The 55452-nt window shown below is 65.1% G+C and carries 53 protein-coding genes and 1 pseudogene (2 of these 54 cut by a window edge); 26 read left to right on the forward strand and 28 right to left on the reverse strand.

From position 1 onward, the window contains the following. Both pimA and ACQR1D_RS22665 read right to left on the reverse strand, forming a co-directional pair. On the reverse strand, window positions 1–62 hold the beginning of the coding sequence (pimA, locus tag ACQR1D_RS22660) for a dicarboxylate--CoA ligase PimA (protein WP_434838554.1). It extends 1603 nt beyond the left edge of the window; the window shows 62 of its 1665 coding nt (coding positions 1–62); it begins with the start codon at window positions 60–62; the stop codon falls past the left edge of the window. 175 nt (window positions 63–237) lie between these two features. After that, a complete protein-coding gene (locus tag ACQR1D_RS22665) occupies window positions 238–2331 on the reverse strand; it encodes a 3-hydroxyacyl-CoA dehydrogenase NAD-binding domain-containing protein (protein ID WP_315805744.1) in 2094 nt (697 codons plus the stop codon). A 213-nt stretch (window positions 2332–2544) separates the two neighbouring features. On the opposite strand from ACQR1D_RS22665, the gene ACQR1D_RS22670 reads away from it, so the two are divergent. The 9 genes from ACQR1D_RS22670 (at window position 2545) to ACQR1D_RS22710 (ending at window position 12479) form a co-directional block, all read left to right on the forward strand. Then, window positions 2545–3441: an IclR family transcriptional regulator gene (locus tag ACQR1D_RS22670; protein WP_315805743.1), complete on the forward strand. Its 897-nt coding sequence runs from the start codon at window positions 2545–2547 to the stop codon at window positions 3439–3441. Between the two features lie 66 nt (window positions 3442–3507). Next, complete coding sequence (locus ACQR1D_RS22675) at window positions 3508–4305, forward strand: ABC transporter ATP-binding protein (RefSeq protein WP_434838553.1); 798 nt, start codon at window positions 3508–3510, stop codon at window positions 4303–4305. Beyond that, a complete protein-coding gene (locus ACQR1D_RS22680; RefSeq protein WP_315805741.1) occupies window positions 4302–5015 on the forward strand; it encodes an ABC transporter ATP-binding protein in 714 nt (237 codons plus the stop codon). The genes ACQR1D_RS22675 and ACQR1D_RS22680 overlap by 4 nt, the downstream gene beginning before the upstream one ends. Window positions 5016–5028: 13 nt before the next feature. After that, window positions 5029–5907: a branched-chain amino acid ABC transporter permease gene (locus ACQR1D_RS22685; RefSeq protein ID WP_315805740.1), complete on the forward strand. Its 879-nt coding sequence runs from the start codon at window positions 5029–5031 to the stop codon at window positions 5905–5907. Between the two features lie 2 nt (window positions 5908–5909). Further along, window positions 5910–6926 (forward strand): branched-chain amino acid ABC transporter permease, encoded by a 1017-nt coding sequence (locus tag ACQR1D_RS22690; protein WP_316238196.1) that lies wholly within the window; start codon window positions 5910–5912, stop codon window positions 6924–6926. A gap of 10 nt (window positions 6927–6936) precedes the next feature. Beyond that, window positions 6937–8160, forward strand: a complete 1224-nt coding sequence (locus ACQR1D_RS22695; protein WP_315805738.1) for an ABC transporter substrate-binding protein — start codon at window positions 6937–6939, stop codon at window positions 8158–8160. Between the two features lie 313 nt (window positions 8161–8473). Further along, window positions 8474–9697, forward strand: a complete 1224-nt coding sequence (locus ACQR1D_RS22700; protein WP_315805737.1) for an ABC transporter substrate-binding protein — start codon at window positions 8474–8476, stop codon at window positions 9695–9697. Between the two features lie 249 nt (window positions 9698–9946). Continuing rightward, window positions 9947–11170 (forward strand): ABC transporter substrate-binding protein, encoded by a 1224-nt coding sequence (locus ACQR1D_RS22705; RefSeq protein ID WP_315805736.1) that lies wholly within the window; start codon window positions 9947–9949, stop codon window positions 11168–11170. A 28-nt stretch (window positions 11171–11198) separates the two neighbouring features. Beyond that, the gene (locus ACQR1D_RS22710; RefSeq protein ID WP_315805735.1) at window positions 11199–12479 is read left to right on the forward strand and encodes a glycerate kinase type-2 family protein; all 1281 of its coding nucleotides are present in this window, start codon (window positions 11199–11201) and stop codon (window positions 12477–12479) included. Between the two features lie 18 nt (window positions 12480–12497). Here ACQR1D_RS22710 and ACQR1D_RS22715 read toward each other — a convergent pair whose 3' ends face one another. Next, the gene (locus ACQR1D_RS22715) at window positions 12498–13004 is read right to left on the reverse strand and encodes a MarR family winged helix-turn-helix transcriptional regulator (protein WP_315713766.1); all 507 of its coding nucleotides are present in this window, start codon (window positions 13002–13004) and stop codon (window positions 12498–12500) included. A 196-nt stretch (window positions 13005–13200) separates the two neighbouring features. Here ACQR1D_RS22715 and ACQR1D_RS22720 point away from each other — a divergent pair, with 196 nt between their 5' ends. The 3 genes from ACQR1D_RS22720 to ACQR1D_RS22730 are packed head-to-tail and all read left to right on the forward strand — an operon-like array spanning window position 13201 to window position 16736. Next, the gene (locus tag ACQR1D_RS22720) at window positions 13201–14241 is read left to right on the forward strand and encodes a branched-chain amino acid ABC transporter permease (RefSeq protein WP_315805734.1); all 1041 of its coding nucleotides are present in this window, start codon (window positions 13201–13203) and stop codon (window positions 14239–14241) included. A 3-nt stretch (window positions 14242–14244) separates the two neighbouring features. Next, entirely contained in the window at window positions 14245–16014 is a 1770-nt protein-coding gene (locus tag ACQR1D_RS22725; protein ID WP_434838552.1) for a branched-chain amino acid ABC transporter ATP-binding protein/permease, read from the forward strand. Beyond that, window positions 16011–16736, forward strand: a complete 726-nt coding sequence (locus tag ACQR1D_RS22730; RefSeq protein WP_316216437.1) for an ABC transporter ATP-binding protein — start codon at window positions 16011–16013, stop codon at window positions 16734–16736. The genes ACQR1D_RS22725 and ACQR1D_RS22730 overlap by 4 nt, the downstream gene beginning before the upstream one ends. A gap of 29 nt (window positions 16737–16765) precedes the next feature. On the opposite strand, the gene ACQR1D_RS22735 is transcribed toward ACQR1D_RS22730, so the two are convergent. From ACQR1D_RS22735 to ACQR1D_RS22760, 6 genes are all read right to left on the reverse strand, one after another. Further along, window positions 16766–17572, reverse strand: a complete 807-nt coding sequence (locus ACQR1D_RS22735; RefSeq protein ID WP_315805731.1) for a shikimate dehydrogenase family protein — start codon at window positions 17570–17572, stop codon at window positions 16766–16768. A gap of 99 nt (window positions 17573–17671) precedes the next feature. Then, on the reverse strand, window positions 17672–18817 hold the full coding sequence (locus tag ACQR1D_RS22740; protein WP_315805730.1) for an ABC transporter substrate-binding protein: 1146 nt from the start codon (window positions 18815–18817) through the stop codon (window positions 17672–17674). 213 nt (window positions 18818–19030) lie between these two features. After that, complete coding sequence (locus tag ACQR1D_RS22745; RefSeq protein ID WP_316238200.1) at window positions 19031–19450, reverse strand: acyl-CoA thioesterase; 420 nt, start codon at window positions 19448–19450, stop codon at window positions 19031–19033. A 209-nt stretch (window positions 19451–19659) separates the two neighbouring features. Then, on the reverse strand, window positions 19660–20424 hold the full coding sequence (locus tag ACQR1D_RS22750) for an SDR family NAD(P)-dependent oxidoreductase (protein ID WP_434838551.1): 765 nt from the start codon (window positions 20422–20424) through the stop codon (window positions 19660–19662). Window positions 20425–20450: 26 nt separating this feature from the next. Further along, window positions 20451–22352, reverse strand: a complete 1902-nt coding sequence (locus tag ACQR1D_RS22755; protein ID WP_434894065.1) for a feruloyl-CoA synthase — start codon at window positions 22350–22352, stop codon at window positions 20451–20453. Between the two features lies 1 nt (window position 22353). Beyond that, the gene (locus tag ACQR1D_RS22760; protein WP_315805726.1) at window positions 22354–23157 is read right to left on the reverse strand and encodes a crotonase/enoyl-CoA hydratase family protein; all 804 of its coding nucleotides are present in this window, start codon (window positions 23155–23157) and stop codon (window positions 22354–22356) included. A gap of 924 nt (window positions 23158–24081) precedes the next feature. Between ACQR1D_RS22760 and ACQR1D_RS22765 the strand changes: the two genes are divergently transcribed. Then, window positions 24082–24408: a hypothetical protein gene (locus ACQR1D_RS22765; protein ID WP_315805725.1), complete on the forward strand. Its 327-nt coding sequence runs from the start codon at window positions 24082–24084 to the stop codon at window positions 24406–24408. A 210-nt stretch (window positions 24409–24618) separates the two neighbouring features. On the opposite strand, the gene ACQR1D_RS22770 is transcribed toward ACQR1D_RS22765, so the two are convergent. The 4 genes from ACQR1D_RS22770 to ACQR1D_RS22785 form a co-directional block, all read right to left on the reverse strand. Beyond that, the gene (locus ACQR1D_RS22770; RefSeq protein ID WP_434838549.1) at window positions 24619–25098 is read right to left on the reverse strand and encodes a DUF3237 domain-containing protein; all 480 of its coding nucleotides are present in this window, start codon (window positions 25096–25098) and stop codon (window positions 24619–24621) included. Then, entirely contained in the window at window positions 25098–26417 is a 1320-nt protein-coding gene (locus ACQR1D_RS22775) for a TRAP transporter large permease (RefSeq protein WP_315805176.1), read from the reverse strand. Before ACQR1D_RS22775 ends, ACQR1D_RS22770 begins: the two co-directional genes overlap by 1 nt. A gap of 6 nt (window positions 26418–26423) precedes the next feature. After that, window positions 26424–26933 carry a TRAP transporter small permease gene (locus tag ACQR1D_RS22780; protein WP_315805177.1) on the reverse strand — a complete coding sequence of 170 codons (510 nt, stop codon included), beginning with the start codon at window positions 26931–26933 and terminating at the stop codon, window positions 26424–26426. Window positions 26934–27185: 252 nt separating this feature from the next. Further along, window positions 27186–28205 (reverse strand): TRAP transporter substrate-binding protein, encoded by a 1020-nt coding sequence (locus ACQR1D_RS22785; RefSeq protein WP_434838548.1) that lies wholly within the window; start codon window positions 28203–28205, stop codon window positions 27186–27188. 407 nt (window positions 28206–28612) lie between these two features. Here ACQR1D_RS22785 and ACQR1D_RS22790 point away from each other — a divergent pair, with 407 nt between their 5' ends. Further along, window positions 28613–29026 (forward strand): PaaI family thioesterase, encoded by a 414-nt coding sequence (locus tag ACQR1D_RS22790; RefSeq protein ID WP_315805179.1) that lies wholly within the window; start codon window positions 28613–28615, stop codon window positions 29024–29026. A gap of 5 nt (window positions 29027–29031) precedes the next feature. On the opposite strand, the gene ACQR1D_RS22795 is transcribed toward ACQR1D_RS22790, so the two are convergent. Next, on the reverse strand, window positions 29032–29916 hold the full coding sequence (locus ACQR1D_RS22795; protein WP_316238204.1) for a LysR family transcriptional regulator: 885 nt from the start codon (window positions 29914–29916) through the stop codon (window positions 29032–29034). Window positions 29917–30036: 120 nt separating this feature from the next. On the opposite strand from ACQR1D_RS22795, the gene ACQR1D_RS22800 reads away from it, so the two are divergent. Next, window positions 30037–30678, forward strand: a complete 642-nt coding sequence (locus ACQR1D_RS22800) for a pyridoxamine 5'-phosphate oxidase family protein (RefSeq protein ID WP_434838547.1) — start codon at window positions 30037–30039, stop codon at window positions 30676–30678. A 77-nt stretch (window positions 30679–30755) separates the two neighbouring features. Here ACQR1D_RS22800 and ACQR1D_RS22805 read toward each other — a convergent pair whose 3' ends face one another. Continuing rightward, complete coding sequence (locus tag ACQR1D_RS22805) at window positions 30756–31484, reverse strand: glutathione S-transferase family protein (protein ID WP_434838546.1); 729 nt, start codon at window positions 31482–31484, stop codon at window positions 30756–30758. Window positions 31485–31703: 219 nt separating this feature from the next. Between ACQR1D_RS22805 and ACQR1D_RS22810 the strand changes: the two genes are divergently transcribed. Beyond that, a complete protein-coding gene (locus ACQR1D_RS22810) occupies window positions 31704–32402 on the forward strand; it encodes a helix-turn-helix transcriptional regulator (protein WP_315713748.1) in 699 nt (232 codons plus the stop codon). Further along, window positions 32395–32715: a YkgJ family cysteine cluster protein gene (locus ACQR1D_RS22815; RefSeq protein ID WP_316216426.1), complete on the forward strand. Its 321-nt coding sequence runs from the start codon at window positions 32395–32397 to the stop codon at window positions 32713–32715. Before ACQR1D_RS22810 ends, ACQR1D_RS22815 begins: the two co-directional genes overlap by 8 nt. Before the next feature lie 24 nt (window positions 32716–32739). Here the strand turns inward: ACQR1D_RS22815 and ACQR1D_RS22820 are convergent, their stop codons facing one another. The 4 genes from ACQR1D_RS22820 to ACQR1D_RS22835 all read right to left on the reverse strand — a co-directional run bounded on the left by ACQR1D_RS22820 (window position 32740) and on the right by ACQR1D_RS22835 (window position 35509). Further along, the gene (locus ACQR1D_RS22820; RefSeq protein ID WP_315805267.1) at window positions 32740–33132 is read right to left on the reverse strand and encodes a hypothetical protein; all 393 of its coding nucleotides are present in this window, start codon (window positions 33130–33132) and stop codon (window positions 32740–32742) included. 139 nt (window positions 33133–33271) lie between these two features. Continuing rightward, window positions 33272–33622 carry a DUF3307 domain-containing protein gene (locus ACQR1D_RS22825; protein ID WP_315805268.1) on the reverse strand — a complete coding sequence of 117 codons (351 nt, stop codon included), beginning with the start codon at window positions 33620–33622 and terminating at the stop codon, window positions 33272–33274. Window positions 33623–33938: 316 nt separating this feature from the next. After that, window positions 33939–34820: a DUF6537 domain-containing protein gene (locus ACQR1D_RS22830; RefSeq protein ID WP_316182869.1), complete on the reverse strand. Its 882-nt coding sequence runs from the start codon at window positions 34818–34820 to the stop codon at window positions 33939–33941. 20 nt (window positions 34821–34840) lie between these two features. Further along, complete coding sequence (locus tag ACQR1D_RS22835) at window positions 34841–35509, reverse strand: Crp/Fnr family transcriptional regulator (protein WP_315713745.1); 669 nt, start codon at window positions 35507–35509, stop codon at window positions 34841–34843. Window positions 35510–35802: 293 nt separating this feature from the next. On the opposite strand from ACQR1D_RS22835, the gene ACQR1D_RS22840 reads away from it, so the two are divergent. From ACQR1D_RS22840 to ACQR1D_RS22855, 4 genes are all read left to right on the forward strand, one after another. Next, complete coding sequence (locus ACQR1D_RS22840; protein WP_316182868.1) at window positions 35803–36915, forward strand: ion transporter; 1113 nt, start codon at window positions 35803–35805, stop codon at window positions 36913–36915. Further along, window positions 36912–37706: an enoyl-CoA hydratase/isomerase family protein gene (locus tag ACQR1D_RS22845; protein WP_316182867.1), complete on the forward strand. Its 795-nt coding sequence runs from the start codon at window positions 36912–36914 to the stop codon at window positions 37704–37706. Before ACQR1D_RS22840 ends, ACQR1D_RS22845 begins: the two co-directional genes overlap by 4 nt. Before the next feature lie 157 nt (window positions 37707–37863). Then, window positions 37864–38598, forward strand: coding sequence for a helix-turn-helix transcriptional regulator (locus ACQR1D_RS22850; RefSeq protein WP_316182866.1), 735 nt, complete (start codon window positions 37864–37866; stop codon window positions 38596–38598). 82 nt (window positions 38599–38680) lie between these two features. Further along, on the forward strand, window positions 38681–39364 hold the full coding sequence (locus ACQR1D_RS22855; RefSeq protein ID WP_316182865.1) for an acyl-homoserine-lactone synthase: 684 nt from the start codon (window positions 38681–38683) through the stop codon (window positions 39362–39364). Between the two features lie 634 nt (window positions 39365–39998). Here the strand turns inward: ACQR1D_RS22855 and ACQR1D_RS22860 are convergent. From ACQR1D_RS22860 to ACQR1D_RS22895, 8 genes and pseudogenes are all read right to left on the reverse strand, one after another. Continuing rightward, window positions 39999–40646 (reverse strand): nitroreductase, encoded by a 648-nt coding sequence (locus tag ACQR1D_RS22860; RefSeq protein WP_316182878.1) that lies wholly within the window; start codon window positions 40644–40646, stop codon window positions 39999–40001. 184 nt (window positions 40647–40830) lie between these two features. Next, entirely contained in the window at window positions 40831–42078 is a 1248-nt protein-coding gene (locus ACQR1D_RS22865) for an acyl-CoA dehydrogenase (RefSeq protein WP_316182864.1), read from the reverse strand. A 122-nt stretch (window positions 42079–42200) separates the two neighbouring features. After that, window positions 42201–43445, reverse strand: coding sequence for an acyl-CoA dehydrogenase (locus ACQR1D_RS22870; protein WP_316182863.1), 1245 nt, complete (start codon window positions 43443–43445; stop codon window positions 42201–42203). Window positions 43446–43567: 122 nt separating this feature from the next. Beyond that, the gene (locus ACQR1D_RS22875) at window positions 43568–44695 is read right to left on the reverse strand and encodes an acyl-CoA dehydrogenase family protein (RefSeq protein WP_434838545.1); all 1128 of its coding nucleotides are present in this window, start codon (window positions 44693–44695) and stop codon (window positions 43568–43570) included. Between the two features lie 135 nt (window positions 44696–44830). Next, window positions 44831–46699, reverse strand: a complete 1869-nt coding sequence (locus ACQR1D_RS22880) for an AMP-binding protein (RefSeq protein WP_434838544.1) — start codon at window positions 46697–46699, stop codon at window positions 44831–44833. A gap of 41 nt (window positions 46700–46740) precedes the next feature. Beyond that, window positions 46741–47548: pseudogene (locus tag ACQR1D_RS22885) on the reverse strand (enoyl-CoA hydratase/isomerase family protein). 156 nt (window positions 47549–47704) lie between these two features. Further along, complete coding sequence (locus ACQR1D_RS22890; protein WP_434838543.1) at window positions 47705–48463, reverse strand: SDR family NAD(P)-dependent oxidoreductase; 759 nt, start codon at window positions 48461–48463, stop codon at window positions 47705–47707. 90 nt (window positions 48464–48553) lie between these two features. Next, entirely contained in the window at window positions 48554–49213 is a 660-nt protein-coding gene (locus ACQR1D_RS22895) for a TetR family transcriptional regulator (protein WP_315805195.1), read from the reverse strand. Between the two features lie 138 nt (window positions 49214–49351). Here ACQR1D_RS22895 and ACQR1D_RS22900 point away from each other — a divergent pair, with 138 nt between their 5' ends. The 4 genes from ACQR1D_RS22900 (at window position 49352) to ACQR1D_RS22915 (ending at window position 54017) form a co-directional block, all read left to right on the forward strand. Next, window positions 49352–50524 carry an acetyl-CoA C-acetyltransferase gene (locus ACQR1D_RS22900; RefSeq protein ID WP_315805196.1) on the forward strand — a complete coding sequence of 391 codons (1173 nt, stop codon included), beginning with the start codon at window positions 49352–49354 and terminating at the stop codon, window positions 50522–50524. 171 nt (window positions 50525–50695) lie between these two features. Beyond that, window positions 50696–52234, forward strand: coding sequence for an acyl-CoA synthetase (locus ACQR1D_RS22905; protein WP_434838542.1), 1539 nt, complete (start codon window positions 50696–50698; stop codon window positions 52232–52234). A 230-nt stretch (window positions 52235–52464) separates the two neighbouring features. Beyond that, window positions 52465–53535 carry an alpha/beta fold hydrolase gene (locus ACQR1D_RS22910; protein WP_315805270.1) on the forward strand — a complete coding sequence of 357 codons (1071 nt, stop codon included), beginning with the start codon at window positions 52465–52467 and terminating at the stop codon, window positions 53533–53535. A 95-nt stretch (window positions 53536–53630) separates the two neighbouring features. After that, window positions 53631–54017 (forward strand): hypothetical protein, encoded by a 387-nt coding sequence (locus ACQR1D_RS22915; protein WP_315805198.1) that lies wholly within the window; start codon window positions 53631–53633, stop codon window positions 54015–54017. A gap of 73 nt (window positions 54018–54090) precedes the next feature. Here ACQR1D_RS22915 and ACQR1D_RS22920 read toward each other — a convergent pair whose 3' ends face one another. After that, on the reverse strand, window positions 54091–54813 hold the full coding sequence (locus tag ACQR1D_RS22920) for a hypothetical protein (RefSeq protein WP_315805199.1): 723 nt from the start codon (window positions 54811–54813) through the stop codon (window positions 54091–54093). A gap of 201 nt (window positions 54814–55014) precedes the next feature. Here ACQR1D_RS22920 and mbfA point away from each other — a divergent pair, with 201 nt between their 5' ends. After that, window positions 55015–55452 carry the 5' end (the start) of an iron exporter MbfA gene (mbfA, locus tag ACQR1D_RS22925; protein WP_315805200.1) on the forward strand. It continues 534 nt past the right edge of the window, so only the first 438 of its 972 coding nucleotides appear in the window; the start codon lies at window positions 55015–55017; its stop codon lies beyond the right edge, outside the window.

Genomic DNA, 55452 nt, shown 5'->3' on the forward strand with positions numbered 1-55452 from the left:
CGCGCGATCGGCGCGTCCCAGCGGACGCCTTCGGGATAGAACTGTTCGCCAGGATGGGTCATGCGAGCTCAATGTCCGTTGGCGTAAGACGGCCCCGCTGTCTCCGTTCCCTCCCCCCTTGTGGGGGAGGGTCAGGGAGGGGGGTGGCCCCGGGCGAGACTGCCCGTGTGGACCCCCAACCCCTCCCCGCAAGGGGGAGGGGAGCGCAGCCGGGCGCAGAGTGATAGTTGGGCCGCCTCAAGCGGCCTTCCCCTGCGCCAGCGAGGCGAAGGTCTTGCCTTCGTCGGCGAGCTTCTTCAGCAGCGGCGCTGGCTCCAGCGACGGGTCATTGGTCTCCTTGGCATAGAACGCCAGCCGCTCGGCAATGTGCTTCAGGCCGACGCTGTCGGCCCAGTACATCGGGCCGCCGCGATAGATCGGCCAGCCATAGCCGTAGAGCCAGACAACGTCGATGTCGGACGGACGCGCGGCGATGCCCTCGGCGAGGATCTTCGCGCCCTCGTTGATCATCGGATACATCATGCGCTCGAGGATCTCCTCGTCGCTGACCGCGCGGCGCTTGAGGCCGAGCTTGGCGAGCGTCTCGTCGATCAACTTCTCGACATCGGGATCCGGCAGCGGCGCACGCGAGCCGGCCTCGTATTTGTAGTAGCCCTTGCCGGTCTTCTGGCCGAAGCGGCCGGCTTCGCACAGCGCATCCGCGATCTCGCTCTTGATGCCGCGGTCCTTGCGCGAGCGCCAGCCGATGTCGAGGCCGGCGAGATCGCCCATCGCGAACGGGCCCATCGGCATGCCGAACTTGGTGACGACGGCATCGACCTGCTGCGGCAGCGCGCCTTCGAACAACAGCTTCTCGGCCTGCTTGCCACGCTGCGCCAGCATGCGGTTGCCGACGAAGCCGTCGCAGACGCCGACCACGGCCGGCACCTTGGCGATCTTGCGGGCGATCGACACGGCGGTGACGAGCGCATCCGGCGCGGTCTTCTCCGCGCGCACGATCTCGCACAGCTTCATGACGTTGGCCGGCGAGAAGAAATGCATGCCGAGCACGTCCTGCGGACGGCTGGTCTCGGCGGCGATTGCGTCGATGTTCAGATACGAAGTGTTCGAGGCCAGCACCGCGCCCGGCTTGGCATATTGATCGAGCTTGCCGAACACTTCCTTCTTCACGGCCATGGTCTCGAACACCGCCTCGATGACGAGGTCGGCGTCCTTGACGTTCTCGAGACCGACCTTGCCGTCGATCAGCGCCATGCGCTTGGCCGGGGCGTCCGCCGGAATGCCGCCGCGCGCGGCGGTCGCCTCCCAGTTCTTCTGCATGATGCCCATGCCGCGCTTGAGCTGCTCCTCGGCGGTCTCGATCAGGGTGACCGGGATGCCGGCATTGGCGAACGACATCGCGATGCCGCCGCCCATGGTGCCGGCGCCGATGATGGCGACGCGCTCGACCTTGCGGCCCTTCGTGCCCTCGGGCACGCCGGCAATCTTGGCCGCCTCGCGCTCGGCGAAGAACGCGTAGCGCTGCGCCTTGGACTGGTCGCTGGTGAGCAGCTTGAGGAAGCCCTCGCGCTCCCGCTTCAAGCCCTCGTCGAACGGCAGATCGATCGCATAGCCGACCGCATCGGCCGCCGCGAACGGCGCCTCCAGCCCGCGCGACTTCTTGGTGATCGCAGCGACCGCATTGGTGAAGATCGAGCGATCGGCCTTGGCCGCGGCGATCTTGGAGTCATCGTCGCGCAGCTTGCGCAGCGGACGGTTCTCCGCCACCACCTTGCGCGCGAAGGCTTCGCCGCCCGATGCCGGCCCCTCGACGATCTCCTCGATCAGGCCCGCCTTCAGCGCTTCGGCTGCGCCGATCGGATCACCGGCGACGATCATCTTGACCGCGAGCTCCGGCCCCACCGCGCGCGGCAGGCGCTGGGTGCCGCCCGCGCCCGGCAGCAGGCCGAGCTTCACCTCGGGCAGTCCGAGCTTCGCTTCCTTGGTGGCGACACGATAATGACAGGCGAGCGCCACTTCGAGACCACCGCCCAGCGCCGTTCCATGAATCGCCGCGATGACCGGCTTGGGGCTGTTCTCGATCGTGCTCAGCACGTCGTTGAGCGCCGGAGGCTTCGGCGGCTTGCCGAACTCGGTGATATCGGCGCCGGCAATGAAGGTGCGTCCGCCGCAGGTCAGCACGATGGCCTTGATTGCGGGATCGTCGATCGCCGCCTTGACGTTGTCCAGGATGCCGCCGCGAACTGCGGCACTCAGCGCATTGACGGGCGGACTGTCGATGGTGACGATGCCGATGATGTCATGACGATCAAGCTTTGCCACTTCGCTCACGCGTAAGCTCCTTGGGATGTCGTTTCTTTGCGGCCGGTTAACGTTCCGACCCCTTCTTGGCTCTTCATTTGCGCAGAGGTTCAGCCTTGCTTGCGTCTACCCGCTGCCGGACATCAATTCCGCAGTGCGAAATCTAATTCCACATCTTGACAGCCAGGGTTATTTTGAAGCACGAGCGTTGTCAACGAGGCTCATCAATCAACAGCCGATGACATGAAACGCCCAGGGAAGAAAGCTGCGACCGATCGCAACTTCGTCGTTGCGCTGTCGCGCGGCCTCGAGGTGCTCAGGGCTTTCCGGCCCAATGACGGCCTGCTGGGCAACCAGGAGATCGCGGCGCGCACCAACCTGCCCAAGCCGACCGTGTCGCGCCTGACCTACACGCTGACCAAGCTCGGCTATCTCACGCCCGTTCCCCGCTTCGAGAAATATCAGCTGGCGCCGTCAGCGCTGCTGCTCGGCTACGCCGCGCTCGCCAATCTCGGCGTGCGCCAGCTCTCCGAGCCGTTCCGCGAGCAGCTGATGCGCGAGACCGGCGGTGCGGTGGCAATCGGCGGCCGCGACCGGCTCAGCATGATCTATATCGGCCAGAGCCGGCACGGCGTCGTCAACGTCGAGCTCGACGTGGGCTCGCGCATTCCGATTGCGACCACCGCGATGGGCCGGGCCTATCTCTGGGCGCTGCCCGAAGAGGAACGCGCCGTGCTGATGCGCGAGATGCGCGAGCATTACGGCAACCGCTGGCCCAAGATCCGTGACGGGATCGAGCGCGCCGGCGAAACCGTCGCCAAGTACGGCTTCACGATCTCGGCCGGCGAATGGCAGGATGACGTTCACGCCGTCGGCGCGGCGTTGAGGCTCAACGATGGAACGGGTCCTTACGCGATCAATTGCGGCGCGCCTGCATTCCGCTTCACGGAAGAGCGCCTGCTCACCGACATTGGACCTCGTCTCGTGGCGATGGTAAGGAAAATCGAAGCAGCGCTTGGCGGACTTGCGCCGCAAACTAATCAGACGAATGTTCATGCGAACAATTCGTCTCACAAAGAACTCAATAAAAAGCCGAAGCCAGGAGGAAAAGTTGCCCGTGTTGCCGAGGGTATCAGATAGCCTGCATCATCGCGGTCGGCTGGCGCCGCGTCCTGACCTGAACGATTTCGGGAGGGGCGAGACGAGATGACGCAGGCACAACTCGCCCAGACCAACGATCCGCTGCTCGCCGTCCGCGACGTCAGCGTCGTATTCGGCGGCATCGTGGCGCTGAACGGCGTCTCGTTCGACATGCGCCAGGGCCAGATCCTCGGCCTCATCGGCCCGAACGGCGCCGGCAAGACCACGCTGTTCAACTGCCTCAGCCGGCTCTACCAGCCGAGCTCCGGCGACATCCTGATGGAAGGCCACAGCATCCTGAAGCGGCCGCCACACCGCATCGCCGAGATCGGCATCGGCCGCACCTTCCAGAACGTGGCGCTGTTCCCGAACCTGTCGGTGCTCGACAACGTCCGCGTCGGCACGCATGCGCGGACCTCGAGCGACATCATCTCCGATTCGCTTCGTCTCGCCTGGATCCGCCGCAGCGAGACTTCGGTGAATACCAAGGTTCACGAGATTCTCGCCTATCTCAACCTCGAGGAGGTCGCGCACAAAACCGTGTCCGGGCTGCCGTTCGGCACCCAGAAGCGCGTCGAGCTGGCGCGCGCGCTGGCCGCCGACCCGAAGATCCTGCTGCTTGACGAGCCCGCCGGCGGCCTCAATCACGAGGAAGTCTATGTGCTCGGCGACCTGATCCGCCGTATCCGCGACGACCGCCACATCACCGTGCTGCTGGTCGAGCATCACATGGGCCTGGTGATGTCGATCGCCGACCACGTCGTGGCGCTGAATTTCGGCCGCAAGCTCGCCGAGGGCACGCCCGCGCAGGTGCAGGCCAATCCCGACGTCATCAAGGCCTATCTCGGGAGCAAGGATCAATGACGGCGCTGCTCAACGTCAAGGACCTGCGCGCCTATTACGGCCAGGTCCAGGCCCTGCACGGCCTCTCCTTCTCGCTCAACGAAGGCTCGCTGACGACCCTGCTCGGCGCCAATGGCGCCGGCAAGACCACCACCCTGCGCGCGATCTGCAACATGGTGCGCTCGACCGGTGCGATCGAGTTCGAGGGCAAGCCGCTCAACAACAAATCGACCGAGAGCATCGTGCGCTTCGGCATCGCCCATGTGCCGCAGGGTCGCGGCACCTTCACCAACATGACGGTGGAAGAAAACCTGCAGCTCGGTGCCATCACCCGCTCCGACAAGGCGGGCATCGTCGCCGACATCGAGCGGATGTATTCCTACTTCCCCAAGCTGAAGGAGCGTCATACGCAGCAGGCCGGCACCCTGTCCGGCGGCGAGCAGCAGATGCTGGCCGTGGCGCGGGCGCTGATGCTGCGTCCCAGGTTGATGCTGCTCGACGAGCCGTCGTTCGGCCTCGCGCCGCTGGTGGTCCGCGACCTCTTCGGCATTCTCGGCAAGATCAACCGCGAGGAAAAGGTGTCGATCCTCGTCGTCGAGCAGAACGCGCAGCTCGCGCTGGAACTCGCCGACCAGGCCTATGTGATCGAGACCGGCCGCATCGTCATGTCCGGCGCGGCGTCGGACATTGCGAACGACGAGAACGTCCGCAAATCCTATTTGGGCTACTAACGGAGGCGGGACAATGGAGCTGTTCACCAACCAGGTCCTGGCCGGCATTGCGACTGGCGCGATCTACGCCTGCATGGCGCTCGCGGTCGTGATGATCTACCAGGCGATCGACCATCTCAACTTCGCGCAAGGCGAGATGGCGATGTTCTCGACATTCATCTCCTGGCAGCTGATGCAATGGGGCCTGCCCTACTGGGTCGCCTTCGTGGCGACGCTGGCCCTGTCGTTTGCAGGCGGCATCGCGATCGAGCGCGTGCTGTTCAAGCCGCTTACCAAGGCGCCGATCCTGACCCAGGTCGCCGGCTTCATCGCGCTGTACTCGATCATCAACTCCTTTGCCGGACTGACCTGGGACTTCACCATCAAGCAGTATCCGACGCCGTTCGGATCGTCGCCGTTCCTGGGCAGCCAGCTGATCTCGACGCACCAGGCCGGCATGATCGGCATCACCTTGCTGCTGCTGATCGGCCTGTACTTCTTCTTCCAGTACACCAGGGTCGGGCTTGCGATGCGTGCGGCGGCGGCGGTGCCCGAGTCGGCGCGGCTGGTCGGCATCAACACGTCGTGGATGATCGCGCTCGGCTGGGGCATGGCGGCAGCGATCGGCTCGATCGCCGGCATGCTGATCGCGCCGGTGGTCTTCCTCGAGCCGAACATGATGGGCGGCGTGCTGATCTACGGGTTCGCCGCCGCCGTGCTCGGCGGCCTGACCAGCCCGTTCGGCGCGGTGCTCGGCGGCTTCCTGGTCGGCATCTTCGAAAATCTCGCCGGAACCTACATCCCGCATGTCGGCAACGAGATGAAGCTGCCGATCGCTCTGGCCCTCATCATCTCCGTCCTGGTCATCAAGCCCGCCGGCCTGTTCGGCCGCAACATCGTGAAGCGAGTCTGATCATGAGCGCAATCGAGGACATCACATCCCAGGCGCCCGCGGTCGAGGCCGTTCCGAAGCGGGCCATGACCCTGAGCTCCGGCACCACATTCGTGGTCGTGCTGCTGCTCCTGGTGGTGCCACTGTTCGTCAAGAACTTCATCATCTTCCAGATGACGATGCTGCTGATCTACGGGCTGGCCGTGCTGGCGCTGAACATCCTGACCGGCGGATCCGGCCAGTTCTCGCTCGGCAACAGCGCCTTCTACGCCATCGGAGCCTATACGTCGGCGATCCTGATGGAGCAGTACAATGTCAACTACGCGCTGACCCTGCCGGTCGCCGGCGTGATCTGCTTCGGCGCCGGCTTCCTGTTCGGCCAGCCGGCGCTGCGGCTCTCGGGCGTGTATCTCGCGCTCGCCACCTTCGCGCTAGCCACCGCGATGCCGCAGATCCTCAAGCTCGGCTTCTTCGAGGAATGGACCGGCGGCGTGCAGGGCCTCGTCGTCACCAAGCCGGACGCGCCGTTCGGCCTGCCGATGTCGCAGGACATGTGGCTGTACTACTTCACACTGGCGATCACGATCGCGATCTACGTGTTCTCGGTGAACCTCCTGCGCTCGCGTTCGGGGCGGGCTTTCATGGCGATCCGCGACAACGAGATCGCGGCATCCGCCATGGGCATCGACGTCGCGACCTACAAGACGCTGGCGTTCGGCGTCAGCGCCGGCATCACCGGCGTCGCCGGCGGCCTCGGCGCCATAGCCGTGCAGTTCGTGGCACCCGACAGCTACACGATCGTGCTCGCGATCTCGCTGTTCCTCGGCATGGTCGTCGGCGGCGTCGGCTGGCTGCCCGGATCGTTCGTCGGCGCGGCCTTCATCATCTTCGTTCCCAACATCGCCGAAGGCATTTCAAAGGGCCTGTCCGGCGCGGTGTTCGGCGTGCTGCTGTTCCTCGTCATCTTCCTCGTGCCGCACGGCTCGCGGCAGGTGGCGATGGTGGCGCAGCAGCTGCTCGGCAAACTCAGAAAGAACTAAGGAGGAACTCTTGCAGGTCGTTCAACAACTACGAATCGCCGCGATCGCGACGGCGGTCATCGCCCTCACCTCGGGCGCAGCACTCGCCCAGAAGAAATACGATACCGGCGCGTCGGATACCGAGATCAAGATCGGCAACATCATGCCCTATAGCGGACCGGCGTCCGCCTACGGCGTGATCGGCAAGACCGAGGAGGCGTATTTCAAGAAGATCAACGCCGAGGGCGGCATCAACGGCCGCAAGATCAACTTCGTCAGCTATGACGACGCCTATTCGCCGCCCAAGGCGGTCGAGCAGGTGCGCAAGCTGGTCGAAAGCGACGAGGTCCTGTTCGTCTTCAACCCGCTCGGCACGCCCTCGAACTCGGCGATCCAGAAATATCTCAACGGCAAGAAGATCCCGCAACTGTTCGTCGCCACCGGCGCCACCAAGTGGAACGACCCGAAGAACTTCCCCTGGACCATGGGCTGGCAGCCGAGCTACCAGAGCGAGGGCCGCATCTACGCGAAGTACCTGCTCAAGGACAAGCCCGGCGCCAAGGTCGGCGTGCTGTTCCAGAACGACGATTTCGGCAAGGACTATCTGAAGGGCCTCAAGGACGGCCTCGGCGACAAGGCCGCGTCCATGATCGTCATGGAGGAGAGCTACGAGACGTCCGAACCCTCGATCGACGGCCACATCGTCAAGCTGAAGGCCTCCGGCGCCGACGTCTTCTTCAGCGTCACCACGCCCAAGTTCGCGGCGCAGGCGATCAAGAAGCTTGCCGAGATCGACTGGCATCCGACGCATCTGGTCGTCAACGTGTCGGCCTCGGTCGGCAGCGTGATCAAGCCGGCCGGCTTCGAGAACTCGCAAGGGATTCTTTCGGCCGCCTACGCCAAGGATGCTGCGGATCCGCAGTGGAACGATGATCCCGGCATGAAGAAGTTCTTCGACTTCCTCGCGCAGTACTATCCCGACGCCAACAAGCTCGACAGCTCGACCGTCTACGGCTACGGCGCCGCGCAGACGCTGGTGAAGGTGCTGCAGATGTGCGGTGACGACCTGACCCGCGCCAACGTGATGAAGCAGGCCGCGAGCCTGAAGGACTTCGCGCCCGACACGCTGCTGCCGGGCGTCAAGATCAACACCTCGGCTACCGACTTCGCGCCCATCGAGCAATTGCAGATGATGCGGTTCAAGGGCGAGAAGTGGGAGCTGTTCGGCGAGGCGATCAGCGGCGCCATCGAGTAATCGCGCATCGCCGCAGAAAGCGGTGCCGATCTCCACTGGCCCTCCGCGCCATCGGCGCGGAGGGCTTTTTCATATCTGGATCGGCGTCGAACTATTCATCTCAGGCTGTTCTTGCAGAGCAATCACCCGCCGAGATTGCGGAGACCTCTCGCAGTTGCACATGATATGGACCGCCAAGGCACCGCGAAAACACGGACCGTGCCGTGATGTCGCAACCACCCCGGTGCAGCTCTGCTATAGTTCCAGCCAGAACAAGAGCCGCCATCAAGGCGGCCGAGACACGTCAACCAAACCAACACGGGAGAAACGCACCATGATGATCACGCGAAGGGCCGCCCTCGCCTCGGCTGCCGCCATCGTTCTCGCCTCGAGCTCCGCAATCGCCGCCGACAAGAAATACGATACCGGCGCCTCCGACACCGAGATCAAGATCGGCAACATCATGCCCTATAGCGGGCCGGCCTCGGCCTACGGCATCATCGGCAAGACGGAAGCGGCCTACTTCAAGAAGATCAACGCCGAGGGAGGCATCAACGGTCGCAAGATCAACTTCATCTCCTATGACGACGCCTATTCGCCGCCGAAGACGGTCGAACAGGCACGCAAGCTGGTCGAGAGCGATGAAGTGCTGTTCATCTTCAATTCGCTGGGCACGCCGCCGAACTCGGCGATCCACAAATACATGAACTCGAAGAAGGTCCCGCAGCTGTTCGTCGCCACCGGCGCCACCAAATGGAACGATCCGAAGGACTTCCCCTGGACCATGGGCTGGCAGCCCAACTACCAGAGCGAATCCAGAATCTACGCAAAATATCTGCTGAAGGAAAAGCCGGACGCGAAGATCGCGGTGCTGTATCAGAACGATGATTACGGCAAGGACTATCTGAAAGGGCTGAAGGATGGGCTTGGAGCCAAGGCCGCCTCAATGATCGTCATGGAGGAGAGCTACGAGACCGCCGAACCCTCGATCGACAATCACATCGTCAAGCTCAAGTCCACCGGCGCCGACGTATTCGTGAACATCACCACGCCGAAATTTGCGGCGCAGGCAATTAAGAAGGTCAAGGAGATCGAGTGGAAGACGCTGCATATCCTCAACAACGTCTCCGCCTCCGTCGGCAGCGTGCTGAAACCGGCCGGCTATGAGAATTCACAGGACATCCTCTCGGCGGCCTATCTCAAGGACGTCTCCGATCCGCAATGGAAGGATGATGCCGGGATGAAACAGTTCCTCGACTTCATGGCGAAGGATTTCCCGGATGGCGACAAGCTCGATGGCGGCACCGTCGTCGGCTACAGCGTGGCCCAGACGCTTGTGCAGGTGCTGAAGCAGTGCGGCGACAACCTCACCCGCGAGAACGTCATGAAGCAGGCCGCATCCCTGCGCAACTTCCGCACCGAGATGCTGCTGCCTGGCATCACGATCAACACCTCGGCAACCGACTTCGCGCCCGTCAGCCAGTTGCAGCTGATGCGCTTCAAGGGCGAGAAGTGGGAGCTGTTCGGCGACGTGATTTCCGCCGACGTCGGCGGCTAACGACGGAACGCAATTGAAACCGCCTCCTGCGGCTTCGCGCCGCAGGAGGCGCTCTCTCCAGGCATCTTTGCTGTCTTTGCCAAGAATTTCTTAAGCTAGGAGTTGAAAGAGAGGCGGTCATGCAGCGGCGGCGGTTACGCCGAGCGCGCGGCTGCGCTATGGGGACTCGTCCGGAGTGAAACGAGTCGCCCGTGCTGCGGGCGAATCCAACAACAAGGCCAAGCTCCAAGGCCGAGAAGGAGTCCCCACGTGACCACTGCCCTCACCCGCCGCACGCTCTCCAGCCTGCTCGGCCTCGCCTTGGTTGGCGCCGCTGCCGGCAGCGCCTATGCCGACAAGAAATACGACACCGGCGCCAGCGACACCGAGATCAAGATCGGCAACATCGTGCCCTATAGCGGCCCGGCCTCGGCCTACGGCTCGGTCGGCAAGGCGATGTCGGCTGTGTTCAAGAAGGTCAATGATGAGGGCGGCATCAACGGCCGCAGGATCAATTTCATCTCGTACGACGACGCCTATTCGCCGCCGAAGACGGTGGAGCAGGCGCGCAAGCTGGTGGAGAGCGACGAGGTGCTGTTCCTGTTCGGCGTGCTCGGCACTGCGCCCAACACGGCGATCCAGAAATACATGAACGCCAAGAAGGTGCCGCAGCTGTTCGTCGCGACCGGCGCCACCAAGTGGAACGAGCCCAAGACCAATCCGTGGACCATGGGCTGGCTGCCGAGCTATCAGTCGGAAGCCCGCATCTACGCCAAATACCTCACCGCGCAGCAGCCGACCGGCAAGATCGCGGTGCTCTACCAGAACGACGACATGGGCAAGGACTATCTGAAGGGTCTCAAGGACGGCCTTGGCGACACCTCCCGCGTCGTGCTGGAGGAGAGCTATGAGATCGCCGAACCCACGGTCGAGTCGCACATCGTCAAGATGAAGTCGGCCAATCCCGACATCGTCGTGCTGTTCACCACACCGAAGTCCGGCGCCCAGGCGATCAAGAAGCTCGGCGAGATGAACTGGAAGCCGCTGACCATCATCTCGAACGTCAGCGCCTCGACCGCGGCCGTGATGCGGCCGGCCGGCGTCGAGAACTCGCAAGGGGTGATCTCGGCCGCCTATGCCAAGGATGCCTCCGATCCGCAATGGGCCAACGACCCCGGTCTCGGCGCGTTCAGGGAACTGCTCGCCAAATATCTGCCGGAGATCAACCCCGTGGATTCGTCGGCGCTGACCGGTTACAACATCGCCACCACGATGGTCGAGGTGCTGAAGCGATGCGGCGACGAACTGACCCGCGCCAATGTCATGAAGCAGGCGGCAAGCCTGAAGCAGTTTGCGCAGGGCGGGCTGTTGCCCGGCATCACGCTGACCACCGGTCCGGACGACTTCCAGCCGATCGAGCAGCTGCAGCTGATGCAGTTCAAGGGCGAGCGCTGGCAGTTGTTCGGCGAGGTCATGAGCGGCGAACTGAAATAGGCTGCGCACGGCACGCGGGCGGCGCCGCATGACCAGCCGCCGTCCGTTGTTGCGCGCGATCTTCGATGCCGCGGTCGCCGCGGCGCATCCTGACATGGTGCTGCCGGCATTCCTGCCGGCGGCTCCCAAAGGACGAATCATCTGTCTCGCCGCCGGCAAGGGCGCGGCCGCGATGGCGGTCGCGGCCGAGCGCCACTACCTGGACACGCTGGGATTCGATCCCGCGAAGCTGACCGGCATCGCAACCACCCGCCATGGCCATGGCGTGCCGACCCGGCGGGTGAAGGTCATCGAGGCCGGACATCCGATGCCAGACGAGGCCGGGCTGAAGGCCGCCGACGAGACGCTGCAACTGGCGGCAACCGCCGAGCCCGGCGACCTGATGCTGGTGCTGCTCTCCGGTGGTGGGTCCGCCAATTGGGTCGCGCCGGTGAACGGCGTCAGCTTCGCGCAGAAGCAGCAACTGACCCGCGCGCTGCTCCGCTCGGGCGCACCGATCGGCGAAATGAATACGGTCCGCAAGCATCTGTCGCGGATCAAGGGCGGCCGGCTGGCGCGGGCCGGGCAGAAGGCCGAGATCGTGACCCTGGCGATCTCCGACGTGCCGCATGACGATCCCTCGGCGATCGCATCGGGTCCGACGGTGCCCGATCCGACCACGCTGGCCGATGCCCGCGGCATCGTCGCCAAATACAAGCTCGAGGTCGACCCGGCGATCAGCCGGGCGCTCGATGATGCCGCCAATGAGAGCTGCAAGCCCGGCGATGCCGCCTTCGCCCGCGCCTCGTTCGAGCTGATCGCGCGCCCCGCCAGCTCGCTCGAGGCCGCCGTGGCCAGCGTCAAGGCGGCGGGCTACGACGTGCTCGATCTCGGCGCCGATCTCGAGGGTGAGGCCCGCGATGTCGCGGCCGATCACGCCAAGCTGGCGCGCGAGGCCCGCGCGCTCGGCCGCCGCATGGCGATCATCTCCGGCGGCGAGCTCACCGTGACGGTGCGCGGCCAGGGCCGTGGCGGCCCTAACCAGGAATATGCCTTGGCGCTCGCCGACCTCCTCAAGGACATGGAGGGCATAGCGGCGCTCGCCGGCGACACCGACGGCGCCGATGGCGGCGGCGGCAGCGCCTCCGATCCGGCCGGTGCGCTTGTCGATGCCGAGGTCATCGCCGCGATGCGGGCGCAGGGGCTGGATCCGCAGGCCTATCTCGCCAACAACGACGCCACCGCATTTTTCGCCGCGACCGGCGGCCTGCTGCAGACCGGACCGACGCTCACCAACGTGAACGACGTCAGGGTCATCCTGGTCGATTGAGGGGCGCGCCTGCGTCCTTCAGAACTCCTCCGCGATCTTGGTGAGCATCGCCAGTAGCGCGTCGCGCCCATCCGGGCCCAGCAGCTCGTTGAGCCGCGCCTCGTGCTTCGACACCACCAGCTTCTTGGCGCGGGCCAGCACGGCGCGGCCCTTCTCGGTCAGCATCAGGATGTGCGAGCGCCGGTCGTTGGCCGAACGCACTCGCGCACACAGGTCGCGGCTCTCGAGGCTGTCCAGCAGGGACACGAAGTTCGGCCGCAGGATGCCCAGGGTGTTGGCGATCTCGGTCTGGTTCCGGCCCGGATTGGCGTCGAGCAGCAGCAGCACCGAGAACTGGGCCGGCGTCAGTTGCAGCGGCGCGACGCAGCGCAGGAAGTCCTCGAACACCTTCAACTGCGCCCGTTTCAGCACATAGCCAAGCAGATCCGACAGCTCGCCGAGCTGGACCGCTTGCGTCTCATCGGCCGCTACGGCAGCTTCCTTGCGGCTTTCCCTCTTGCTGACGGGCTTGGCGCTATCGGCCATCACGGTCCGCCAAATTCATCGCATTTGCTTCCATCCCTGGTCTCGAACACCGCAGCCGGAACAGCGGCCTTGAGATTATAATCGATAATTGTTATCCACTATATCAAACACGGGCAGCCCAATTCAACTGCCCCGACCTGCGGACGGCGCATGGCGTCGCCCGCATCCGGTCACCACAGAGGGGGAGCGTCCGGTCTTGAACACAACGATCCTGCTGTTCCTGTTGCAGGACGGCATTACCAATGGCGCGATCTACGCGCTGCTCGGGCTGGCGCTCGTGCTGGTGTTTGCCGTCACCAGGGTGATCCTGATCCCGCAGGGCGAATTCGTCACCTACGGCGCCCTCACCTATGCCTCGCTCGCTGCCGGCCAAATGCCGGGCACGGCGAAGCTCGCCGTCGTGATCGGGCTCGCGGCCTTCGCCTTCGACCTTTACGCCATGCGCAAGACGCTGCACGCGCCGAAGATCGCGCGCACCTTCGGCCTCAACGTGGTCCTCCCGGTGGCCATTCTGCTCGCCAGCATGTGGGCGGCGAACCAGCGCATGCCCGCCGGCGTCAGCCTGGTGCTGTCGCTGCTGATCGTGGCCAGCATCGGCCTGTCGCTCTACCGCATCGTGTTCCAGCCGCTCGCGCACACCTCGGTGCTGGTGCTGCTGATCGCCTCGGTCGGCGTTCACTTGGCGCTGCAGGGCCTCGGCCTGCTGTTCTTCGGCGCCGAAGGCCAGCGTGGCCCGACGCTGCTGAATGCCAGCGCGACGCTCGGCTCGCTGCGCTTTACCGGACAGGGCATGGCGGTCTACGGCATCACCATCGCCTTCATCGTCGGCCTCTGGCTGTTCTTCGGCCTGACCCTCTACGGCAAGGCGCTGCGCGCCACCGCCGTCAACCGGCTCGGCGCCCGCCTCGTCGGCATCCGCACCACGCTGTCCGGCCAGATCGCCTTCCTGCTGGCCTCCAGCATCGGCGCGCTCTCGGGCATCCTGATCGTCCCGATCACGACGCTCTATTACGACACCGGCTTCCTGATCGGCCTCAAAGGCTTCATCGCCGCGATCATCGGCGGCCTGATCAGCTATCCCCTGACCGCCGTCGCCGCGCTCGTCGTCGGCATCGTCGAGGCGTTCTCCTCGTTCTACGCCTCGAACTTCAAGGAAGTGATCGTCTTCACGCTGCTGATCCCGGTCCTGCTGCTGCGTTCGCTCGCCGCGCCCGCGGTCGAAGAAGAGAAGGATTGAGCCGTGCGCGAGCGTTGGCCTCTCATCGTCTTTGCCGTCATCGTTGCGGCGATCCCGTTCATTCCGGGCATGCCGCCGTTCTGGATCGTGCTGCTCGACAATATCGGCCTGTCCGCGCTGGTCGCGATGGGCCTGGTGCTGCTGACCGGCGTCGGCGGCCTCACCTCGTTCGGCCAGGCCGCCTTCGTCGGCTTCGGCGCCTACACGACCGCGGTGCTCTCGGCGCAGTATGGCATCTCGCCCTGGCTGACCTTGCCACTGTCGCTGCTGGTCTCCGGCCTCGCCGCGGTGCTGCTCGGCCTCGTCACGGTCAGGCTGTCCGGCCACTATCTGCCGCTCGGCACGCTGGCCTGGGGTCTCGGCCTCTATTACCTCTTCAGCAAGCTTGCCTTCCTCGGCCGCAATGACGGCATCTCCGGCATCCCGCCGCTGTCGATCGGCAGCCTCAAGATGCTCGATCCCGGCACGATCTATTTCGCGATCTGGGCCGCCGTTCTGATCTCTGCGCTGCTGACGATGAACCTGCTGGACTCCCGCACCGGCCGCGCCATTCGCGCCCTGCGCCGCGGCCACATCGCGGCGGAAGCGTTCGGCGTCTACGCACCCCGCGCCAAGCTGCTGGTGTTCATCTATGCCGCCGTGCTCGCCGGCCTCTCGGGCTGGCTCTATGCGCACTTCACCCGCGCCGTGAACCCGACGCCGTTCGGCGCCCAGGCCGGCATCGAATATCTGTTCGTCGCCGTCGTCGGCGGCGCCGGCTATGTCTGGGGCGGCGTGCTGGGTGCTGCGATCGTCGTTGTGCTGAAGGAGGTCCTGCAAAGCTACCTCCCGCTGCTGCTGCATGGCGAGGGCCAGCTCGAGACCATCGTGTTCGGCATCCTGCTCGTGACGCTCCTCCAGCTCGCTCCGACCGGCCTGTGGCCGTGGCTGACGGCGCGCCTGCCGTTCAAGCCGCTGGCGAAGAAGCCGGACACCACAATCAAGCTGCCGGCCCGCGAGCGGTCCGCGACGACGCCCAACGTCCTGCTGCAGGTCGACAACGCGCGAAAGCAGTTCGGCGGCGTGGTTGCGGTCAACAACGTCTCCTTCGACGTCCAGGCCCGCGAGATCGTCGCGCTGATCGGCCCGAACGGCGCCGGCAAGAGCACGACCTTCAACCTGATCACCGGCGTGCTGCCGCCGACCTCCGGCAACATCTCGGTGCTCGGCAAGGCCGTCGGCAACGCCCCGCCGCAGGACGTCGTCAAGCTCGGCATTTCCCGCACCTTCCAGCACGTCAAGCTGGTGCCGGACATGACGGTGCTGGAGAACGTCGCGATCGGCGCCCATCTGCGCGGCCATTCGAATGCGCTCACCAGCATGTTCCGGCTCGATCGCGCCGACGAGGCCAAGCTGCTCGCGGAAGCCGCGCGCCAGATCGAGCGCGTCGGGCTCGGCGACCAGATGCACCAGCTTGCTGGCTCGTTGTCTCTCGGCCAGCAGCGCATCGTCGAGATCGCCCGCGCGCTGTGCGTCGATCCGATGCTGCTCTTGCTCGACGAGCCGGCCGCGGGATTGCGCCACATGGAGAAGCAGCGCCTCGGCGCGCTGCTGCGCGACCTCCGCGCCGGCGGCATGTCGGTGCTGCTGGTCGAACACGACATGGGATTTGTCATGGATCTCGCCGACCGCATCGTGGTGCTCGATTTCGGCACCAAGATCGCCGAGGGCACACCAGCCGCGATCAAGACCAATCCCGAGGTGATCAAGGCATATCTCGGAGCCGCTGCATGAGCACCTTGCTGGAAGTCGCCGACGTCCACGTCTCCTACGGCAAGGTCGAGGCTGTCAGATCGGTCTCGCTGACCGTCGCCGAGAACGAGATCGTCACCATCATCGGCGCCAACGGCGCCGGCAAGACTACGCTGCTCAGCGCCATCATGGGCGTGTTTCCGCTGAAGGGCCGCGTCTCCTTCCTGGGCGAGGACCTGGCACGCTATGAGATCGAGGACCGCGTCGCGCGTGGACTGTGCCTGGTGCCGGAGCATCGCGAGCTGTTCGCCACCATGAACGTCGAGGACAATCTGCAGCTCGGCGCGTTCCGCATGAGCAAGGCGCACGCCGCGCGCGGCTTCGAGCACGTCTACACGCTGTTTCCGAAGCTCAAGGAGCGGCGCAAGCAGCTTGCCGGCACGCTCTCCGGCGGCGAGCAGCAGATGCTGGCGATGGGCCGGGCGCTGATGGGCGCGCCGAAGATGCTGATGCTGGACGAGCCCAGCCTCGGTCTGGCGCCGATCATCGTCGCCGGCATCTTCGAGATCGTCGCCAGGCTGCGCCAGGAAGGCGTCTCGGTGCTGCTGGTCGAGCAGAACGCCAAGGCCGCGCTCAAGGTCGCCGACCGCGCCTATGTCATGGAGCTCGGCGAGTTCGTGCTCAACGGCAAGGCCAGCGAGATCGCCACCGACGAGCGCGTGGCGGCGAGCTATCTCGGCTTCGCCGAGGCGGCTGCGAGCTGAGCCTGATGTCGATGGGGTGAGGCGCTGCTTCAGGAGGGCGCCTCCTTCGACAGCAGGAAATCGACCATCACGCGCTCCAGCGCCCGGTACATGTCGGTGCCGGTCGCCGTCAGGCAGCCGCGCTGGCGCGCAGCGGCGATGAACGGCGACACCTCCGGCCGGGTGATCACGCAGCCGCAATAGGCCGACGGGCTGACGGTCGCCATGTCGACCGGCAAGGGATCGCCGGGCTGCATGCCCGCCGGCGTCGCATTCGCGACCAGGTCGAAGCCGCTGGCATCGGTGCCGCCGACAACGGCGCGGCCTTTGCCCCGCTCGTTGAGGCGCGCGATCAGCACATCGCGGCGTCCGGGATCGCTGTCGTGAATGGCAAGCTCGCGCACGCCGGCATCGATCAGCGCCAGCGCAATCGCCGAACCCGCTCCGCCCGCGCCGATCTGCAACGCCCGGCATCCTGCGGGATCGAAGTCCTTGGCTTTCGCCGCGCCGACGAAGCCGAGGCCATCGACCATGTCACCGTGCCACCCGCCGCTTTCACCACGCCGCATCAAGTTGACGGCGCCGATGAACTGCGCACGCTCGGTGGCGGTCGCGCAGGCGCGGTAGCAGGCGAACTTGTGCGGGATCGTCGCGACGATGCCGTCGAGATTCCTGACCCGAGTCATTGCCGCCAGGAAGTCCGCGAGATCGCCCGGCGCGACCTGGACCGGGACGAGGATCGCATCGCTGCCCTGCTCGGCAAACGCCTGGCTCACGCCGGCCGGCGCACGCACCTGTGCGATCGGATCGCCGATGATGATGTGGAGCCTTGTGGCGCCGGTGGGGGCTGGGATCATGGCGGGCCTCTCGGAAAACTACAAAGATCCTCGTCCAAATGGCCGAAAGGCCGGCTCACGGAGCCGGCCTTTCTCAATCAGAAGCTATGGTCTCGCGGCTCACTTCGCCGGGACGTACTTCCCGTCCTTCACGGTCAGGATGATGCGGGAGCGGTCGTCGAGGCCCGAGCGATCCTTTTCGGTGAAGTTGTAGACGCCCTGCGAGGCCGCCATGTCCTTCTCGGTCATCAGCGCCTGGCGGATGGCTTCGCGGAACTCCGGCGTGCCGGGCTTGGCGGTCTTCAGCGCCACCGGGATGACGCGCTTGAGGATCTCGAACGCATCGAAGGAGTGACCGGCGAACTGGCTGCGGCTGTTCGGGCCATACTTGGCTTCATAGGCCTTGTTCAGCTCGAGGCCGGGCTTCTTGGTCAGCGCGCTGTCGTCCTGCGTCTCCGGCGACATCACCGGGCCGGAGGCCATGATCACGCCCTCCGCCGCCTTGCCGGCGATGCGGATGAAGTCCATGCTCGCGGCGCCGTGGGTCTGATAGATCAGGCCGGTGTAGCCGCGCTCGCGCAGCTCGGTCTGCGGCAGCGCCGCCGCGGTGCCGGAGGCGCCGACCAGGATCGCGTCCGGATTGGCGGCGACCAGCTTCAGCACCTGGCCGGTGACCGACGTATCGGGGCGCGCGAACCGCTCCTCGTCGGCAATCGTGATGCCCATCGGCACCGCCTGGTTCTTCAGATCGTTGAACCAGAGATCGCCGTAGGAGTCGGAGTAGCCGATGTAGCCGACGGTCTTGATGTTGTGCGCCTTCATGTGCTCGTACAGCACCTTGCCCATGATCGGCACCGGCTGCGGCATCACCACCGACCATTTCATCCGCTCAGGCGTGACCGGGAACGGCGCCAGGCCGAAATGCGGAATGCCGGCCTCGTTGGCGACGTTGGACACCGCGATGGTCGGCGGCGTCAGCGCCGAGCCCATGATGATGTCGGCTTTCGACTCCGTCACGAAGCGGCGCGCATTCGTCGTCGCCGTGGTCGGATCGCCGCCATCGTCGAGCACGATCACCTTGAGCGGCACGCCGCCGATCTCCTTCGGCACGAACTCGAGCGCATTGCGCTCGGGGATGCCGAGCGCCGCGCCCGGCCCCGTCGTGGTCGTGGTGATGCCGATGGTGATCTCGCTGGTCTGCGCCAGCGCAGGAGCAGCTGCGAGCATCGCGATGACGCCAGCCGCCGCCAGATAGGCCTTCCTCATAAAATCCTCCCTTGATCTTTTCGGTTCAGCTCGTGATCCGCCGATCCTGTTTGCAGTCCCGCCCCTTGTCCGGGGCGCCTTCCAACACGGCCGGCCGATATGTGTCCAAACGTGATCATAGCATTGAACACGAGAAGATCACGCCTCACCAGTCGACCAAAGCATGACAGCTGAACATCCTTAAGACGGTCGCATGTCGCACCCATTCCAGCCTTATCCACCGAGAAACTTGGCGCGCATCTCCTCGGGAAACGGCGCCGACTTCAGCTTGTCCGGGTCGGCCGGATCGCGCCCGACCAGCACCCGCGTCTCGAATCCCTCGATCGCCAGCGCCTCGCCCTTGAACACCTTATGGGTAACGTCGAAGGACGAGCGCTTGATGCTCTCGATCCGGCTCTCGATCGTGATCCAGTCGCCATAGGTCGAGGGGATGTAGAACTTGGCGCGGGTGTCGACCATGGGGATGCCGACCAGACCGTAGCGACGGACGATGTCCTGCTTGGAGAACCCGGCCGCCTCGAACATGACAGAGGTTGCATCGTCGAACATCGCGAAATAGCGCGGGTAGTAGACGATATTGGCGGGATCGCAGTCGCCCCACTGGATCTGCACGTCGCGGCGGTGGATGAACATTGGTTTGGCCTCGCTATCAGCCGTGTAGACGGTGCGCTCCCTCTCCCCGTTCTTTACGGGGAGAGGGCTGGGGTGAGGGGCAGCCACGCGCACCAGACTCGCGGAGAGCCCCCTCACCCGGATTGCATCTGGCGATGCAATCCGGCCTCTCCCCGCGCGCGGGGAGAGGCTGGCAGCGAGCCTCTGGCGAGTAGCTCGGCGCATCAATCCTACTTCGGCGCCATGCGCAGCGAGCCGTCGAGGCGGACGACTTCGCCGTTGAGGTAGGCGTTCTCGACCATGTGCAGCGCCAGCGCGGCAAACTCGTCGGCGTGGCCGAGACGGCGCGGGAACGGGATCGCGGCGGCGAGCGAGTCCTGGGCCTCCTGCGGCAGGTTGGCGAGCAGCGGCGTCAGGAACAGGCCGGGCGCAATGGTCAGCACGCGGATGCCGAACTGTGCGAGCTCGCGCGCGATCGGCAGGGTCATGCCGACGATGCCGCCCTTGGAGGCCGAATAGGCCGACTGTCCGATCTGGCCGTCATAGGCGGCAACGGACGCGGTGTTGATGACGACGCCACGCTCGCCGGTCGCCTGCGGCTCCAGCTTGGTCATGCCGTTGGTGACCAGGCGCAGCATGTTGAACGAGCCGATCAGGTTGACCTTGATGACCTTCTCGAAATCGGCCAGCGGCATCGGGCCGTCGCGGCCGACCACGCGCTTGGCGACGCCGATGCCGGCGCAGTTGACCAGCACGCGCGGCTGCTGCCCGAGCGCCTTGACCGCCTCGGCGACGCCGGCTTCGGCGCCGGCGGCGTCCGAGACGTCGCAGACCACCGAGACGCCGTTGATCTCGGCCGCAACCTCGGCCGCCAGCTTGGCGTTGAGGTCGAACACGGCGACCTTGGCGCCCTGCGCGGCGAGCTTGCGGGCGGTGGCGGCCCCGAGGCCGGAGGCGCCGCCGGTGACGATGGCGGCCTGATCCTTCAACAACATTGTCGTTTCTCCCTTGGATGCGTCGATCAGCCGGCGATGATGATGTCGTCGTCCGGCGTCGCGGCGTAGATGCGTTCGATCAGGTCCTTGCGGTTCTCCAGCACGGCGCGCTGGTTGATCGATCCCTTGTCGGTGACCTCACCCTTGTCGATCGACAGCGGCTCGCCGAGCAGCACGGCGCGCGTGATCCGCGTCGACGAGCCGGTCGCGGTGCCCTGGAACTTGGCGAAGCGCTCGCGGAACGCCTGGACGATGAGCGGATCCGCCGCCGTCGCGGCGAGATCGTCCATCGGCAGGGTCGCATTGATGAGCCGGCAGCCGTCGAGATCGAGCACGACGATGGCCGCGATCTCGTCGCGGTTGATGCCTGCGATGATGACGTCGCGCGCCAGCGGCGCGCAGGCGGCGATGAAGCGCGCCCTGAGAGGACCGACCGAGACCCAGGTGCCCGACGCCAGCTTGAAGTCCTCGGCAACACGGCCGTCGAAATCGAAGCCGGCATTGAAGTCGTCGGGATCGACGGGCTTCAGCGCGTCGCCCATCTTGTAGTAGCCTTCGTCATCAAAGGCCGCGGCCGAGACCTCCGGCAGGCGCCAATAGCCCGGCGTCACGTTCGGCCCCTTGGCGCGCACTTCCATCTTGCCGTTGTTGGGAACGAGCTTGGCCTCGTTGCCGGAGACCGGCAGGCCGACATGGCCGGAGCGGCTGGTGCGTGGATTGACCGACATGAAGAACGGTGCGGTCTCGGTGGAGCCGAGGCCCGTCAGCATCGGCACGCGATAGCCCGTCTCGGCCACCGAGAGCTCGTCGAGCTCGTTCCAGACATGCGGCGCCAGTGCGGCGCCGGAGAAGAACATCGCGTGCAGCCGCTGGAAGAAGGACTTCCGCAGCGCCGGGTCCTCGCGGAAATAGGGCAGCAGCGACTCATAGCCCTTGGGGACGTTGAAATAGACCGTCGGCGAGATCTCGCGCAGGTTTCGCACGGTCTCCTCGATGCCGCCAGGCACCGGCTTGCCCTGGTCGAGATACATCGAGCCGCCGTTGAACAAGGTCAGGCCGATATTGTGGTTGCCGCCGAAGGTGTGATTCCAGGGCAGCCAGTCGATGATGACGGGCGGCTCGTCCTTGAGGAAGGCGAGCGTCTCGCGGATCATCACCTGGTTGGCGCAGATCATGCGCTGGGTATTGATCACGGCCTTCGGATTGCCGGTCGAGCCAGAGGTGAGCAGGAATTTCGCGATCGTGTCCGGACCGATCTTGTCGTTGATAGCATCGAGGCCTGCAAACAGCGGCGACGCGATGAGATCGGCGAGCATCGTGACCTTGCGGCCCGGCACCGAGCCGAACGAGGCCACGATCTCGGTGCCGTCGGGCACGTTCGCGACGAGCGCGTCGGCGAACTTGTCGGCGTCGTCGACGAAGACGAGGCCCGGCGTCAGCAGCTTCATCAGATAAGCGAGCTTGCCGTAGTCGCGCGACACCAGCGAGTAGGCCGGCGACACTGGGCAGAAGGGCACGCCGGCATAGAGCGAGCCGAACGCGACCAGGGCATGATCGATCGAATTGCCCGACAGGATCATCACCGGGCGGTCCGGCGAGAGTCCGCGGGCGAGCAGCCCCGAGGCGATGTGCCGGCTCGCCGCCAGCAGTGTGGCATAGGTCAGCTCGCGCCAGCCCTCGGGCCCGACGCGCTCGGCCATGAACACGCGCTCTGGTGTGGCTTTGGCGAAGTGATGCAGCCGGTCCGTGATCCGCTGCGGATAGTCGCCGAGCGGCTGCTTCGGACGGAGATAGATGGTGCCGTCGTCGCGGCGATCGACGGTGACCGCGGGATCGTTGAACGAGATCGCGCGCAACGGATGAACACTGGCGGTGCGCGCCGTGTCGTCCGTTCCTCCCTGTGTGCTTCTTATTGTTTGTGTGGTCATGTCACGTCGGCTTCACTTTGGCGGTCTTGTGATCGAGGAAGGCGCGGATGCGACTCTTGGCCTCCTTGTCGCTCTGCGCGACGGTGGCCATCAGCGATTCCATCAGCAGGCCGGTCTGCGGATTGGCCTCCGCGATCATCGGCAGCGCCTGCAGCACCGCGAAATTCGTCAGCGGCGCGTTACCCGCGATCTTGGCGGCCAACTCCATGGCCTTGGTCATCGAGGCACCGGCCTCGACGAGATATTGGGCGAAGCCGTAGGACGAGCCTTCGGTCGCGGAATAGACGCGACCGGTCAGCATCATGTCCATCATGCGGGCGACGCCGATCAGGCGCGGCAGCCGCACCGAGCCACCGCCTCCGACGAAGATGCCGCGCTGGCCTTCGGGCAGCGCGAAGTAAGCCGACGGCTCGGCAACACGGATATGCGCGGCGCAGGCGAGCTCGAGACCGCCACCGATGACGGCCCCCTTCAGTGCGGCGATCACCGGCACGCGGCAATACTGGATGCGGTCGAACACGCGATGCCACATCTGCGAGTGCACCAGGCCCTCGGTCGCGTCGCGCTCGCGCAATTCGGAGAGATCGAGGCCGGAGGAGAAATTGTCGCCGAGGCCGTGGATCACGACGCAGCGGACGTCGTCGGGCAGGCTGGTGAAGCGCTCGCCGATGGCGAGGATGATGCCGTCATTCAGCGCGTTGCGCTTGGCCGGGCGGTTGAGCCCGATTGTCAGGACGGCGCCCTGCTGTTCGATCTGCAGCAGAGACGGATCGCCCGCTGGCGTGGCGGTGTCGGCGTTTCCCATCGCTTGATTGTGTCCTGTTCAGAATAGTTATGTTTTATAACGATCTTCGCGGGAGTCAATAAGCGGCGCCCGACATCATGTTGTGCGATGCAAAACAACAAGCCGCGGGGGGGAGCGGCCAGACGCAGCATGGTAAGGCCCGCCTGCGCGCAAAGGCAAATGACATGATCCGGCATTCCCGCGGCGAAATCACGCCCGGGGCTTTGCTGATCGTGTTCACCCTCCGGTGCGGAGGGCGCAGGGAAGGCCAGGCGTCGGCTGACGCCTGCGGCCCGCCTGCGAAAAGAATGCAGGCGGCAGGTACCACAGGTGCAGCCGAGAACGCCCGGCCTTCCCTGCGCGATGGTCTTCACGCTTATACGCAGTCTCCCTGGTGCACCGGCTTGTTGGCCACCATGATCCGCGCGGCGCGTTGGCGCCGTCGCGAACGTAACACCGGCAACGGGGTGTCAGGACGCTGCGACTTCACGTCCGCGTCACATCGTTCGTCCGCGCGCCCGAAGACACGCTGCGACATGATCGCGGCCACCGCTCCCCGCCCCGCGTGTCGTGACGATCGCGCGCTACGCCCCTCGGCTTGGGACGGGATGGCGCGATATGATCATAACTTCTGGAAAAACGCAAGATATTTTTGTTTTGCAAAAATCAAGGATCGGAGGCAACGGCGCCTCACCGCTCTCCGCTGTCGTCCCTGCGAACGCAGGGACCCATAACCACCGGCCCTCGTGAGATGAGGACTGCCAGTTATGCCCAACCGACAGATTCCGCGGTATGGGTCCCTGCGTTCGCAGGGACGACACCGCCGTTGCGGCGGGCAGCGTGGCCGACAGCAAAGTGAACGGCCGACAACATCGCATTCAGGGTGCCTTCAAAGCGCGCGCTGTAGAACCTCTACCGTCACCACACTTCCCAATGGAGGGGATCATGGTTTCGCTGAAGACATCTCTCGCAGGCGGCATCGCCGCGCTCGCCGTGACCACCACCCTGCTCGCCGGCGTGGCGCCGGCTCAGGCCCATGACGGCCGCAACGCGGCGCTTATCGGTGGTCTCTTGGTCGGCGCTCTCGTCGGCGGCGCGCTGGCGTCGGAAGCGCAAGCCTATGAGCCCGCGCCGGTCTACCGGTCGCACTATCGCGACGCGGCGTATGACGGCTACGGCTACGAGCGCTACCGTTACGTGCCGGCCCAGCGCTATCGCAATTGCGACCACGGCGGCTATGGCCGGGCGGCGGATTGGGACGACGAGGATTAGTCGCCGGCCTTCCCGAATACGAAGCTGTCGCGACGAACGACCCGGTCAGCCAAGAACTCCGTCATGCCCGGGCTTGTCCCGGGCATCCACGTCGTTCTCCGCAGCCGGAGGACGTGGATGGCCGGGACAAGCCCGGCCATGACGACGTGGAGACAGGCTACCGCCAAACTCAGGCCGCCTGATGCGATCGCACTACGCAGGCCGTGCAGCCTACAGCACCACGTGCACGTCGATGATGACGCGGTCGGCGTGCCGGGCCGCCGAGCCGACGAAGACGTACTCCATCAGCCAACGATATCTGTCGTGGCCGGTCTCGAACCGCGGGTGGGTGCGGAAGTAGATCAGCTTGGGATCGACCGGCTCGCCGCGCTTGAGCTTCTGCAACAGGTCGACCGGCCCGAAGCGGATGCCGCGGTTCTCGACGTAGATGGTGGCGCCGTCGTCGGTCTCGAAGGCGTATTTCGCTTCGAGGTCGATCAGCTCGTTGGGACGGATGACCTGGAAGTCGGCGCCGAAATTGCAGATCCTGCCGCTGATGCCCTCACCGGCGCGGCCGGGGCCCTTCACCTCGCCGCCATGGATCGGGATGATCCGGCGCACGCCGATGCCGGTCTCGCCGGCACTGGTGACGTCGCCGATCATCACGGTGAGGGTGAAGACGTAGCGGGTCTCGAGGATCGGGGTCGTCATCAGCGGGCCATCATCTGTTGCGGCAGCCAGGTGGCCAGCAGCGGGAAGGCGATCAGGATCACCAGGCGGATCAGGTCGGTGACGACGAAGGGCAGCACGCCCTTGAAGATCGTCGAGAACGACACGTCCTTCACCACGCTCTTGATGACGAAGACGTTCATGCCGACCGGCGGATGGATCAGGCCGAGCTCGACGGTCATCACGATGATGACGCCGAACCAGATCGGATCGAAGCCGAGATGGGAGATGACCGGGAAGATGATCGGCACGGTCAGGATGATCATCGCCATCGCATCCATCAGGCAGCCGAGCACGAGATACATCACCATGATCAGCGCCAGCACCCCGTAGGGGCCGAGGCCGAGGCCGGTGAGGAACTCCGTCACCTTCTGCGGCGTCTGCGTCACCGTCAGGAAGTAGCCGAAGATCAGCGCGCCGATCAGCACGGTGAACACCGCGGCCGCGGTGCGCGTGGCCTGCAGCAGCGAAGCCAGGATCTTGTCCTTGTCGAGCCGGCCGGTGAACACGCCGATCAGGAATGCGCCGGTGGCGCCGACGCCGCCGGCTTCCGTCGGCGTGAAGCGCGGCAGGAACGGCAGACCATAGAGACCGCCGATCACGAACAGGAACAGGAGCACCGGCGCCCAGATGCCTTTCAGGCCCGCGATGCGCTCGCGCCACGGCGGCGCCTCGCCCTTCGGGAGAAAATCCGGCCTGACACGGCCGATCACCGTGATGGTGATCATGTACATGGTCATCGCCAACAGGCCGGGGATGATGCCGGCGATGAACAGCTTGCCGATGTCCTGCTCGGTGATGATGCCGTAGACGGCGAGCACGGTCGACGGCGGCAGCATCGCGCCGAGCGTGCCGCCCGCGGCGATGACGCCGGTGGCGAAGGATTGCGGATAGCCGAAGCGGCGCATCTCGGGATAGGCCACCGCCGAGAACGTCGCGGCGGTCGCCACCGACGAGCCGCAGATCGCGGCGAAGCCGCCGCAGGCGGCGACGGTGGCGATGCCGAGCCCGCCACGCAGATGGCCGACGAAGCCGTTGGCGGCGCGGAACAGCTCGCGGCTCATGCCGGAGTTGGAGACGAACGTTCCCATCAGCAGGAACATCGGGATCACGCCGAACGTGTAGTCCGTGACCGTTCGCATCGAGGTCTGGCCGACCAGCTTCAGCGCCGCCGTGCCGTTGACGAGATAGGCGAAGCCGGAGACGCCGACGAGACCCATCGCCATGCCCACGGGCACGCGCAGCAGCATCAGCGCAAACAGCGCAACGAAGCCGATGACGGCAACCGCATCCGTACTCATGCGGCACTACTCCGTGGGCTTGACGTGAGGGTCATGAATCTCCTCGGGGTGGAAGATCAGGCGATAGGTCCGGATGGCGATCAGGAGCACCGCCGAAACGTCGCCGATCCAGGCGATGGCGAAGAACGGCCAGGTCGGCATGTGCAGATCGAAGGTGAGGACGTTGTCCTCATAGGTGCCGCGCACCTTGTCGAACAGGGTCCAGGTCTGCACCGTGACGACGAACAGCAGCACCAGCGTTGCGAAGATGTCGATCCAGCGCTGATAGCGCGGGCCGACATTGCCCCAGATCAGATCCACGGTGATGTGGGTGCCGCGATAGGATGTCGCAGCGATGCCCCAGAAGATCAGGATGCCGAGCAGCATGCGCCCGATGTCGAAGGAATCGGGGATCGAATAGTTCAGCGTGTTGCGGAGCAGCACCGACAGGAAGATGTCGAGCGCGACGATGCCGACGAAGAACGCCGCGATCCATTCGATCGCATCGATGATCCGGTCCATGTAGGCGCGCTGCATGGCGTCCCCGTTTGAAATCTGGTCGTAGGCTTGAAGATTGGAGCGCGCGCTGCCGCGCAGCAGGCGGTGGGCCCCCTCGCCCCGCCAGGGCGAAGCGAAGCTTCGCTAAGGCGGGGAGAGGGTTGGGGTGAGGGGGTACAGGTCTAACGGCTCGCACCACCCGTGCGGCTGCCCCTCACCCCGACCCTCTCTCCGTCAGAACGGGGAGAGGGAGCGCACCGTCTGCTGCGCAACAGCGCGATGTAAAGAGCGCTACTGCGCCAGCGCGTTGTACTTGGCGAGCGAGGCCTTCAGCTCGGTCATGGCGGCGTCGGCATCGACGCCGGTCTTCTTGACGCCATCGGCCCAGGTCTTGAACAGCGGCTCGGAGGCCTTTTTCCACAACGCGGTCTGCTCCGGCGTCAGCTTGTAGACCTCCTGGCCGGACTCGGCCTTGATCTTGTCGACGCCAGCGTCCTCGAACTTGCCCCAGGGCTCGCCGACCTTGCCGGCGGTCTCCGTGTTGCAATTGTCGTCGATCGCCTTCTTCTGCATCGCCGACATCTGGTTGTACTTGTCCTTGTTCATGACGAACACGAAGGTCGTCACGTAGAACGGCGCGTCCATGTGGTACTTCGTGACCTTGTCGACTCCGAACAGGACCAGCGAGCCCGCCGGAAAGGTGACGCCGTCAGCGACACCGCGCTCGATGATGTCGCGCACTTCCGGCGCCGACGACTGCACATTGGTGCCGCCGAGCAGGGTGACGAAATTGGCGATCGTCGCATCCGCCGGGCGGATCTTCATGCCCTTGACGTCCTCGGGCACGACGACCTTCTTGGTGCGGGTGTGGAAAGCCGAGGGCGTGTGGACGAAGGCGAGGCAATACTTGACGTCCTTCATCTCCTTCTCGGCATATTTTCGGTACCACGCGTCCAGACCTTCCGAGCCGCCCTTGGCGTCGGAGACCAGGAACGGCAGCTCGCCGGCGCCGATGATCGGGAAACGGCCGGGCTGATAGCCGGGATTCACATAGGTGACATCGGCGATGCCGTCGCGCGCCATGTCGTAATGGTCGAAGGCCTTGCCGAGCTGCTGGGCCGGGAACACCTTGCCCTTGATGGTGCCGCCCGCGGCCTTTTCGACCGATGCGGCCCAATCCTCCAGCGCCTTCTGCAGCGGATGGCTGGCGGGCACCCAGTGCGAGATCTTCAGCTCGAACGTCTTGTCCTGCGCGAGCACGGGGGTGGTCACACCGGCAGCCAGCGCCAACGCCAGAAGCGTCTTCCTCATCGGGATCCTCTCCTTCCATCATGGGCCTTCGAGGGCCCTTTGCTTCATTGTTATAGCATATAACCATCATTGCAAGCGTGACGGCAGACCTGCCGTCGCTGCACGCGCGAGCCTGCCCCTATCGCGCCAGCCAGCGCAAGCCTGGCAGACGAAAGTTGCAGCCGCGCGACCAATTCATTAACACGTTAAGCATCTTGAGTGCACCCGAAATTGCACGGCTGCGTCGGCACACCGCGAAATTGCCACGAGGGGTCGAGCGGCCCTGCGGCATCGTGCGCCATCTCCGCCGGCGTCGGCGCGCACCGTTTCAAACATCGGCGCAAAACACGTTTGAAACTTTGTAGGCGGTGCAAAACGCGCGGAGACGTCGTTGACTGCGGACATCGCCAGCAACGATCGAGACACGTGTGAGCAGCATTCCCGCCGGCTTCGAGCCGCATTTCCGCAAGAGCCCGTTCACCGATCCCTGGGAGCCGCTCTACGCCAGGAGAACCGACAAGGCCGTCATCCTCGGCCTGCGGCTCGCCGTGCCGCACACCAATTCGCGCGGGCTGATCCATGGCGGCCTGATCGCATCGCTGGCCGACAATGCGATGGGCTATAGCTGCGCCCAGACGCTGGGCTGGGAGGCGTCGCTGGTGACGATCAACCTCGCAGTCGACTACATCGGCAGCGCCGGGATCGGGCAGTGGCTCAGCGTCGAGAGCGACGTCATCAAGAGCGGACGCACCGTCTGCTTCGTGCAGAGCCTGGTGCTGGCCGACGACGCCGTGATCGCGCGGGCGAACGCAACGTTTCGCGTCGTGCCGAAGAAGGAGTGACGTCGTCAGCCGAAGCGCCAGTCGCAGGTCGTCGCGATCAGGTCGATGAAGGCGCGGACCTTGGCTGATAGGAGCCGGGAGCTCGGGAACACGATGTGGATGGGAAGTGGCGGCGGCTCGTATTTCGCCAGCACCCGCTTGAGGCGGCCGCCACGCAGCGCGTCGGCGGCCTGATAGGCCATCACCCGTGTCACGCCGCCGCCCGCCTCGGCATATTGGATCGCGGCGTCGGCATTGTTGGTAACGAGCCGCGGGCTGACCGCAATCCGCAGTTCCCTGCCCTCCTTGACGAAGCGCCATTCGTCGGCCGGGCCGAATTGGATGGTCTGGTGCTTCGCCAGCGCATCGGGTGTCCGCGGCTCGCCTTGGCCTTTGAAGTAGGCGGGAGCCCCGACCACGATCCGGCGCATGCTGCCGACCTGGCGGGCCACGAGCGACGAATCGCCGAGATGGCCGATCCGAACGGCGCAGTCGACGCCGTCCTCCACCAGATTGATCTGGCGGTCCTCGAGGCGCAGCTCGGCCGCGACCTCGGCATAGCGGCTCAGATAGGCGGCCATGACCGGACCGACATGGAGCCGGCCGAAGCCGACCGGCGCCGAGACCACCAGCCGCCCCACCGGCTGCAGGCGCTCGCTCTCCGCGGCGCGCTCCGCCTCCGCCAGATCGGCCAGGATGCGGCCAGCGCGTTCCAGATAGCGTCGTCCGGAATCGGTCAGCGTCACCGAGCGCGTCGTCCGCTGCAGCAGGCGGACGCCAAGATGCGCTTCGAGCGCGGCGACCAAACGGGTGACCGCCGATGGTGACAGCTTGAGCCGGCGCGCCGCCGGTGCGAAGCCGTTCAGCTCGGCGACGGTGACGAACGCCTGCATGGCATCGATGCGGTCCATGGGATTATTGCAACATCTGCAACGATCCAATGTCAACTGGTCAGATTATTTCCCTGGGGGATTGGGACCATATTGCCTTCACGGCGGCAGTCACGGCCGCAGCGACAAGGAGTCATTGCGATGACCCAGCCAACCATCCAGGCACCCGGCGACGTCATGTTCTCACCCGCCGTCAAGGCGATCCAGGCCCGCAAGGGGTCGCGCGAGAGCTACGCGCATGTGGAGCAGAGCCGCGGCTTTCGCCACGAGGTCGACGCCGATCTCGCCGGCCGCCTCGCCGAGGCCACGAGCTTCTATCTCGCCACCGCCTCGGCCGACGGCCAGCCCTATATCCAGCATCGCGGCGGACCGAAGGGGTTTCTCAAGGTGCTCGACAGCCGCACGCTGGCGTTCGCCGACTTCAGCGGCAACCGGCAGTACATCACCCAGGGCAATCTGTCGGAGAACCCGCACGCCTACATGTTTATCATGGACTACGCGCATCGCCGCCGGGTGAAGATCTGGGGGACGGCGCGGGTGGTGGAGGATGATGCCGCGCTGACGGCCTCGCTGATGCCGAGAGGCTACAGGGCGCGGCCCGAGCAGGTCATCCTGTTCACGATCAGCGCCTGGGACACCAACTGCCCGCAGCACATCCCGCAGAAGTTCGACGCGGCTGACGTCGCCGAAGCGCTGGCCGTTCGCGATGCGCGCATCGCGGAGCTTGAGGCCGAGCTGGCGAAGTTGAAGGGCGCCGGTGCGTCCCCCGCGTCGGTCTCATGAATGCATGGCGATAGCGAGATTCCGGGCGCAAGGCGTGCGGCCTTGCCCCGGAATGACGCTGCTTCTGACAGGCCTGTTCAGGCGGCCTCCGCCGCCCTGCCCCATTCGAACTCGGGGTAATACTGCGCCATCATCCGGTCGGCATACGCGACCAGGTTGGCAAAGCCTTCGGCGCGCCGGCGCAGCTCGGAGTCGAAGAACGGGGTGAGGATGCCGGCGATGACGGCGAACGCCGTCGCGTCGGTGCCGCATGGACGATCGCCCATCAGATAGAGCCGGTCGCCGAGCTGCACCGAGAGCGCCCGCAGCGACCGCGCAGCGAGATCGACGTCCTCGTCCGGCGCGTGGCGGCCGAGCCCGGAGATCAGATAGTTCTCGGCGACACGAAACTGCGCGTCCTCCCGCAGCTTCTCGCGCTTGTCGGCCGGCACGCCGTCGAAGAAATGCGCCGGCCCCTTGGCGAAGTTGACCGGATCGACCCAGCGTGCCCCGACCAGCGCGAAATACAGATGATGCTCGATCATGCGCTCGAACCCCCAGGCCTGCGCCCGCGCGCGCACGTCGAGTCCGGAATCGAAGTCGAAGCCGTATTTGCGCTCGATGTGGGCACGGATGAAGGTCGAATCGGCAATCAGCTCGCCGCCGTCGTCGATGAAGGGCAGTTGCCCCTTCGGCGACGCCGGCGGCATCGCCCGCTGCTTCCGAAAAGCGAGGCCCGCCATCTTCAATTGCACCTCCGTCTTGGTGACGAAGGGGCTGATCTCCGGCAGGCCGAAGCCCGCGCCCAAACCGAACAATGTGATCATGACAGCACTCCCGACTTCCTGAGCAGACGCCGGACGCTACGGACGTGCTGCTGCCACCATGGTGTCAGCAGCGGCAGTAGCGTGGTGGCCAGGCCCAGGCCATAAAACATCATCATCGACATCACCCCTTCAATCTCGTTGTTGGCCCGGTATAAGGACAGGCTGCTGCCAGCATCCTGTCAGCATCGGCGGGGGTGCTCGCCGCTCGCAGGACACACCATGAGACGCGCCGACCGGCTGTTCCAGATCATCCAGGTGCTGAGACGCACGCGCCGCCCATTGACGGCGGATGCGATCGCGGCCGAGCTCGAGACCTCGAAGCGCACGATCTATCGCGACATCGCCACCCTGATCGGGCAGCGCGTGCCGATCCGCGGCGAGGCCGGCATGGGCTACATCCTGGAGAAGGGTTTCGATCTGCCGCCCTTGATGCTGACGCCGGACGAGATCGAGGCGGCGGTGCTTGGCGCGCAATGGGTCGCGGTCAACGCCGACCCGGTGCTGGCGCGCGCGGCGGAAGACCTGATGGCCAAGATCGCCGACACCGTGCCGGAGCGCTTAAGGCCATTCGTACTGGAGCCGGCGAGCCGCGCGCCGCGGCCGTGGATGCGCGAGCCGGACCGCATCGACATGTCACGCACGCGTTCGCAGATCCACGAGGGACGCAAGATCCGCTTACGCTATCGCGACGAGCAGGGCCGCGACAGCGAGCGCGTGATCTGGCCGATCGCGATCGGCTATCATGACGCGGTGCGCATCCTCGCCGCCTGGTGCGAGCTGCGTCGCGACTTCCGCAGCTTCAGGACCGACCGTGTCGTCGAGGCGGATTATCTCGACGACAAATATCCTGAAAGGCGCGAAGCGCTGCGCGCCAAATGGCGGCGCAGCCTGGTGTGGGAGGTTCCCAAGGATGTCTGAACAGGTGTCTGGCGAGACTGACAGCAGCCCCTGTCAGAGCTGCGGCGCGTGCTGCGCCTATTCGTCGAACTGGCCGCGCTTCACGATCGAGGAGGATGAAGCCCTCGACCTGATCCCGGCCGAGCTGGTCAACGAGCGGCTGTCGGGCATGCGCTGCGACGGCGACCGCTGCTGTGGGCTCGATGGCGAGATCGCGCGCGCCGTCGCGTGCCGGATCTACGCGATCCGCCCCGAGGTGTGCCGCATTTGCATGCCGGGTGACGCCGAATGCGCGATGGCCCGGCGCAAGTTCGGGCTGCCGGTGCTCGCCTGAGCCAAAGGCTAGGAAGACGGGGAGTCAGGCCGTGACCGGCTCGGGGCTGTCGTCGAGATCGTCCTCGAACGGCTTCATCACCGAGAGCGGCTTGGTCGACAGCGAGATCGGCTTGCGGCTCGAGGTCGCGCTGGCCGGACCCGCCCGACCGCCGCGGGACTGCGCATACAGCGCCGATCCGACCCGGCCGCCGAACTGCGACAGGTCCTGCTCGCTGCAGGTGGATGCAATCGCAAGCGCCAGCGGGTGAAGATGCGTGCGCCTGTAACAGAACAGCGCCAGCATGGCCCTCACATCGGCGGAGACGCTCTCGACCAGCGCGGGCAGCCCGTTGGCGTCGGCACGGTAGAGCTCGCCGAGAAGCTCGTCGCCGACCGGGCACGAATCGCTGTCGAACGCATCGCGACTTTGAAGCATCTGTTTGATTGCCATGGCGCGACGATGCGGCGCGAATCGCTAACGTCCGGTTAACCAAACCGAACGGTCGTCCCACCCCCGGCTTGACACGGGGCTGCCGCCGTCGGCGCAGCTTCGCCGCGACGCACCGCGACCGGACTCAGCCGTTCGCGGCCATGAAGATCGAGAGCCCGAATCCGGTGAGGTGATGCAGCGCCTGATCGACGCCGATCAGGGTCCAGAACCATCGGTGCTCGGTGTTCATGCCGAACCGCGACGAGCAGATGCCCTTGATGCGATCGATGGTGATGTGAATGGCGAAGTCGATCACGGCGACGAACCAGAATCTCGGCGCGACGATCAGGATCAGAACCATGGCGACGGCGAGATGGATCAGGCAGTGCACCAACAGCGGCAGCGCCCAGCCCTTCCGTTGGTCCTTGCCATAGGCCATCCAGGCGTTCTGCAGAACGAAGTCGCCAATGATGTGCTTGAAGGTCAGCAGCAGCATCCAGCCGACCAGCGCACCAACCGGAACCTGCGACGACAAAGAAGGAAAAGACAAAGCTGACGCTCTCGCTACGACTAACCCTTGGAACCAACCCTGGGAACCAACCCTTGGACGCACGGGGAACTGGAGGCGTTCAGCGCAATCTGATGAGAATACCCGGCCAATTCGACGCGTATGCGACGCTTATGACATCTCCGGTAGCGAATTGCACGCGAAAGGGAACCTCAAATCACGCCCTGCTACCCTTCCCGGCAATTCCGCGGGGGTAAGGTTACCCGCCACCGTGCATCTGCGAACCGGCCGCAGTCGCGGTGTTTCATTCCGCGGCGTCGGTCTTCGGTGCTGACAGCGCCCTCGCCCGGATCTGCGCGATGGCCCGCTTCAGCGCGCCCTGTCCCGGCTCTGCCAGCGCAACGGCGCGCGCCTCGGCGATGGCGGAGGCGAGATCCGAGATCGGCAGCACGCCATCGAAGGTGGGCTTGGCCAGGCCATCGATGATGGCATGCCAATCGGCGAGACCCTGCCGGTAGCCGTCGCCCTGTCCCTGGATCATGGTCGCCGTGCCGATCACGGCGGACGCCGCCGCAGGCTGCTTGTCCAGCGCACGCGCGATCATGTGCAGCCACCGTTCGGCCCAGGCGCGCTCCTCGCCATAGCGCACCGACTGCAGCCGCCAGCGCCGCAGGCCGGCCATCAGCTTGAGACGGCGAATGGCGAGCGGCGATCGAACCGAGAAGCGGACCTTGACCCGGCGCCGGCCCAGCCAGCCGACCTGCTCGAAGGCTGCCAGCAACGATTCCGCCACGGCCTGCGGCAGCACACCGATCAGTTCGTCGAGGCGAAACCGCCGCACGTCATCGCTCTCGCGTCCCCCCGGGCGCTGCCCCATGTCGAGGCTGATCAATCTGAGCTGGGCGATCCGGATCGGATCCTCGTAGGCCATGCGGGCGGCCAGCAGCTGCGCGATCTGAGACAGCATGCCGGCATCGACGTTCGATCTGCGCACGAATCGCTTGATGCGATCGACGTAGAGCTGCGCATAGCTCGCGCCCTGATACTCCATCAGCAGATGGATGCCGTCGCTCACCGTCGGCACGGCGGCGTCAGGCAGGCCCTGAGGCAGAAAAGGCGGCTCGCCATCGTCGTCGCCGATGACGTCGGCGAACAGATATCGCAGCGAGGACCGGACGCTTTCCACTGGGCTTCAGGCTCCCCGGATCACGCCGGCTTGGCGACGGGCGCCGGCGCGGTGGTCTGTTGCGCCAGCCGCCGCTCGAGCGTTTCGATGTTCTGGAACAGCCGGGCGCTGGCGAGGCGCAGGAAGTAGAAGGCGAAGGCGGGGTTCTGGACGTAGAGCTGCTCGACCTGGTCGTAGGACACCGACAGGATCAGCCCGCCCTCGACGCATTCCAAGGTCTGCGTGCGCGTATTGGACGGGGAAATCATGCCGAACTCGCCGACGATCGCGCCCACCGGCAGCTCGATGCCGGATTCGACCAGGCGGAAGCGGCCGCTGACGATGTAGTACATGCTGTCGGCCTTCTCGTCCTTGTAGAACAGCACCTCGCCGGGACCGCATTTGCGCTCGGTCATGAACGGCTTCAGCCATTCCATGGAGAGGTCGCTGTTGACCGACTGCTTCACGTCGCGGACCAGTTGCAGCATCTGGTGGAGCCGGTAACTGTTGAGCGGCAGCAGCACCCCGTGCAGGATCAGGACCGGATAGTTGTGCATCGGCACCGCGGTCGCGATCAGGACGATGTTGGTGAGGATGGCGAAAACCCGCAGCGGAATCATGGTCCGCATCGACAGCGTGGCGACCACGAAGATCGAGGCGAAGAGGCTGCCGGCGGCGCCCGCATGTTCGACCAGGTGTGAGGTATCCATTGGGATCAACCAGACTCTTGGGACGCAGGAGGGCGGACGCTCGGTTCCGGCCTCCTTTTGCCTAATTTAGCGTGTCCATGCCGACCTCTGATATACGGCGAACAGACGACGTTTGAACCGGTATTTGAGCCGACACTCAAAAATTCCCGCTCGAAGTAGGACGGTTTGGACCTGCCGGAGGCACCCGCGCAACCGACCGGCCCGCATCGTTGACGGGATTCCCCCGATCGGGGCACCTTGCCGCCGCCGCGATCTCCTGCGGCTCTGAGATCAGCGACCGACGCCCGCCAGCAATGACCAAACCGCAGCACCCTGCCCTGGCGGCATTCGTCACCGCGCTGGCCGGACGCAACATGACCAAGGCGGCCTTTGCGGCCGTGGCGCTCGGCATGAGCGCCATGGTGCTGTTGACGATGGACCCGGCCTACGAGGCCGGACGGCGCTGGATCATCGCCCTGCTGTGCGGATGCCTTGTCTTTTTCGTCGTCGAATGGGCGGTTCGGGTTCAGCAGGCGGCCCGGGCGCATCGCGTCGCCGCCTACCTCATGTCGGGCCGGGGACTGCTGGACACGATCTCCGCTCTCGCCGTGCCGACCGCGCTGGTCTCGGGCATGGAGGCACGCACGGCGTGGCTGCTGGCGGTCATCTGGGTGCTCAAGGTGATCCCCGGCGTGCCTGGCCTGCGCCGGCTCCGCCGGGTGCTGGTGTTGGAAGCGCGTCCGCTGCTGTCGGTGCTGGTGCTGTTCCTGGTGGTGCTGTTTGTCGGATCGGTCGCCGAATACGCGCTCGAACATGACGAGCAGCCGGCCACCTTCGGCAGCATCCCGTCCGCGCTGTGGTGGGCGGTCGTGACCCTCACCACCACGGGCTATGGCGACGTGGTGCCGGTCACGCCGCTCGGGCGGGTGGTCGCCGCCACGGTGATGATCTCCGGCCTCGGCGTGTTCGGCCTATGGACCGGCATCCTGGCGACCGGCTTCGCCGCGGAAACCCGGCGCGACAACTTTCTCAAGACCTGGGAATCAGTCAGCAAGGTACCGTTCTTCGCCAGCCTCGGGCCCTCGACGATCGCCGACGTCACGCAAATGCTGCGCACCATCGACCTGCCGCCCCGCGCCACCGTGATCCGCAAGGGCGAGCCGGGCGACTGCATGTATTTCATCGCCTCCGGCGAGGTCGAGGTCGACCTTCCCGGCAAGAAGGTCCGGCTCGGCGAGGGCGCGTTCTTCGGCGAGATGGCCTTGCTCGGGAACAACCTGCGCTCGGCCGACATCAGCACGACAGGGCTGTCGAAGCTGCTGGTCCTCGACCTCGTCGATTTCCGCGTGCTGATGGCACGCCACCCCGATCTGGCGCAGAGCATCGCTGCCGAGGCGAGGCGCCGAACCATGGAGAACAGGACATGACGACCGGACGGACCACCCAGGCCGATGACGCGCCGAGCATGCCGCTGCTCACCATCGACGGCGCCCGCGCCACCATTCGGCTCAATCGTCCGCGCCATCTCAACCGGCTCCAGCCGGAGGACCTCGCCGAGCTGCTGGCGCTGTTCGACCGGGTCGAGGCCAACGCCGCCTTGCGCGTGCTGGTCTTGACCGGCACCGGGCGGGCGTTCAGCGCCGGCTTCGACCTTGGCGCCATCGGCGCAACGCCGGCGGATAAGGCCGAGGCTTCCAGCCCGGCATTCGAGGAGGTCGTCGACCGGCTTGAGGACCTCGCTTTGCCGACGATCTGCCGGCTCAACGGCGGGGTCTATGGCGGCTCGACCGATCTGGCGCTGGCCTGCGATTTCCGGATCGGAGTCGATACCAGCGAGATGTTCATGCCGGCGGCGCGGCTCGGGCTGCACTATTACCCCAACGGCATCAAGCGCTACGTGTCCCGCCTCGGCGTCGATAATGCGAAGCGTCTGTTCCTGACGGCGGAGAAGATCGGCGCGGCCGAGATGCTGCGCATCGGCTATCTCACCGGCATGGTGACGGCCGATGCGCTCGATGCGGAGGTCGACCGGCTGGCGACGGTCCTGGCCGGCAACGCCCCCCTGGCCATGCGCGGCATGAAGCGCGCCATCAACGATTTCGCGCGCGGAGCCCTCGACGATGCGACGGCGCGCCGCAGGCATCAGGACAGCATGCGCGGCGCCGAAATCCAGGAAGGCATGAAATCGTTTGCAGAGAAAAGAACCCCGAAATTCTGAGCGCAGCCGCGCTCCGAACTCATAAATTTTGCATGCAAATGTCTGTATCCAGCCGGTGCTCCGACACACGCTCAACGAACTATCGACCTAAATCTCCAATTTGCGGTTGACAGCCTTTTGTCCGTGGCTAGCTTGAACCACGGGCGGAGACTTTCACATGCAAGTGATGGACGCGTATTGGGGACGACGAGCTCTGGAGTACGTCGATGCGATCGAAGCGTCGAAGACCAGCGCGAGCGTGCTCTCCCAGTTCGAGAAGATGATCAGCGACCTGGGCTTTCACGCCTACATCATGGCCGGCGTGCCGACCTCGGGCCAATCGCTGCAGCAAACCATTCTCGCCAACGGCTGGCCGCGGGAATGGTTCGACATGTATGCGCGCGAGCAGTTTCACCGCTGCGATCCGATTCCGCGACACTGCATCTCGACATTGAATCCATTCGCGTGGTCTGAGGCTCCCTATGACCGCGAGGACGAGCCCGGCGCGCATGAGGTGATGATGCGCGCGAAGGACTTCCGATTGAACGAAGGCTTCTGCGTCCCCATCCACTACGACGATGCCGTGGGCGCCGTCAGCCTTGCAGGCGAAAATCCGAATCTCGCTCCGGACGCGCGGGGCGCGCTGCACCTGATCAGCATCTTCACCCACAGCCGGCTGCGCGCGCTGGCGCGCTCGGCCGCGAGCAACCAGGGCCGACGCCTGTCGCGGATCGAGGCCGAGGTGCTGGGCTGGGCGGCGCGCGGCAAGACCGCGTGGGAGACGGCGCGCATCCTCGGCGTCTCCGAACGCAACGTCCGGTGGCATCTGGAAGAAGCGCAGCGCAAGCTAGCAACCAAGAACAAGACGGCGACGGTTGCGACCGCTCTTGTCAACGGCGAGATCTCGATCTGATCTGGCGTTTCTCCCACTGGATCAATTCGAGCGCATCGGCAATCTGCAAACCCCAATTTGATTCAGACGACCGGGGGTTTCGATGCCTGAGATTCATGTCGTTCGAAAAGATAATCGCGCTCTGTACGAGAAATATTTCGATTCGTATTACCGTCTGCGCCACGAGATCTACGTCAAGCAGCGCAAGTGGATGGCGCTCGATCGTCCGGACGGGCGCGAGATCGATCAGTTCGACACCGAGGATTCGGTCTATCTGTTCTGCATCGACAAGGGCCAGTTGATCGGCTCGATGCGCGCGGTGCCGACGCTGCTGCCGACGCTGATGAGCGACATCTTCCCGTATCTGAATCTGCGCGGCCCGATCCAGCGCCCCGACGTCTACGAGCTGTCGCGCATCTTCGTGATCCCGGAGCGCCGCGGCGAGCACGCCGGCCCGCGGGTCGACATGCTGCTGCTCACTGCAATCATGGAATACGGCATCTCGATCGGGCTGACCGGCTTTTCGATCGTGCTCGAAACCTGGTGGCTGCCGCGGTTCGAGAAGTGCGGCTGGAAGGCGCGGCCGCTCGGCGTACCTCACATGATGGACGGGATGTCGGTGATGGCCGTGCTCGTCGACTGCGATGAAACGACATGGAAGTCACTCTGCGAGCAGATCGGCCTGACGCGGCCGACGCTGACGTGGCAAGGGCTCGAAGACGTCAGCCGCCAGGCCCTGCCGGATATCTTTCTTCATCTTCCACCAGCCGCTCAGCCAGCGCAATGAGCTGTTCCCGGTGCCGCTTCAGCCTGAGCTTATGGAAGGCCTTCAAGAGGCGGTGACCAAGGAGCGTCGCCTCATCCACCTCGAGGGCATAAAGGTTGGACGGCGTGTTCATGGAATCCATCGCTGACACTTCAGGTTTCGAGCCGTGACTGAACCTTCAATCGAGAAGATCATCGAGCGTCTGCAATTTTGCATCGTTGACGCTCGGGCGATGCAACTCAAAATGTTAGAGAGAATTTTGTCAATATCATTGCTTGAAGCCCACGAGCTGAAGGAAAAGTGCGCGCCCAATTCGACAAACAGCAGCCATTAGCGCTCCTGCACCGACTCTCGCAACACGTCTGGTCCCCGTAGCAACGCGTCTCGGTTGGCGCATCACAGACACAAACTGTTGATTTCAGGGCGGCTTTCGATGTGAAGGTCGGACAGGAGAGCGCGCGCATCGTTGCCGAAACGCGCTTGCCGAACTCGGACGACACCTCGGCAAAATCATGGCGCCGCCGCCCGAGCTGCTCCTTGTTCAGCAAACTCGGTTTACAAAAATGGACTCGCGGGTCGTCTCGCCCCCTCCGGAGTCCCGGATAACGGAACTCCACCGGCAAACAATACGCGCGCGCGACCCACGGACGGGACGTTATTTGTCGTGAAAGCGGACGGTCTCCGCGACCGTGGCGCGGCGGGTGCGGTAGGAGTTGGCCTTGTCACCGAGATCGGGATGCCCGAACGAGATGCCGCAGACCACCTTGCGGTCGCCGCCGAGCCCGAAGTGCTGCCGCACCACGTCGGAATGAAACGCGAGCGCCGCCTGCGGCACGGTGGCGATGCCGAGCGCCTGCGCCGCCAGCATGAAGCTCGTGACGTAGCCGCCGCAATCGATCGCGCCATAGGTGCCGAGCGCCTCGTCGCTGTGGATGATCGCCACATGCGGCGCGCCGAAGAAATTGTAGTTCTCCAGCGCCTGCCGGGCATAGCCCGCCTTGTCGCCGCGCGGGATGTCGAGCGCGTTGTAGAGCTGGAAACCGCTCTCGCGCCGCCGTTCGAGATAGACACCGGTGTATTCGCGCGGGAAAGGAAAGTCGCCTGACGCCGCCTTGCCGCTGGAGGCCGCCGCATACATCACCTTCCGGAACGCCTCGGTCGCCACACCGGAGGTGATATCGACACGCCACGGCTGGCTGTTGCACCACGACGCGGTTTTCTGCGCCGCCTCCAGGATGCGCTCGATGGTGGCGCGCGGCACGGGCTCGGGCAGGAACCTGCGACAGGAGAAGCGCGCGGCCATCAGCTCTTCGAGAACGGTGATGGGAGTGGCCTGTGCGGCTGCGGCGTCAGCTTTCATTTATGGTTCTCACTACAACGGAGAAACGTCCCTTCATGATGAGGCGCGCAGCGCCGTCTCGAACCATGAGGCCCGGATATCGGCCTCATCCTTCAAGACGCTGCTGCGCAGCTCCTCAGCATGAGGGTTAGCTACGTCCCTTGGTCGGCACCTTGTTGAACGGCACGTCCTTGTCGACCCGGATGTCACCGGGCAGGCCGAGCACGCGCTCGGCGATGATGTTGCGCAGGATCTCGTCGGTGCCGCCGGCGATGCGCATCGAGGGCGAGGTCAGCAGCATCTGCTGAAACTGGCCCTGCGTCACCGCCTCGTCCGCGCCGGTCAGCACGCCGGCGCCGCCTTCGAGATCCATCGCGTAGGTCGCGATATCCTGCAGCATGACGCCGGCGACCAGCTTGCCGATGGAATTCTCAGGTCCCGGCCGCTCGCCCTTGGACAGCGCCGAGATGGCGCGATAGCTCGTGTACTTCAATCCGCTCGCCTTGACCGCCCAGGAGGCGAGCTTCGAACGCGTGGCGCGGTCATCGATCGCCAAACCATTCTCGGTCATCAGGTTGGCGCAGAACTCGAACATCTCCGGGAAGCCCGTGGCGAGCCGCGCGCCGATCGACATGCGCTCGTTCATCAAGGTGGTGAGCGACACGTTCCAGCCGTCGCCGACCGCGCCGAGCCGCTGGCTGTCGGGGATCACCACGTCGGTGAAATAGACCTCGTTGAACTCCTGCATTCCATTGGCCTGCTTGATCGGACGGACCTCGACGCCCGGGCTCTTCATGTCCAGGAAGAACATCGTCAGGCCCTTGTGCTTGGGCACGTTGGGATCGGTGCGCGTGATCAGCAGGCCGTAATCCGAGTAGTGCGCGCCCGAGGTCCATATCTTCTGCCCGTTGATGACCCAGTCATCGCCACGCTTCTCGGCGCGGGTGCGCAGGCCGGCGACGTCGGAGCCGCCCGCCGGCTCGGAGAACAGCTGGCACCAGATCTCCTCGCCCGAGGCGAGCTTGGGCAGATAGCGCCGCTTATGCTCCTCGCTGCCATAGGCCATCACGGTCGGGCCGCACATGCCCTCGCCGATCTGGAACGGCTGCGTCAGCTTGCCATAGACGCCCTCCTCCTGCTGCCAGATCACGCGCTCGATCGGCGTCGCGCCGCGGCCGCCATACGCTTTCGGCCAGTGCAGGCAGGCCCAGCCGGCATCGGACTTCTTCTTCTGCCAGGCCTTGCCGACCTCGACGATATCGGCGTGCTTGAGCCTGATGCGCCCGAGCGAGGAACTCGCGAGTTCGCCCTCCAGCTCCTTCGGCGCGTTGGCCGCGATCCAGGCGCGCGCGGTGTCGCGAAAGGCGGCTTCTTCAGGGGTGTCGTCGAAGTTCATGATCTAACCTCGCTTCGTATGCGGAGGGCGGGTTGGCCGAAGGCGTAACCCGCCGCTTTGATCAGCATTGCACGAGCCAAGGGCGGGTTACGCTGCGCTAACCCGCCCTACGACTCCGCTTGCTAGGCACGTCCCTTGGTCGGCACCTGGTTGAACGGCACGTCCTTGTCGACACGGATGTCGCCGGGCAGGCCGAGCACGCGCTCGGCGATGATGTTGCGCATGATCTCGTCGGTGCCGCCTTCGACACGGGTGCCGGGCGCGCGCAGCAGCATCGCCTGGAATTTGCCCGCAAGCTCGGCCTCGGGACCGCTGAGCACGCCGGCCGCACCCTGCAGGTCGAGCGCGTAGGCTGCGACGTCCTGGATCATCGGTCCGGCGACCAGCTTACCGATCGAGTTCTCAGGTCCCGGCCGCTCGCCCTTCGACAGCGCCGAGATGGCGCGCATGCTGGTGTATTTCAGCCCGCTCGCCTTCACCGCCCAGCTCGCGAGCTTGGAGCGCACGTTGCGGTCCTCGATCGCGGGACGATCGTCCAGCATCAGGTTGGAGCAGAAGTCGAACAGCTCCGGGAAGCCGGTGGCGACGCCGGCGCCGATCGACATGCGCTCGTTCATCAAGGTGGTGAGCGCGACGTTCCAGCCGTCATCGACGGCGCCGAGCCGCTGCGAGTCCGGAATCACGACGTCGGTGAAATAGACCTCGTTGAAATCCGAGTGCCCGCTCGCCTGCTTGATCGGCCGGACCTCGACACCAGGGCTCTTCATGTCCAGGAAGAACATCGTCAGGCCCTTGTGCTTCGGCACGGTCGGATCGGTGCGCGTCAGCAGGATGCCGTAGTCGGAATAATGCGCCCCCGAGGTCCAGATCTTCTGGCCGTTGATCACCCAATCGTCGCCGCGCTTTTCGGCGCGGGTACGCAGGCCGGCGACGTCGGAGCCGCCGGCCGGCTCGGAGAACAGCTGGCACCAGACCTTTTCGCCGGAGGCGAGCGGCGGCAGATACTGCCGCTTATGCTCCTCCGACGCGTAGGCCATCATGGTCGGCCCGCACATGCCGTGGCCGATGATGAACAGGCCGGAGAGCTTGCCGTAGGGCCCCTCCTCCTGCTGCCAGATCACGCGCTCGATCGGCGAGGCGCCGCGGCCGCCGTAGTCCTTCGGCCAATGCAGGCAGGCCCAGCCGGCATCCGCCTTCTTCTTCTGCCACGCCTTGGCAACCTCGAGAATGTTGGCGTTCTTCAGCGCGACGCGGCCGAGCGAGGTCGCGCGCAGCTCGTCTTCATACTGCTTCGGCGCGTTGGCGGCGATCCAGGCCCGCGCCTGGCTGCGAAACGCGGCCTCATGCGGAGTGTCATCGAAGTTCATCGGCAAGCCTCTCATCTCGTAGGGTGAGCAAAGGCGCAACGCGCCGTGCCCACCGATTCAAACCCGCGCCACCGACGGTGGGCACGCTTCGCTTTGCCCACCCTACGGATTCCCATCGTGCGTCACGCCGCATTGCGCTTGCGCATGCGGTCGATCAGCTGGTCCTCCCAATAGGACAGGCTGCCGAGACCGAGCGCGAGCGCGTTGGCGCGGCGGTAGTACATGTGGCAGTCGAACTCCCAGGTGAAGCCCATGCCGCCATGGACCTGGATGTTGTTCTTGGCGCAGTGCTGGAACGCCTGCGTCGCGCTGATGCGCGCCGAGGCCGCGGCTTCAGGCAGCTCCGGGGCGTTGGTCGAGAGCGCCCACGCGCCGTAGTAGGAATTCGAGCGCGCCAGGGTCGCAGACACATACATGTCGGCCAGCATGTGCTTGACCGCCTGGAACGAGCCGATCGGACGGCCGAAGGCGATGCGATCGAGCGCGTAGTCGCGGCCCATCTCCAGCGCGCGGTCGGAGCCGCCGACCTGCTCGAACGCCGTCAGCACCGCGGCGCGGTCGAGCACGTGGGTGATGATGCTCCAGCCCTCGCCGGCGGCGCCGAGCGGCTCCGCCTTGCAGTTCTTGAAGGTGAGCTCGGCCTGGCCGCGCGTCGGATCGAGATTGGTCAGCGCCTTGGCTTCGACGCCGCCCGCCTTGGTGTCGACCAGGAACAGCGAGATGTCGCTGTCGCGGCCGGTCGAGCCGGTACGCGTGGCAACGATGACGAGATCGGCGATGGCGCCGTCGGCGACGGGCTTCTTGGTGCCGTTGAGCACGCCATTGGCAGCCTCGAGCCTGATCGCCTTCGGCGACGGATTGCCGGTGCCCTCGAACAGCGCCAAGGTGCCGATCGTCTCGCCGTTCGCGATCTTCGGCAGCCAGGCCTGCTTCTGCGCATCGCTGCCGGCCAGCATCAGCGCCTCCGCGGCAAGATACACGGTCGATGAGAACGGCACCGGCGCCAGCGCGCGGCCGACCTCCTCGGCGATCACACAAAGCTCGAGATGGCCGGCGCCCGCACCGCCATACTCCTCCGGAATGGCGACGCCGAGGAAGCCCATCTCGGCAAAGCCTTTCCACAACGCGCGGTCATACGGCTCCTTGCCGTCGAGCACCACGCGCACCGCCTTGGGCGGGCACTTCTCGGCGAGGAATTTCCGCGCCTGGTCCCGCAACTGCTTCTGGTCGTCGGAGAAATCGAAGTTCATGGCCTCACCTGCTTCCTGATCGTCATTCCGGGGCGATGCGCAGCATCGAACCCGGAATCTCGATCTGATTCATCTCTGGATTCCGGGTTCACTCGCTTCGCGAGTGCCCCGGAATGACGGTTCTAAAATTCCGCATCACAGCACGATCACGTCGCTGTCGGGCTTGGCCGCATAAAGCCGCTCGACCAGCGCGGCGCGGCGCTCGAGGCCGGCGCGCTGGTTGATGTAGCCCTTGTCGGTCAGCTCGTGCCCGTCGATCGACGGCGGCTCGACCATCAGCATCACGCGGCCGATGCGCCGGCTGCTCGCGCCTTCGCAGTCCTTGTTGTGCGCCTGAAGGCCGCGGCGGACGCAGTCGATGACCCCGGGATGCTTCACCACATCCTCGAACGTCGCATTGGGATCGCCGACCAACTGGCGGCAGGCGTGCAGGTTCGGCCACGCCAGGAGACCGACATATTCGCGGTCCTGCCCGGTCACCAGTGCATCGTGGATCGCCGGCGTTGCGGCTGCGATCGCATCGGTGCGCAGCGAGCCGACATGGACGAAGGTGCCGGTCGTGAGCTTGAAATCCTCGACGACGCGGCCGGCGAAGATGATGCCTTGCGCCGGATCATTGGGATCGACGAATACGCCGGCATCGCCGATGCAGTAGAAGCCCTCCTCGTCGAACGCCTTCCTCGTCAGCTCGGGCTGACCGAAATAGCCGGGCATCACGTTGATGCCGCGCAGGCGCAGCTCGTATTTGTCGCCGACCGGGACCATCTTCAGCTCGACGCCGGGGAACGGCAGGCCGATCAGGCCGACGCGCTCGGTGTTCCAATAGGTGCCCGTCGAGGTCGGCGCGGTCTCGGTCGAGCCCCAGCCGGTGTAGAACACGATGCGCTCGCCGGTAGTCTTGACCGCCAGCGCCTGCATGCGCTCGTAGAGATCGTCCGGCAGCCGCGCGCCGCCATAGGCCATGATGCCCAGATCCTTGAAGAACGAGCGGCACAGCGCGTCGTCCTTTTCCATCGCCGCGGCGAGCGCCGCGTAGCCGGCGGGAACGTTGGCGTAGTAGGTCGGCGACACCTCGCGCAGATTCTTGATCGTCTCCTCGAACATGCCGGGCATCGGCCGTCCGTCGTCGATGTAGAGCGTGCCGCCCTCGATCAACAGCGGATTGAACAGCGCATTGCCGCCCATGGTGTGATTCCACGGCATCCAGTCGAGCACCGTGGAGATCGGCGCCTCCGGTCCACGCGGCCGCGTCTGCATCATCATCGCCGCATTGGCGCACATCATGCGCTGGGTGTTGATGACCGCCTTGGGCATGCCGGTCGAGCCGGAGGTGAACAGCAGCTTGCCGACCGTGTCCGGTGTGATCTGCGCAATCGACGCGTCGACCGCGCCGGTGACCGGCGTCGCGGCGAGATCAGCGAAGCTGATGCTCGCAACGTCCTCGCACGGACGCGCGACATGAACGACGGTGACGCCGTCGAGATCGAGCGCCTTCAGCGCCTTCTCGAAGGTCGGGCCGTCCTGCACCATGACCACGCCCGGCTTCACCAGTCCGAACAGGTATTTCAGCTTGAGGTGATCGTGACTCATCAACGAGTAGGCTGGAGACACTGGCGCCGCCGGCGACCGTGCCTGCATGGCCGCGAACGTCATCAGCGCATGCTCGATCGAATTGCCGGAGAGGATCGCGACGGGCCGGCCGTCCAGCCTCAAATTGAGCAGGCCCTGCGTCAGCCCATCGACCGTGCGCTTGGCCTCGGCATAGGACAGCTTGCGCCATTGCCGCTCGGCCCCGCTGCGTTGCGCGAGCCAGGTCCGCGTCGGCGCCTCCTTGGCCCAGCGGGCGAGCGGCGCCGCCAGATGCGGCTCATAGGCCTGCAGCGGAATGCGCGACTTGATGACGATGACGCCGTCACCGCGCCGCTCGATATCGATGTCGCGCGCCAGCCAGTTGACCTTGCGGAATGCCGGCTTCTCCAACACCTTCGCTGCCGTCCCGTCCATTTTGCGTCTCCCGAAATATCGTCCTTTGCGGATCTTGATATCTAGCGGTTGGTATAGACCGGCTTTCGCTTCTCGAGGAAGGCTGTAATGCCTTCCTTGAAATCCTCCGAGCGGCTGCACAGCACCTGGTTGCGATCTTCCATCGCGATGACGGCTTCGATCGACGACGCATCGACGCTCATGTTGAGGCATTCCTTCGACAGTCGAAGTCCGACCGGCGAGGCCGTCATCATCGCGTCGACGAACGGCGCGGCCGCGTTCTCGAGCATATCGTCCTCGACGATCTCCGACACCAGGCCGACCATGAGCGCGCGCTCGGCGCCGATGAAGCGGCCGGTGAGAATCAGCTCCGATGCGACGGAGACGCCGACGAGGCGCGGCAGGAAGTAGCTGGTGCCGATGTCGCAGCCCCCCCAGGCCGAGCTTGATGAAGGCACAGTTCATCCGCGCCGAGCGCGCGGCGATGCGGATGTCGGCCGCGAGCGCCAGCGCGAAGCCGCCGCCGGCGGCCGCGCCCTGTACTAGCGCGATGATCGGCTGCGGGCAGCGCCGCATCAGCATCACGATGTCGGCGATGCGCCGCTGCGAATCCAAAGACTCAGTCACGCTTGGCGGCTCATTGGCGCCGCCGCGCCGCTGCATCGCGGCCTTCAGATCCAGCCCGGCGCAGAAATTCTTGCCGGCGCCCCTGAGCACGACGACCCGCGTGGTGCGATTGCGCTGCAGGCTTTCGAAATAGGAATTAAGCGCGTCGATCAAGGCCGGGTCGAGCGCATTCAGGCTCTCCGGACGATTGAGCGTCACCCGGTCGACACCATTGTCGTGTTCGATCAGCAGCGGTTGGGACATGGCGCGCGCTCCAGCCTCAGTGTCATCCCGGCGAACGCCGGAATCCATAGCCACCGGCCTGATTGGTTAGAGCGCGGCGTCTGCCAGAGTGCCTCTCACAGACGCCGCGGAGTATGGGTCCCGGCTCAAGGCCGGGACGACAGCGGAGAATGCCGCCTAGCGCGGGGCCATGCGGATGGCGCCGTCGAGGCGGATGGTCTCGCCGTTCAGCATCGGGTTCTCGACGATGTGGACGGCGAGGTTGCCGTACTCGGAGGCGTCGCCGAGCCGGGCCGGATGCGGCACCTGGGCGCCCAGGCTCTTGCGGGCCTCTTCGTTCAGGCCCATCAGCAGCGGTGTCAGGAACAGGCCGGGCGCGATGGTGTTGACGCGGATCTTCTGGCTGGCGAGATCGCGCGCGGCAGGCAGGGTCAGGCCGACGACACCACCCTTCGACGCCGAATAGGCGATCTGGCCGATCTGGCCTTCATAGGCCGCGACGCTCGCAGTGTTGATGGCGACGCCGCGCTCCTCGCCGATCGGCTCGGCGGTGACGAGGCGCTCGGCGAACAAGCGCAGCACGTTGAAGGTGCCGATCAGGTTGACGCTGATGATGCGCGCGAACTTGGCGAGCGGATAGACGCCGTCCTTGCCAACGATGCGCTGCGAGCCGCCGATGCCGGCGCAGTTGACCAGCACGCGCGCGATGCCGTGGGCGGCTTCGGCCTTGGCGATGCCGGCCTTGACCTGCTCCTCGTCGGTGACGTCGGCATGAATGGCGACGCCGTTGAGCTCGGCCGCCACCTTCTCCGCGTTCTCCTTGCTCTGGTCGAGCACGGCGATCTTCGCGCCCTTGGCGGCCATGGCGCGCGCCGTGGCGGCGCCGAGGCCCGAGCCACCGCCGGTGATCAGAACGGCAACGTTGTTGAGTTGCATGGTGCGTTTCCTCCGTTTGTTTGTTGTTGGCGAATGGCGAGTAGGGAGTAGCGAACAGGGAAGGTAGGGCATCCCCCTATTCGCTACTCCCTATTCGCCATTCGCGCGTTTCAATATGCCGCCGCAGATCAGCGCCTCCATATGGGCGATGTACTGGCGGCAGACGTCATCGGTGACGGGGCCGACGCCGATCGCGCGCGACATGGCGTGGCGGCCGAAGAACAAATGATCGCAGGCGCCGATCAGGCTGGTGTAGAACAGCACCGGGTCGACGGCGCGGAAGTCGCCCTCGGCGACGCCCTGCTCGATCAGCCTGTGATGGAAATCGAGCAGCGGGGCCACGAAGAACTTCGACACCTCGTCGGCCGCTTCGGCGCTGCTCTCGTGCAGCAGATAATGGATCAGCCGGTTCATGTAGGGAAACCGGTGATAGGCGCGGATGATGCCGCTGATGTGCAGCTTCAGCTTGGCCGTCGGCGGCAGCGGCTGCGCCAGCAGATATTCGAGATTGGCGACCTCGGTCGCGGCGTCACGGGCGAGCAGCGCCAGCAGCAGGCCGTCCTTGTTGCCGAAATGGTATTTGACCAGCGCAGCGTTTGCCCCGGACTTCTGCGCGATGTCGCTGAGCGAGATCTCGATCGAGGACCTCGCGATCATCAGCTCGCTGGCGGCGTCCAGCAGCTTCTCTGCTGTCGCATTCCGCCCCGCGGGAAGTTTCTCCGGCACGCTGTTCTGAAGCTGGGGTCCCAAGACATGTCTCGCGCTTGATCGAGGCAGATAAGCCGAAGCCGGAGTTGATCTCAAGAGTTAATTGATCGATTGACTAAGGCTCAATCGCGCATTTAAATCGCAGCCAATCACGAACACCAAGTCTAGGGAGGACACGTCATGGCGGAAGCCTACATCGTCGCGGCTGCACGCACGGCCGGCGGCCGCAAGGGAGGCCGCCTGGCCGGCTGGCATCCGGCCGACCTCGCTGCGAAGGTGCTGGACGCGCTGGTCGAGCGCTCCGGCGCCGCGCCGGACCAGGTCGAGGACGTGATCATGGGCTGCGTGATGCAGACCGGCGAGCAGTCGAACAACATCGCGCGCAATGCGGTGATGGCCTCGAAGCTGCCGGAGAGCGTGCCTGGCACTTCGATCGACCGGCAGTGCGGCTCGTCGCAGCAGGCGCTGCATTTCGCCGCGCAGGCAGTGATGTCGGGCGCGATGGATGTCGTGATCGCCGCCGGCGTGGAGTCGATGACCCGGGTGCCGATGGGTCTCTCCTCCACACTTCCGGCGAAGAACGGCTTCGGACACTACAAGAGCCCTGGCATCGAGAGCCGCTATCCGAACATCCAGTTCAGCCAGTTCACCGGCGCGGAAATGATGGCGGAGAAGTACGGTCTCTCCAAGGATGAGCTCGACGAATACGCCTATAACAGCCATCAGCGCGCGATTGCCGCCACGCAGGCAGGCCACTTCAAGGACGAGATCATCCCGCTCGAGATCGTCAGGGCCGACGGCTCGACCGACACCCATCACATCGACGAAGGCATCCGCTTCGATGTCACCCTCGACGGCATCAAGGGCGTCAAGCTGATCGCCGAGAACGGCAAGCTCAGCGCGGCGACCGCGAGCCAGATCTGCGACGGCGCCTCGGGCGTGATGGTCGTCAACGAGCGCGGCCTGAAGTCGCTCGGCGTCAAGCCAATCGCCCGTGTCCACCACATGACGATGATGGGCGGCGATCCCGTGATCATGCTGGAGGCGCCGCTGCCGGCCACGCAGCGCGCGCTGCAGAAGGCCGGCATGTCGATCGACGACATCGACCTCTACGAGGTCAACGAGGCATTCGCTTCCGTGCCGACCGCGTGGCTGAAGACCACTGGCGCCGATCCCAGCCGGCTCAACGTCAATGGCGGCGCGATCGCGCTCGGCCATCCGCTCGGCGGCTCCGGCACCAAGCTGATGACCACGCTGCTGCATGCGCTGAAGCAGCGCAACAAGCGCTACGGCCTGCAGACCATGTGCGAAGGCGGCGGCATGGCGAATGTGACGATCGTCGAGCGGCTGTAAGTCGCGCCCCAATAACGGCGTCGTCCCGGCGAACGCCGGGACCCATAGCCACCGAATTGAATGTCGGGCGAGCTGGAGCCACAGCTCGCTCTCACCACAGGCCCCTGTGGTTATGGGTCCCGGCTCAAGGCCGGGACGACACCTTTTCCTTTTATTCGCGGTGTGCCCGTCATGACCCACCCCTCCATTCACGCCCAGAGCCATCCGGACAAGATCGCCTATCAGATGGCCGGCACCGGCAAGGCCATCACCTACCGCGAGCTTGACGAGCTCTCCAACCAGGGCGCTCATCTATTTCGTGCGCTGGGGCTCAAGGCCGGCGATCACGTCGCCTTCCTGATGGAGAACCGGCTCGCCTTCATGGAGATCGCCTGGGCCGCGCAGCGCTCCGGCTTGTACTACACCGCGATCAGCCGCTATCTCACCAAGGACGAGATCGCCTACATCATCAGGGATTGCGGCGCCAAGGTCTTCATCACCTCGCCGAAATGCGCCGAGCAGGTGCGCGATCTCGCGACGGAGAAGGATGGTCCGCTGTTCTTCATGGTCGACGAGCCCGAGCCGGGCTTCCGCTCCTGGGACAAGGAGGCCGGCGCCCAGCCCAAGACGCCGATCCCCGACCAGGTCGCCGGTTACGACATGCTGTATTCGTCGGGCACGACCGGGCGTCCCAAGGGCATCAAGAAGGATTTCGAAGGCAATCCGATCGATCAGCCCAACCAGTTCCTGCGCGTGCTCTGCGCCGACATGTGCGGCATGAATGCCGAGAGCATCTACCTGTCGCCGGCGCCGCTCTATCATGCAGCTCCCCTGCGCTTCAACATGATGGTCTCGGTGCTCGGCGGCACCTCCATCATCATGGAGCATTTCGACGCCGAGGAGTTCCTGAGGCTCGTCGAGAAGTACAAGATCACGCAGTCGCAGCTGGTGCCGACGATGTTCGTGCGCATGCTGAAGCTGCCGGAGGACGTCCGCAAGAGCTATGACGTCTCCACGCTCAAGGGCGCCATCCATGCTGCGGCCCCCTGCCCGGTCGACGTCAAGGCCAGGATGATCGAGTGGTGGGGCCCGATCCTGATCGAGTATTATGCCGGCTCTGAGGGCAACGGCGTCACAGTCTGCACCTCGAAGCAGTGGCTGGAGCATCGCGGCAGCGTCGGGCGTGCCGTGGTCGGCAAGATCAAGATCCTCGGCGAAGATGATCAGGAGATGCCGACCGGCGAGATCGGCACGGTGTATTTCGCCGACGCGCCGGTGTTCTCCTATCACAACGATCCGGAGAAGACGAAGCGCGCCTACAACGACAAGGGCTGGTCGACGCTCGGCGACGTCGGCTATCTCGATGCCGACGGCTTTCTCTATCTGACCGACCGCAAGTCCTACATGATCATCTCCGGCGGCGTGAACATCTACCCGCAGGAGACCGAGGACGTCCTCATCACGCATCCCGACGTCGCCGATGTCGCCGTGTTCGGCGTGCCGAACGAGGAGATGGGAGAGGAGGTCAAGGCGGTGGTGCAGCCCCACGACATGGCGCGCGCCGGCAAGGAGCTCGAGCAGCAATTGATGCTGTTCTGCCGCCAGCATCTGTCACCGATCAAATGCCCGCGCTCGATCGACTTCGAGCCGGAGCTGCCGCGCACACCGACCGGCAAGCTGGTCAAGCGGCATCTGCGCGAGCGCTATTGGCCGAAGAAGGGCGCGGCTTAGCCCCACCAACGGTGTCGTCCCGGCCTTGAGCCGGGACCCATAGTCACCGTCTTGAGTTTTGCGAAAGCTGGAGCTGCCAGTCAGCCTCACCACATTGTCCTGTGGTTATGGATCCCGGCGTTCGCCGGGACGACGCGAGGAGAGTACACGCCGTGTCTCAGTCTCTTCCCCCGCTCCCCCTTCCGCCCACCATCCGCTCGCGCTTCGTCGACGGCATCAACGGCCTGCGCATGCATGTGCTGGAAGCCGGGTTCGAGACGCCCGGCCGTCCCTGCGTGCTGCTGCTGCACGGCTTTCCCGAGCTCGCCTATAGCTGGCGCAAGGTGATGCCGGCGCTGGCGGCGGCCGGCTATCACGTGCTGGCGCCGGACCAGCGCGGCTATGGCCGCACCACGGGTTGGAGCGCGGACTATGACGGTGATCTCGCGCCGTTTCGATTCACCAATCTGGTCCGTGATGCGCTCGGCGTGGTCTATGCCTTCGGCCATCGCCATGTCGCTTCCGTCATCGGCCACGACTTCGGCAGCCCCGTCGCGGCGTGGTGCGCTGTGATCCGCCCCGATGTCTTCCGGTCGGTCGTGATGATGAGCGCACCGTTTCCCGGGCCACCCGCAGCGCCGTTCGACATCGCCAGCCAGCCCCTCGCGCCGCAATCGGATCCGGTGCATCGCGAACTGGCGGCGCTGCCGCGGCCGCGCAAGCACTATCAATGGTACTACGCGACGCGGCAGGCCAGTACGGACATGCATCGCGCGCCGCAGGGGCTACATGATTTCCTGCGCGCCTATTATCATCACAAGAGTGCGGACTGGGCAGGCAACGTCCCTTACCCCCTGCAGGCCTGGGACGCGACCGAGCTCGCCAAGCTGCCGACCTACTACGTAATGGACCTCGGCAAGACGATGGCCGAGACCGCCGCCGAGGAGATGCCTGACGCGGCGGCGATCGCGGCCAATCGCTGGCTGCCTGACAGCGAGCTCGCGGTCTATACCGCCGAATATGAACGGACCGGCTTCCAGGGCGCGCTGCAATGGTATCGCTGCGGCACGTCAGGCCTGTTCGAAGCGGAATTGCAGACGTGGTCGGATCGCACCATCGACGTTCCGTCTGCATTCATCTCCGGCCTGCAAGACTGGGGCATCTACCAACGGCCCGGCGTGTTCGAATCGATGCAATCCCGAGTGTGCACCAACATGATGCTGTGCGAGCTGATCGATCGCGCCGGTCATTGGGTGCAGCAGGAGCAACATGAACGAGTCCATGAGCTCCTGTTAACGTTCCTGAACAGATCGACAGCCTGATTTCGGACGCCGTTCCGACGTATTAGGCGAATCGAGGAACGAACATTCGGGGTTGACGTTTCCGCATCCGGGCAATGCGCATCAGGAGATGATTTATGGATAAGAAGATCGCAGGCTTGTTGGGCGCCGTCGCCGCTGTCGGCGCGCTCGGCACGGTGCAGGCGTCGGCGGCTCCGGCCCCGACCGATGTCCTGAAGGCCAATTCCTACGCCGACCTGCTCGAGCCGATCCCCGATGCCGCCAGGGTGCTGCAGGCGCTCGACGAGCAGGGACCGCCGGCGGCCGAGCCGAAGGTGGAGCTCGCGCAGTGGTACCATCACCACCATCATCATCACCATCACCACCATGGTTACTGGCGCGGCTATGGCTACGGCCCCGGCTATGGGTACGGCTACGGCCCCCGGGTCTATGTGGTGCCGCGCCGGTACTACCATCACCACCACCATCATCACCATCACCACTGGTACTACGATCGCTATTGATCGTTGAGAGGTGACAGCTCGGGGGGCGCCGACCGTGAGGTCGGCGCTCTTTCGTTTGAGGACGACGGAAGGGTCAGGCCTTGCGCGCCTTGTCCTTTGCCGCGCGATGCAGATGGCGATAAGTGCCGTCGAACACGGTGTCGGTGCTCGACACCCATTCGGTCTCCTTGGCGAGCACGGGCCGGCTGGCGTGGATGCGGCGTGACTGCAGCTCGCGCTCGGCTGCCTCGTCCGGGCTCATCGGCTCCACCGTGAAGTTCGCCTCCTCCGGAATCACGATCACCTGCGCGAACGGCTCGCCCGGACGGAAGATATGCGTCCGCCCTTCCGCAGGCGCCTTGAAGACGCAGAAGAACAGCATGGGCCAGAAATTGCGCACCAGCGCCGGCACCGCGATCGGGCAGGTATCGCTGCGATCGGTGTAAAAGCGCGGATGCGGCTCGGTCCGGATCGCGAAGCCCTTGGGCACCTTGAGATCGAGCAGGATCTGGTAGGTGTAGAAGGCATCGCCGAAATTGCGGAATGGCGGCCATTGCAGGCTCGGGCTCGGCGGCTCGCCCCAGTCGCCGGACAGCTCCAGCTTGCCGTCGCGCGTGGTGACCTGCAGCTCGAAGTCGTAGGGATAAAATAGCTCGATGCCATATTGCGCACCTTCCGAGAATGGTACGCAATGCCAGACCTGCTCATGCGAGCCATTCGCGCGTGGCTGGCGTTCGCCTGCCCAGCCCGGGATATCCATCCGGGTGCGGCGCGGCGCCAACCCTGGATCGTTGAGCCGGTATTTGACGCTGTCCATTGGAACTCCTTAGGTGGCTGAGCGGAACGCGAACGACGGACTATCCTCGCAGTTCCATGACTGGAGCTTGAATGCGGGGTCACGAAAGCGTTCGCGACCAATCGGCGGCCGGAGTTTGACCGCGGTGCGGCAAATCCATATAGACTTTAGAAACGTTCTAAACAGCCGAATGTTGAGAGCGAGAGATCCGGGGACCTTGGAATGAAGAACTTCGCCGACCTCACCGAGCGCGAGATCCTGGCAATCGCGATCTCGGCCGAAGAGGAAGACGGCCGCATCTATATGAGCTTCGCGGAGGATCTGGCGGAACGTTATCCGGATTCGGCCAAGCTGTTCGAGCAGATGGCCGAGGAGGAGAAGGGCCACCGCCACATGCTGCTCGAGCTCTATGAGGAGCGCTTCGGCAAGAACCTGCCGCCGATCCGGCGCGAGAACGTCAAAGGCTTCCTGCAGCGCCGGCCGATCTGGCTGACCAAGAACCTGTCGCTCGACGCCATCCGCCGCGAGGTCGGCACGATGGAGTTCGAGGCCGAGCGCTTCTACGCCAAGGCCGCCGAGCAGGCCAAGGATGTCGGCGTGCGCCGGCTGCTCGGCGATCTCGCCGAGGCCGAGAAGGGCCACGAGAAGGTTGCGGCGAAA

The organism is Bradyrhizobium sp. HKCCYLRH2047, assembly GCF_051168175.1.
GTDB lineage: Bacteria > Pseudomonadota > Alphaproteobacteria > Rhizobiales > Xanthobacteraceae > Bradyrhizobium.

What these genes read in the sequence shown, in the direction of transcription:
- ACQR1D_RS22670 (WP_315805743.1), top strand. Translation starts at nt 2,545, where the DNA reads ATGAAACGCCCAGGGAAGAAAGCTGCGACCGATCGCAACTTCGTCGTT.
- ACQR1D_RS22675 (WP_434838553.1), top strand. Translation starts at nt 3,508, where the DNA reads ATGACGCAGGCACAACTCGCCCAGACCAACGATCCGCTGCTCGCCGTC.
- ACQR1D_RS22680 (WP_315805741.1), top strand. Translation starts at nt 4,302, where the DNA reads ATGACGGCGCTGCTCAACGTCAAGGACCTGCGCGCCTATTACGGCCAG.
- ACQR1D_RS22685 (WP_315805740.1), top strand. Translation starts at nt 5,029, where the DNA reads ATGGAGCTGTTCACCAACCAGGTCCTGGCCGGCATTGCGACTGGCGCG.
- ACQR1D_RS22690 (WP_316238196.1), top strand. Translation starts at nt 5,910, where the DNA reads ATGAGCGCAATCGAGGACATCACATCCCAGGCGCCCGCGGTCGAGGCC.
- ACQR1D_RS22700 (WP_315805737.1), top strand. Translation starts at nt 8,474, where the DNA reads ATGATGATCACGCGAAGGGCCGCCCTCGCCTCGGCTGCCGCCATCGTT.
- ACQR1D_RS22710 (WP_315805735.1), top strand. Translation starts at nt 11,199, where the DNA reads ATGACCAGCCGCCGTCCGTTGTTGCGCGCGATCTTCGATGCCGCGGTC.
- ACQR1D_RS22715 (WP_315713766.1), bottom strand. Translation starts at nt 13,004, where the DNA reads ATGGCCGATAGCGCCAAGCCCGTCAGCAAGAGGGAAAGCCGCAAGGAA.
- ACQR1D_RS22730 (WP_316216437.1), top strand. Translation starts at nt 16,011, where the DNA reads ATGAGCACCTTGCTGGAAGTCGCCGACGTCCACGTCTCCTACGGCAAG.
- ACQR1D_RS22735 (WP_315805731.1), bottom strand. Translation starts at nt 17,572, where the DNA reads ATGATCCCAGCCCCCACCGGCGCCACAAGGCTCCACATCATCATCGGC.
- ACQR1D_RS22740 (WP_315805730.1), bottom strand. Translation starts at nt 18,817, where the DNA reads ATGAGGAAGGCCTATCTGGCGGCGGCTGGCGTCATCGCGATGCTCGCA.
- ACQR1D_RS22745 (WP_316238200.1), bottom strand. Translation starts at nt 19,450, where the DNA reads ATGTTCATCCACCGCCGCGACGTGCAGATCCAGTGGGGCGACTGCGAT.
- ACQR1D_RS22750 (WP_434838551.1), bottom strand. Translation starts at nt 20,424, where the DNA reads ATGTTGTTGAAGGATCAGGCCGCCATCGTCACCGGCGGCGCCTCCGGC.
- ACQR1D_RS22755 (WP_434894065.1), bottom strand. Translation starts at nt 22,352, where the DNA reads ATGACCACACAAACAATAAGAAGCACACAGGGAGGAACGGACGACACG.
- ACQR1D_RS22760 (WP_315805726.1), bottom strand. Translation starts at nt 23,157, where the DNA reads ATGGGAAACGCCGACACCGCCACGCCAGCGGGCGATCCGTCTCTGCTG.
- ACQR1D_RS22765 (WP_315805725.1), top strand. Translation starts at nt 24,082, where the DNA reads ATGGTTTCGCTGAAGACATCTCTCGCAGGCGGCATCGCCGCGCTCGCC.
- ACQR1D_RS22770 (WP_434838549.1), bottom strand. Translation starts at nt 25,098, where the DNA reads ATGACGACCCCGATCCTCGAGACCCGCTACGTCTTCACCCTCACCGTG.
- ACQR1D_RS22775 (WP_315805176.1), bottom strand. Translation starts at nt 26,417, where the DNA reads ATGAGTACGGATGCGGTTGCCGTCATCGGCTTCGTTGCGCTGTTTGCG.
- ACQR1D_RS22780 (WP_315805177.1), bottom strand. Translation starts at nt 26,933, where the DNA reads ATGCAGCGCGCCTACATGGACCGGATCATCGATGCGATCGAATGGATC.
- ACQR1D_RS22785 (WP_434838548.1), bottom strand. Translation starts at nt 28,205, where the DNA reads ATGAGGAAGACGCTTCTGGCGTTGGCGCTGGCTGCCGGTGTGACCACC.
- ACQR1D_RS22795 (WP_316238204.1), bottom strand. Translation starts at nt 29,916, where the DNA reads ATGGACCGCATCGATGCCATGCAGGCGTTCGTCACCGTCGCCGAGCTG.
- ACQR1D_RS22800 (WP_434838547.1), top strand. Translation starts at nt 30,037, where the DNA reads ATGACCCAGCCAACCATCCAGGCACCCGGCGACGTCATGTTCTCACCC.
- ACQR1D_RS22805 (WP_434838546.1), bottom strand. Translation starts at nt 31,484, where the DNA reads ATGATCACATTGTTCGGTTTGGGCGCGGGCTTCGGCCTGCCGGAGATC.
- ACQR1D_RS22810 (WP_315713748.1), top strand. Translation starts at nt 31,704, where the DNA reads ATGAGACGCGCCGACCGGCTGTTCCAGATCATCCAGGTGCTGAGACGC.
- ACQR1D_RS22815 (WP_316216426.1), top strand. Translation starts at nt 32,395, where the DNA reads ATGTCTGAACAGGTGTCTGGCGAGACTGACAGCAGCCCCTGTCAGAGC.
- ACQR1D_RS22820 (WP_315805267.1), bottom strand. Translation starts at nt 33,132, where the DNA reads ATGCTTCAAAGTCGCGATGCGTTCGACAGCGATTCGTGCCCGGTCGGC.
- ACQR1D_RS22825 (WP_315805268.1), bottom strand. Translation starts at nt 33,622, where the DNA reads ATGCTGCTGCTGACCTTCAAGCACATCATTGGCGACTTCGTTCTGCAG.
- ACQR1D_RS22835 (WP_315713745.1), bottom strand. Translation starts at nt 35,509, where the DNA reads ATGGATACCTCACACCTGGTCGAACATGCGGGCGCCGCCGGCAGCCTC.
- ACQR1D_RS22840 (WP_316182868.1), top strand. Translation starts at nt 35,803, where the DNA reads ATGACCAAACCGCAGCACCCTGCCCTGGCGGCATTCGTCACCGCGCTG.
- ACQR1D_RS22845 (WP_316182867.1), top strand. Translation starts at nt 36,912, where the DNA reads ATGACGACCGGACGGACCACCCAGGCCGATGACGCGCCGAGCATGCCG.
- ACQR1D_RS22850 (WP_316182866.1), top strand. Translation starts at nt 37,864, where the DNA reads ATGCAAGTGATGGACGCGTATTGGGGACGACGAGCTCTGGAGTACGTC.
- ACQR1D_RS22855 (WP_316182865.1), top strand. Translation starts at nt 38,681, where the DNA reads ATGCCTGAGATTCATGTCGTTCGAAAAGATAATCGCGCTCTGTACGAG.
- ACQR1D_RS22860 (WP_316182878.1), bottom strand. Translation starts at nt 40,646, where the DNA reads ATGGCCGCGCGCTTCTCCTGTCGCAGGTTCCTGCCCGAGCCCGTGCCG.
- ACQR1D_RS22865 (WP_316182864.1), bottom strand. Translation starts at nt 42,078, where the DNA reads ATGAACTTCGACGACACCCCTGAAGAAGCCGCCTTTCGCGACACCGCG.
- ACQR1D_RS22870 (WP_316182863.1), bottom strand. Translation starts at nt 43,445, where the DNA reads ATGAACTTCGATGACACTCCGCATGAGGCCGCGTTTCGCAGCCAGGCG.
- ACQR1D_RS22875 (WP_434838545.1), bottom strand. Translation starts at nt 44,695, where the DNA reads ATGAACTTCGATTTCTCCGACGACCAGAAGCAGTTGCGGGACCAGGCG.
- ACQR1D_RS22880 (WP_434838544.1), bottom strand. Translation starts at nt 46,699, where the DNA reads ATGGACGGGACGGCAGCGAAGGTGTTGGAGAAGCCGGCATTCCGCAAG.
- ACQR1D_RS22890 (WP_434838543.1), bottom strand. Translation starts at nt 48,463, where the DNA reads ATGCAACTCAACAACGTTGCCGTTCTGATCACCGGCGGTGGCTCGGGC.
- ACQR1D_RS22900 (WP_315805196.1), top strand. Translation starts at nt 49,352, where the DNA reads ATGGCGGAAGCCTACATCGTCGCGGCTGCACGCACGGCCGGCGGCCGC.
- ACQR1D_RS22905 (WP_434838542.1), top strand. Translation starts at nt 50,696, where the DNA reads ATGACCCACCCCTCCATTCACGCCCAGAGCCATCCGGACAAGATCGCC.
- ACQR1D_RS22910 (WP_315805270.1), top strand. Translation starts at nt 52,465, where the DNA reads ATGCATGTGCTGGAAGCCGGGTTCGAGACGCCCGGCCGTCCCTGCGTG.
- ACQR1D_RS22915 (WP_315805198.1), top strand. Translation starts at nt 53,631, where the DNA reads ATGGATAAGAAGATCGCAGGCTTGTTGGGCGCCGTCGCCGCTGTCGGC.
- ACQR1D_RS22920 (WP_315805199.1), bottom strand. Translation starts at nt 54,813, where the DNA reads ATGGACAGCGTCAAATACCGGCTCAACGATCCAGGGTTGGCGCCGCGC.